We start from the raw sequence: 43,346 nt of genomic DNA, 5'->3' as shown, positions 1-43,346 counted from the left end.
TCTCCCCGGCCCGCCCTCGATCGGCCACCCCTTCGTGCGCCACGTCGGCGGTTCCGGGGAGAAATCCGCGCAGGACCCGGAACACTCCCGCGCGGTGGGGACCTTCTTTTTCGCCGCGCAGTACGGAACCAGCGCCCGCCCCTCGCGGCGGAGCTCGAAGTGACGGCAGTCGGGTCGCATCGTGTCGCGGAACGAGCGCCACCCCTTCCCGTAGGCGCGCTCGGCGATCTCCAGCCGCAGCGTCTCGGTCTCGGCGTCGCGGCGGTCCCCCTCTCCGGGCGCGAGGTCGCTCGGGTGCCACGCGACCTCGGCCGCGTCGCCGTGGGCGCCCTCGGAGAAATCGGTCGCGAGGATGCCGGCCTCGACCGGCAGTTCGCGGAGCAGCGCGGGCTCGACGCGCTCCCCCGTCGTCTCGGTCGCGAGCCACGCCTCGTCGGCGAGGCCGGTCTCCACGTCGTGTTCCAGCTGGTCGGCGAGCCGGTCGGCCGCGGAGCGGTCCAGGTCCGGCTTGTTCTCGACCGCGACGATCCGCTCGACCCAGTCCGGGTACGGCCGCAGCCGGCGAATCTCGATCCGGTTGCCGTCGCGGCGCTTCTCGATCAGGTCCCGGCCCGCGGCGCGGTGGACCGCCCGCCGGACGTAGCGCCACGGGTAGCCGGGGTGCGGGAGCGCGTCGCGGTACCACGACCACTCCGCCGGCGCGCCGCGGACGACGTGGAGGAGGTCGGAGTCGACCGTCCGCTCTCCGAAGGCGCGCCGGGCGGCGAACGCCGCGGGGTCGACCTCGATCACGACCGTGTCCCACCGGCGCTCCTTCGTGCCGAGTTGGCGGGCTACGATCGCGGGACGCGGGCCGTCGCTCGGGTGCCACGCCAACTCGGCGTACCGGCAGACCAGGAGTTCGTAACCGAACTCGGCGTCCGGAGTCACGGCCGTGATAGTACGCGGGTATTTAAAAACGAACTGTCGGCCGCTCAGACGTAGTCGCCCGTCTCCTCGTCCTTCCGCTCGTCGAGGTAGTCGTGGGCCTCTTCGAGGATGTCGCGGGGCCCGTTCTGGGTGATCGTGTTGAGCGCCTGGTCGTAGTCGCGCCACTGCAGGTCGCGGTGCTCGTTCGAGATCTCGGCGCTCGCCTCGAACGAGCGCGCGATGAACAGGTGCACCGTCTTGTGGATGGTGTTGCCGTTCGCCTCGAACACGTAGTCGTACTCCCTGCGGAAGCCGTCGATCAGCCGGAAATCCTCGATCCCGGCCTCCTCGCCGACTTCCCGTATCGCCGTCTGCTGGAGCTCCTCGTCCCCTTCGACCCCGCCCTTGGGGAACTCCCAGTCCCCCGGTCGGCTCTTCAGGAGCAAGTACTCCCGTTCGCCGCGGGTGTCGCGGAAGAGGATGGCTCCGGCGCTGGTCGCTTCGACCGTCATTAGCGTCAGGTAAGCAACCACCCCTAAAGAGGGTGTCGGACTCTCGGACGCACCGGGCGTTTCAGCACCCGAGAACCGATCTGCACCGCCCCCTCGGCCCTCGCTCGCGCACTTATATGTCACGTCCGCACGCGGTGGGCTACGGTAGATGCGTTTTTACCCCTCGGACGACCATGCACGGACGACCCCCAGTCATGACCTTCGTCACCAAACTCTCCTTCGCCTCCGGCGACCGCGAGGTGCTCGCCGAGACGGTCCAGGAGCTCAAGTCGACGCTCGAACGCAAGGGCGCGGAGTGTAAGGGCCCGCACGCCACGCCCGCCGAGACCGTCCGCGTTCCCCTATATAAGAAGCTCCGCGCCGGCGACGAGTTCTCGCCGTGGAGCTACTCGGTGTACAGGCGCTCGATGGAGATCCACGGCGCCGACGACGTCGCTCGCGAGGTCGTCGGCCGCGACTTCCCGGACTCGATCCACGTCGAGGTCGAGGTCGACCAGAAGAAGCCGCTCGGGCACCGCCGCGACTGAGCGCGAGCGGGACGCGCGCGACTCGCGCGGCTCAGTCGTCGTCGCCGGTCGCGACGATCCGCTCGCCGGAGACGAGCCAGCCGTCGTCGTTAGCGCGCTCCGCGATCGACGGCCGGAACACCCACGCCGTGAGCCCCAAGATCGGGATCATCGACGCCCCGACGACCGCGTAACCGAGGTGGAGGCTGGGCAGAAACGCGGCGGAGAAGGCGAGCGGGTAGACGACCCCGCCGACGGTCCCGATCCCGCCCACGATCCCAGCCACCGAGCCGGAGTTGTCCGGGAACATGGCCGGCACCTGCGCGAAGATCGCGCCCTCCGAGAACGCGCAGCCGGTTCCGACGAGGAAGCCGGCGACGACGGCGACGTAGACGTTCCCCGTCAGCCCCGCGAGCGTCATCCCGAACATCGATACCACGACGAACGAGAGCGCGGCGAACGTCCACTGGTTGCGGTACTCGCCCTCGAAGAACGGGAGGATGTTCCGCTCGTTGCGGGCGACGACATCGCTGACGTACCCTCCGATGGGCCGTAAGAGGCCGGCCGCGACCGAGAACGTCGCGGCGAACGTCGCCGCGATCACCACGTCGCCCTGGCCGAACGCCTCGCGGTAGTACGTCCCGAGCCAGCCGTTCATCGCGAGCTCCAGGCCGAACGACATCACGTAGGCGACGGAGAGGACGACCGCGCCGTAGCGCGTGGCGATGAACCGCCACTGGTCCCAGCTCACGCCCGCCTTCGTCGCCTCCCGCTTCGCCTCGCTCCTCGCGGCGTCCCCGAAGACGTAGTAGACGGTGCCGAGCAGCACCGCGAGGGCGCCGGTGTAGAAGAACGCCGCCCGCCAGTTCGACGAGGTGGCGAGGAAGCCGGCGCCGAAGATCGGGTCGACGTACCCCTCGCCGAAGATCCGCGGCAGGGTGAAGTACGCGCCCAGCCCGGCGCCGGCGTTCCCGATCCCGGCGAAGATCCCCTCGGCGGTTCCGAGGTTCTCCTCCTCGAACCACTCGGCGACGTGCTGGATGCCGATGACGAAGGTGATCCCCGAGAGCGACGCGACGATCCGGGAGGCCGTGAACACCTCGTACGTCTGGGCGAACGCGCTGACGATCGCGAACGCCCCGACGGTGACGAGCGTCACCCCGCCGGTGACGTTCGCCCCGAACCGGTCCGTCAGCGGCCCGACGAGGATGCGACCGAGGGGGACGGCGACGACGGCCGCGCTCGCGACGACCCCGAGCTGCTGGACCGAGAGGCCGAACTCCGCCGCGATCCCGCCGGTGAAAGGCGCGAACGAGAACCAGATGACGAAGCCGAGGTTGAACATCGCCGTCGCCAGGATCAGGTTCCGGTACTTCCCGTACAGCAGGTCGGTCGGTTTCACCGCGCCTCACCCCCCACGGAACGGTCCCGAGCGCCCCGACGGCGACGGTCGACGGACCGATCGGTCGCGTTTCCGCACCGGACTGACCGGGTCGACGGGACTCCGGCGTCGTCGGAACCGGAATCAGGAAGCCGATCCGAATCAAATTGGCCGAACATCGTGTTTCTCACGTTACATCGACACACCCTAGATATTAATAAACGAATCGCTTAACAAAATGCCAATTTGATTGGTGAATGTTGGGGCATTCTCAGTAACGCCTCACACACAGATAAATTCTACTCGAAAAAAGAGAAATTATATGATCGGAACATCGTCGGGATACTTTCCGAATAACGGCACCTCACGTCGCGGTTCGCGGATCCGTTTTACTTCCTTAATCGCGATCGGATCCGTCCCGGATCGGAGCGCCGGCCGAGGCGAGCGGTCGCCCCGCGGCGCGGAGAGGGAAGGCCCGGGAGGTCGGACCCGCCGCTCTCCGGCGGCGTTCGATCGCGACGTCCCGGTGTGACGTCTCCGCGTGACGGCCAGTGTGACGTCCCGGGCGCGACGGGGGCGAGTGACCGCTCAGGGCAGCGAGTCGGCTCCGTTCGCCCGGCCCGCGAGGTCGGCGACGCCGCGGTCGGGCGCGCTCAGCCCGACGGCGCACTGCTTGAGGTTGGGCTCAGACGACTCCGGGTCGGCGGCCGACAGCGTGAGCTGGTTGGCCGCCGGGTTGTGGACCGGCAGCCAGACGAGTCCGGGCGGCACGTCGGCGTCGGGGGTGACCTCCACCGCGACCGCCGAGCGCCGCGACTCGATCACCGTCTTTCCCCGGTCGAACGCCGCCAGGTTGTCGGCGATCGTCTCGGGGTGCAGCCGAGCGGCCGTCTCGCTCCCGTCGTCGGCGTCCGCCCGCGTTCTGACGCCGGTGTTGTAGGCGTCCGGTCGCCGACCGGTCGTGAGCGTGAGGGGATACTCGGCGTCGATCGGCTCCGGGACGCCCTCGTGGGACGCGTTCGAGAACCGCGCCCGGCCGGAGTCGGTGTGGAACGACCACGAGTCGGCGTCGTCGCCCCCGGTCTCGGTCTCCGCCGCGTCGTCCGCTGCTGCGTCGTCAGTCGCTGCGTCGGTCGACGCGCCGCCGTCGTAGTACCTATAGCCGCCCTCGCTGTCGGCGTCCGGAGCGGGCCATCGGACGGCCAGCTCCTCGGCCAACCGGTCGTAGGAGAGCCCGGAGAAGTCGGCCGTCGTGCCGCGCGTCAGGGCGCTCACCTCGTCGAACAGCGCCTCGGGATCGAGTCGGGTCGACTCGAACAGCTCCGGGACGACGCGGTCGGCCACCGCGCCGATGATGTCCACGTCCCGACGGACGCCCTCGGGCGGCTCGCGGGCGGCCGTGACCCGCGAGACGCGTCGCTCCATGTTCATCACCGTCCCCTCGGACTCGCCCCACGTCGCCGCCGGCAACACCACGTCGGCCAGCTTCGCGGTGTCCGAGCGGAACGCGTCCTGCACGATCAGGAAGCTGTCTTCGAGCGCGGCCCGCACGTGACCCGAGTCGGGCACCCCCGCGACGGGGTTCGTCGCCACCGTCCAACAGACGTCGACGTTGTCCCGCGCGAGCTCGTCGATGATCCGGACGAACCCCGGTCCGGACGAGTCCGGGAGCCGGGTCATGGGGACCCCCCACTCCCTCGCGATCGCCTTGCGGTGGGCGACGTCGTCGAACGACCGGTACCCCGGCCACGACGACTTCGAGGCGCAGACGCGGTTCCCCATCGAGTTCGCCTGCCCGGTCAGGGAGAAGGGGCCGCTGCCCGGCCCGAGGTTTCCCGTCGCGAGACAGAGGTCGATCAGCGAGCGGGCGGTCCCGGTCCCCTGAACGCTCTGGTTGACGCCCATCCCCCAGTAGACGACGGTCCGCGCGTCGAACGCCGCCGCCAGCTCCGCGACGCGACCGGGGGATACGCCGGCGGTCTCGGCCGCGACGTCGACGTCGGGCAGCGAGCCGACCATCGCCTCGAACCCCTCGGTGTGTCGGTCGACGAACCCGCGGTCGACGAGCCCCTCGTCGACGGCCTCGGCGAGGGCCGCCCGCGCCAGGGCCAGGTCGGTCCCGGGCTCCGGCCGCACGTGGAGGTCGGCGTCCGCCGCCGTCTCGCTCTCGACAGGGTCGACGACGATCAGGTCGCCGTCGTCGCCGGCGCTGTCGGCGATCCATCGGTACAGCACCGGGTGAGCGATCTTCGGGTTCGCGCCCCAGATCACGTGGGTCTCGGCCTGGGGGACGTCCTCGTACGTCGGCGGCGGAGCGTCGCTCCCGAACGCCTGCACGTACGCCCGGACCGCGGAGGCCATACAGAGGGTGGTGTTGGCGTCGTAGTGCCGGGTCCCGAAGCCGCCGCGGGCGAGCTTACCCAGCGCGTACGCCGCCTCGTTCGTCTGCTGGCCGCTCCCCAGCACCGCGACGTTGTCGTTCCCCTTCCTGAGCGCCTCGATGATCCGCACGGCGACCGTGCCGAGCGCGGTGTCCCAGTCGGCCGGCCGGAGCTCCCCGCCGCGCCGGATCAGCGGCTCGGTCACGCGCTCGCCGCCCGGGTCGACTGTCTCGCGCACCCCGCGACTGCACGTCGATCCGGCGTTCGTCGGGTGAGCCTCGTCGCCGCGGACCTCGACGACGCCCCGGCCGTCGCCCGCGTCGCGCTGTCGGTACCCGCAGCCGACCGCACACCGCATACACGTGGTCGGTTTACGATCGGTCATCGAGCGGTATCGTGATCAGTCTCCAGACAGTATACTGCGTGATTGTTTCGATCGAACTCATAATTGTATCCGATCGTCCGGCGTTACCGGGTCAGTCTGAATCCCCGTTTCGTCGCTCTCGATATAATTCTTTTTTCGCATGAACGACCGTGTAGTATACCGCCGTCGAGGTGGGTCCCTCGCGGGGACCGCCCGGACGACGGCCTGCGTCAGTCGTCGGTCGGGGCCGGGTCGCCGTCGGTCGAGATCGGATCCCCGTCCGCCGCGGCGCTCCCGTCGGCGGTCCCATGCCCCTCGTGGACGAGGGGGTTCGACGGCGCCGGCGCCCGCACGTCGACCGCGCACTGCTTGAAGTTCGGTTCGTCGGACTCGGGGTCGACGGCCGGGAGGGTGAGGGCGTTCACCGCCGGGTGATGGATCGGGAGCCACACCGTCTCCTTCGGGACGCCGTCGTCCGGGTTGACCGCGACCGTCGTCGACCCGCGCCGCGACGCGAGGACGGTCTTCCCGCGGTCGAACGCCTCGATGCGCTCCAGCGTCGTCTCCGGGTGGATCCGCGCCGTCGGCGGCGCGTCGCCCCCGTCGCCGCGGCTCCGGACGCCGGTGTTGTACGCGTCGGCGCGTCGCCCGGTCGTCAGCGTCAGCGGGTACTCGTCGTCGGTGGGCTCGGCGAGGCCGCCGTGGCTCCCGGTCGAGAACCGAGCCCGACCCGACGGCGTCGGGAACTCCCACCCGTCCTCGTCGGCGTAGCGGTAGCCGCCCTCCGCGTCCGGCGACGGCGCGGGCCACCGGACCGCGAGCTCCGCGTCGAGCCGGTCGTACGAGATCCCGGAGAGGTCGGCCGGCGTCCCCGCGGTCAGCCCGCGCAGCTCGTCGAACACCGACTCCGGCGACGCCTCGGACCGCGGGAACAGCTCCGGGGCGATCCCCGCGCCGATCGCGACGATTATGTCGAGGTCCCCCTTGATCTTCGGCGAGGTCTCGGTCGCGGCGCGGACCCGCGAGACCCGACGCTCCATGTTCGTGACGGTGCCCTCGGACTCGCCCCACGTCGCCGCCGGCAGCACCACGTCGGCCAGCTCGACGGTCTCGGTCCGGAACGCGTCCTGCGCGACGAGGAACGTCTCGTCCAGGGCCTCGCGGACGCGGTCGCCGTCGGGCATCCCCGCGACGGGGTTCGTCGCCACCGTCCAGCACGCCTCGGGCGGGCCGTCCGCCACGGCGTCGACGATACCGACCGGCCCCGGTCCCGGGTCGTCCGGGAGTCGGCTCCGGGAGGCGCCCCACGCGTCGGCGACGGTCCGGCGCTCCGCCGGGTCGGTGAACTCGCGCTGGCCGGGCCAAGTCCCCTTCGACGAGCAGATGCGGGTCCCCATCGAGTTCGCCTGCCCGGTCAGCGAGAACGGCCCGCTCCCGGGCCGGAGGTTCCCCGTCGCGAGACAGAGGTCGACGAGCGCCCGCGAGGTCGCGGTTCCCTGAACGCTCTGGTTGACGCCCATTCCCCAGTAGAGGAGCGTCGGCTCCGTCAGCGCGTCGGCGACGCGCTCAACCGTCTCGACCGCGACGCCGGCGGTCTCGGCCGCCTCCTCGACCGAGGGCAGCGACTCGACCGTCGCCTCGAAGCCGGTCGTCGCCTCGGCGACGAACTCGCGGTCGACGAGCCCCTCGTCGACCACCCGCGCCAACACCGCCCGGGCGAACGCGAGGTCGGTGCCGGGCTCGACCTGTACGTGGAGGTCCGCGTCGTCGACGGTCTCGCTCTCCACGGGGTCAACGACGATGAGTTCGCCGTCGTCGTCGCCCGCGCTGTCGGCGATCCACCGGTACATCACCGGGTGCGCCACCGCCGGATTCGCGCCCCAGATCACGTGGGTTTCGGCCTCGGGGATATCCTCGTAGGTCGGCGGCGGCGCGTCGCTCCCGAACGACTGATAGTAGGCGGTGACGGCCGAGGCCATACAGAGGGTGGTGTTGGCGTCGTAGTAGCGCGTGCCGAGGCCGCCGCGGGCGAGCTTACCCAGCGCGTACGCCGCCTCGTTCGTCTGCTGGCCGCTCCCAAGCACCGCGACGCCGTCCGAGCTCTCGGCGAGCGCGTCCTCGAAGCGCGAGACGACGGTCCCGATCGCCGTCTCCCAGCTGGTCGGAACGAGCGACCCGTCCTCCCTGACGAGGGGGCGCGTCAGCCACTCCCCGTCGGGGTCCGCGGTCTCGTCGATCCCGCGCTGGCAGGCGAGCCCGCGGTTCACCGGGTGGGTCGCGTCGCCGCGGACGGTGTCGAGCCCGTAGTGGTTGGTGTAGCCCTGCTGTAAGTGGCCGCAGCCGACCGCACACCGCATGCACGTCGTTGGCGTCCACTCGCTCATGGGCGTCTCCGTCCCTCGGAGGCGACGCGTCGCCGGGGCGCGGCGACCGCCCCGCCGGCCGCGTCTGTCCGTGATCGGTCCGAAATAGGTGGCCCGCACACGTTGTCTCGCATCAGTCTGGTTCTAGGTGTTACATAACTCATTCGCGGTATAGTTGTTACGGTACGATTTATATTATCTTTTAGCGCGTGTTTGTCCAGTTACTAGCCGAATAATAAGATAAATACGCACACGCCTGCACCTACGGATCCGCCGCACGCACATACCCACGTGTCCGCTCGTCCGCGACCCGTGCGTGGCGGCCGAGTCGCTTGCGCGAGCGGTCTGCCACGCCTCTACTCACACCACCTCGTCCCATTCGCACACCGCCCGATCTGCCGGCGGGGGTATTCGACGGATTCGGCTCGCCGAGGAAAGTCGACGGTTCGACCCACCGGATCAAACGTCAATCCGGCCGCAGTCCGTCGATCTGTAGCCGTCTTCCCCGCCGAACGACGGACTCCGGTTCCGGTTGTGACATTCTGCGAGGTTTCGGTACCGCAAATATAATTTCTACTTGATGTAGATGTAATATATATCGCTCAGTGGGCCGACTTCCCGATCGCTCTGCTTCTTCCCTTATTTTGTGATTTTATTAAAAGAGAAGTACTTTATGCCATCCTGTAAAGATAAAATCGAAATGACTCACCGTTCGGCCAACACGGGTTCGGAAAGATTGTGTTCTGGCGGCGAGCGTGATCGGTAATGGGGAATAAAAAGGAAACGTGGAAATCGGAGCTGTACGGCGACGAAGTCCGGGAGAAGCTGCTGGAGTTCGCCGAGAAGGGATTCGACTCGATCCCGGAAGACGAGCGGGACGCGTGGTTCACGCGCTTCAAGTTCTGGGGCGTCTTCCATCAGCGCTCGGGCCAGGAGAGCTACTTCATGATGCGGCTGACCAACGCCAACGGGATCTTAGAGCCCGACCAGCTCCGCGCCATCGGCGAGGTCGCCCGCGACTACGCGGACGGTCCGGTCTCGAACCCGGAGTTCGGCGACAGCTGGATCGACCTGACCACCCGGCAGTCGGTCCAGCTTCACTGGATCAGGCTAGAGGACGTCCCGGAGATCTGGGAGAAACTGGAGTCCGTCGGCGTCACCACCCGGTCGTCGGGCGGGGACACGATGCGGAACATCTCCGGCAGCCCCGTCGCCGGGAAGGACGCGAACGAGGTCATCGACACGCTCCCGCTCTTAGAGCGGTTCCAAGAGGAGATACGCGGCGATAACGACCTCCGGAACATGCCCCGGAAGTTCAACATCAGCATCTCCGGGACCCCCGAGGGCGGCGCGCAGGACGCGATCAACGACATCGGCCTCGAACCGGCCGAAAAAGAGATCGACGGCGAGGAGACGCTCGGCTTCAACGTCCGGGTCGGCGGCGGCCTCGGCGGCCGGGAGCCCCGCGTCGCTCGCCCCCTCGACGTCTTCGTCACGCCGGGCGAGGCGTACGAGGTCGTCCGCGGCTTCGTCGAGCTGTACCACGAGCACGGCGACCGCCAAGTCCGCGCGAAGAACCGGTCGCGGTTCTTCGTCGACGAGCACGGCACCGACTGGATCCGCGACCTCCTCGCCGAGGAGTACGTCGACGGCGACCTCCGGCCAGCCGGCGAGGACATCCGCGACGGGTACACGTACAACGCCGGCGATGTCCCCGAGGAGGGCAAGAAGGACTACACCGGCGTCCACGAGCAGGGCGACGGGCGGCGGTACGTCGGCCTCAGCGTGGCCGTCGGGCGACTGCCGGCCGAGGAGGCCATCGAGCTCGCGGACCTCGCTGACGAGTACGGCTCCGGAGAGGTCCGGCTCACGCGCCGGCAGAACCCGATCATCGTCGACGTCGAGCCCGAGCGCGTCGACGAGCTGCTCGCGGAGCCGCTGCTCGCGAAACACCGGCCCGAGCCGAACCCGTTCGTCCGCGGCGCGATGGCGTGTACCGGAACCGAGTTCTGCTCGCTGGCGCTCGTCGAGACGAAGGCGCGGACCGCGCGCCTGCTCCGCTGGCTGCGCGACAACGTCGATCTGCCGGACGACGTCGAGCAGCTCAAGCTCCACTTCTCCGGCTGCACGGCCGACTGCGGCCACGCCAACACCGCCGACATCGGCCTGCTCGGGATGCGGGCGCGCAAGGACGGCGAGATGGTCGAGGCGGTCGACATCGGCGTCGGCGGCGGGATGGGCGAGGAGCCCTCCTTCGTCGAGTACGTCCGACAGCGCGTGCCCGCGGACGAGGCGCCGGGCGCGATCCGGAACCTCGTCGAGGGGTTCGCGGCGCGCCGCGAGCCGGGACAGACGTTCCGGGAGTGGGTCGACGCGACCGATCTCGACGCGGTCGCCGACCTGTGCGAGCCCGAGGAGACGGACTACGTCGACGCCTCGCTCACCGACGCGAAGCAGTCGTGGTACCCGTTCGCCGACGAGGGGACCGCGCCGGCGGCGCCGGAAGTAGCCTCGTCCGATGACTGAGCCCCCGCGCTCGACCGCGACCGACGAGGAGTCGGAACGGGAGGCCGGGGAGGACTCCCCGGAGGACGCCCCCGATCGCACCGGACAGCACGCCTCCGCCGACGTCGCGCCAGAGCTGTTCGGGTGGTAGCGTGTACGACGACATCCTGTTCCCGACCGACGGGAGCGAGGCCTCGAAGGCGACGTTCCCGCACGCGGTGAGCCAGGCACGCGCGTTCGACGCGCGCATCCACGTGCTCTACGTCGTCGACACGACGTACGCCGGCGTGGGCGCGGGCGGGAACAAGAACGTCAACTCGCTCCGAGCCGAGGGCGAGGCGGTGGTCGCGGAGTTCGAAGAGCGACTGCTCGACGAGGCCGTCGAGGTCGTGCCGGAGATCGCCGAGGGCGACCCGTTCACCCAGATCAAGCGGTACGGCGACGACGGGATCGACATGATCGTCATGGGGACCCGCGGCCGCAGCGGGGTCGAGAAGCACCTGCTCGGCAGCGTCACCGAGAAGGTCGTCCGGACCGCCGACGTTCCGGTGTTCACCGTTCGAACGCCCGAGTGACCGGCTCGGTCGAGGCTGCGTCGCCTCCCGTCGGTCCCGTCGCCGGAAGGCCCATGTCCGTGCCAGTCGACCGATGGGGCATGAACGAGCGGATCACGTCCGTCACCGCGTACACCACGCTGGACTTCGTCGAGGGCGCCGCCGTCGGCCCGGACTGGACCGAGGCCGGCGCGGGCGTCCTGAACGTCTCCGTGCCCGACGACGATCCCGAGCGCGTCGAGCTCCAGTTCGAACTCGACGACGTCGACCGCGACCGGCTCCCGCTCCACGCCGAGCGCGTGGACCTCACGCCCGAGCAGGCCCGCGCCGTCGCGAGCGACTTGGTCCGGGAGGCCGACCGGATCGAGGGCGGGGGCGAGGACGAGGACTGAGCGGTCCGCCGGGACTCGCGGACCACAGCGCGCGGAGCGACCCCGGCCCACCGACTCCGCCACGCGACGTTTTAAGCCCTCCCGAGGCCACCGACGCCCATGAGCGCGCTCGAATCCGACGCGTACCGCGAGTTCCGCCGCGACCTCCACCGCCACCCCGAGCCCGCGTGGCGCGAGTTCTACACCACCGCCCGGATCGTCGAGGAGCTCCGGAAGCGCGACCTGAGCGAGCTGTACGTCGGCCGCGACGCCCTCGCGACCGACGACCGGATGAACGTCCCCGACGACGACGAGCTCGCCGAGTGGGAACGGCGCGCCCGCGACGCCGGCGCCGACCCCGACGTCGTCGACGAACTCTCGGGGGGGTACACCGGCTGCGTCGCCGTCGCCGAGCGCGGCGACGGCCCCGTGATCGGGCTCCGCGTCGACATCGACGCGCTGCCGATCCGCGAGTCCGACGAGGGCGACCACGTCCCCGCCGCCGAGGGGTTCCGATCGGAGCGCGAGGGGTTTATGCACGCGTGCGGCCACGACGCCCACGCGACGATGGGGCTGGGGACGCTCGACGCGGTGCTCGACTCCGACTTCTCGGGTACCCTCAAGCTGTTCTTCCAGCCCGGCGAGGAGCAGGTGGCGGGCGGGAAGCCGATGGCCGAATCCGGTCATCTCGACGACGTCGACTACCTCTACGCGGTCCACGTCGGCCTCGATCACCCCTCCGGCGAGGTCGTCTGCGGCGTCGACGGCTTCCTCGCGGTCCGGCACTTCCTCGCCGAGTTCACCGGTGAGCCGTCGCACGCGGGCGCGAGACCCGAGCAGGGGCGCAACGCGGTGCAGGCCATGGCCGCGGCGGTCCAGAACCTCTACGCGATCCCCCGGCACGTCGACGGCCCGACGCGGGTGAACGCCGGGCTCGTCGGCGGCGGCACGGCGACGAACATCGTCCCCGAGGAGTCGTACATCGAGGGCGAGCTCCGGGGCGCGACGACGGAGCTGGCCGCGTACATGTCCGACCACGCCGACCGAATCTTGGAGTCGGCCGCCGCGATGCACGACTGCGAGGTCGACGTGGCGACGAAGGGCGAGGCGCCGAGCGCGACCAGCGACGACGCGCTCGCCGGGATCGTCGGCGAGGTCGCTAGCGAGACCGCGGGCGTCGCCGAGATCGTCGACAGCGACGACCTCGGCGGCTCCGAGGACGCGACGTACCTGATGAATCGCGTCCAGGAGAACGGCGGGCTCGCCTGCTACGTCGGCGTCGGCACCGACCACCCGGGCGGCCATCACACGAGCACCTTCGACGTGGTCGAGGGTGACATCCGGATCGGGATCGACGTGCTGAGCGGGGCGATCCTGCGGGCCGCCGAGACTCGTCCGCGAGCGGACGCGCGAGACCGGTGAACCGGGCGCGAGCGCTTTCCCCGGCGGTAGGTTTAGGCGCCGCGAGCCCCTTCATTTAGGCATGGAGGCCGTCCTCTGGTACGTGCTCACCGGCACCCGCGGCGGCCCGAACAGGGTCCGGATCCTCAGGGCGATCGACGACCGCCCGCGCAACGCGAACCAGCTGGCCGAGCACCTCGGTCTGGACTACACGACGATCCGCCACCACCTGGACGTGTTGCGCGACCACGACGTCGTCGAGCGCACCGGGGACGGCTACGGCACGGTGTACTACCCGACCGAGGGGACGCGGCGGCACTGGGACCTCGTCGAGGAGATCGCCGACGGGCTCCCGGTATGACCGCGACGGCTCCCGGCACGCTCCCGACCGACCGCGACGGGGCCCGCGAGGTGTGACCGATGCGGTGGGTAGACGTCGCGCGCGTCAGCGTCGCGGTGAACGTCGCGATGCTGTCGGCGCTCACGTGGGTGTGGGCCCGGAACTACCTCTCCTTTCGGTCGAAGCACTCGGTCGGTCTCGCGGCGTTCGGCGTCGTGCTCTTAGCGCAGAACGCGCTCTCGCTGTACTTCTACCTGTATCACCCCGTGCTCGCCGGGTGGTTCGCGACCGACATGCCGCCGCTGGCGTGGCAGGCGAACGTCGCGGTCCACGTCCTCCAGACGGTCGCGCTCGGGTTCCTGCTGTGGGTGACGTGGGACTGAACGGCGGTCTCACGGCGGTCTCGTCGGCCGATATTCTGCCATCAACTGTGTTACATCGTCGAATAATGGAGACGGAGGCGGTGGCGCGCGCCTCCGAGCGGCCGCTATCGGCGGCCGCGAGGAGCGCGTGCGAGGTCGCCGGCGCGTAGCGCCGGCTGCCAGAGGGACCTTCGGTCCCTCGCTGGACGCGGTGAGCGACGGGTGACCGAAGGGAGCCCGGAGCGAGCCGCGAGGCTGGGGAGGCGTGAGGCTGCGGTCGCGGTGCTGTGCGGGGCGGGACTCAAAGGGGCAGTCGCGAGGCGGACGCAGGCGGTGCAAGGACCGCAGGGAGCGAGCGTAGCGAGTGACCGAGGACCACAGCGAGCGTGCGTCCGCCTCGCGACTGGGGCTTTGGAGGGTTTCACCGGTAATCCGGTGTCAATCGCGTCTGGCCGAGCGGCTGGGGCTTTAGAGGTGGCCGCTGTCAGTCTGCCAGCAGTCAATTATGCCGAGCGGTTGGGAATTCGGAGACGCTCCCCACAGAGTCGTCGAAAACGCGTAAACCGCCGACGGCGACGGTCAGTACTTCGCGTCGGCGCCCGTCGTCTCGTAGATCCGGTCCATGATCGCGTCGCGCTCGCCGGTCCAGTTCGCCATCGCGGCCGGGCTTGTCGGGTACGACTCGTAGTGCGCGAGCAGTTCGTCGGCGAGCGACTTCGTCTGGTAGAAGCTGCGGATCGTGCCCCAGTAGCCGAAGCTCTTGACCGCGGCCTTCAGCTTCAGGCCGAACGACATCGACGTGGAGCCCTCGTATAACGCCTCCGCGAGCTTCTCGCCGGGGAGCGCGGCGAGCAGGCCCATCAGGTCGTCCACGTCGACCGCGGTCGAGAGCACGTTGTACACGTCGAGCCCGGCGTAGCGCCCGCCGAAGTGGTCCATCACGCGGGTGTTGTACCGCCAGAGGTTCTCCTCGCTCACGTCGCCGTCGGAGACGGCCTTCACGGCCTGCTCGCCGGCGTACTTGCCCGCGTACGCGGCCCCGGCGATGCCGCCGCCGGTGGTCGGGTTCACGTGGCCCGCGGCGTCGCCGACTGCCATGTACCCCGGCGCGACCGCCGAGTCGTAGGGGCGACGGGTGGGGAGCGCGGCGCCGAGCTTGTCCGTGACGGTGGCGCCCTCGAACTCCTCGCGGTTCCGGAGGTCGCGTTTCAGCGCCTCGACGAGCTGCATCGGCTCCTCGTTCATCTGGAAGCCCAGCCCGGCGTTGATCTCGGTGCTCGTCCGCGGGAAGTACCAGAGGTAGCCGGCGGCGCGGTCGGTCGCCTTGAAGACGAGGGCGTCGTCCCACTCGACCGGCTCCGGCACCTCGACGATCTCGCGGTACGCCGAGCAGAACTGCGAGTAGCGCACGTTGGTGTCGAACGTCGTCCCCTCGAAGTCCGCCTTGTCCTGCAGCAGCGACAGCGACCCGGCGCCGTCGATGACCAGGTCCGCCTCGTAGGTGACTTGGTCGCCCTTTCGGTTCGCGCGGAGCCCGGTGACCCGACCGGCCTCGGTCTGGATCACGTCGTTGATGACGGTGTCGTAGTGGAAGTCGACCCCGGCGTCCTCGGCGCCCGCGATGATCTGCCGGCCGTACTCCCAGCGGTCGATGACCGCGAGCTCGCCCGGCACGGGGATCTCGAGGACCGTGTCCTCCTGCGGGATCTCGAACCGGCCGTGGTCGACGCCGGTGTTCGTGAACGCCGGTTCGAGCCGGTCCTTCGGGATGGCCTCGGGGAAGGCGTCGGCGCCCTTTAGCGCGTCCCCGCAGGCGATGTGGCCCGCCTCCGTCTCGTCCTTCCGCTCGACGATGACGACGTCGAGCCCCTCGTTCGCGATCGTCGCGGCGGCGTAACAGCCGGCGGTCCCGGCGCCGGCCACGACGACGTCGTACTCGTCGATGCTCATGTCACGTGGGTCGTTCCCCCGGTGGCAAAACTCTTTGTTCCCGTTTCGGTCCCCTCGGGAGCGACACGAGCGGGGCGGATCGCCGGGATGGGGCGGGGTCGACTATTGCGCTCGGGTCGGGACCCGTCGGAGGCGTTCGGCCACCGATCTTAACGCGTTCGCGGCCGTGAGTCATCGGTATGACCGGACTCGACCAGGTCGAAAGGGACCGCCTCCGAGAGTGGCTCACGGAGGTCCGCGAGGGGGAGACGACGGCCGCGCTGATGCTCACCATCGCGTACGACAGGGGGATCGGCCCGGGCGAACTCGCCTCGTGGTACGGCCGGTCGCGCGAGTCCGTGGAAGAGACGATCGCCGCCATCGACTCGCCCGATCACGTCGCCGAGATCGCTCGGCTCGAGGGCGTCGACGTCGACGCGGTCGACGTCCCGTTCGCCGAGCTCGCGGAGCGGCCGGTCGGCGAGGCGGCGAGCGTCGTCCGCGACCACGCGGAAAACGAGTGAGCCGCGGAGCGCTACTCCGGGCTCACTCCTCGGTCTCGTAGTGCTCTCCGGCCGCCTCCGGGAGCCGCGTCCGCCCGACCAGCGCGAGGACGACGATCACGATCACGAACGGGGTGATCCGGATGAGCTGGCGGGGGATCCCGATCCCCTGGAGCTGGAGCACGGTCTGGACCGCGTCCAGCCCCGCGAACAGCATCGTCGAGAGGAACGCCCCGACCGGGTTGTAGTTGCCGAACAGGTAGGCCACGATGGCGATGAACCCCTTCCCGTTCACCATCGTCGGGCCGTTGCCGGTGAACTGGCCGAGGTCGAGCGAGAGCGCCGCGCCACCCATCCCCGCGAGCACGCCCGAGATCAGCACCGCCGCGTACCGGACCCGGGTGACGCTCACGCCGGCGGTGTCGAGCGCCTTCGGGTTCTCGCCGCTGGCGCGGATCCACCGGCCGAACGCCGTCCGCTCGAAGACGTACCACGAGCCGGCGACGGCGGCGAACAGCAGGTACACCGACGGCGACGCGGAGAAGAGCGCGCCGAAGAACGGGAGGTCGGCGAGGACGGGCACGGTGATCGACGGCGACGTCGCGACGGTCGGCGTGTTCGGGCTGCCGTAGATCACCTGCGAGGCGAACGGCGCGAGCCCGAGCGCGATGAGCCAGACCGCGAGCCCGGCGATGATCTGGTCCGCGCGGAACCCGATCGTCACGACGGCGAACAGCGCCGCGAGCAGCGTGCTCGCGACCACGCCGCCGGCGAAGCCGACCCACACCCCGCCGGTGAGGTCGGCGACGTAGATGGCGCTGAACGCCGAGATGATCAGCAGCCCCTCCAGCCCGATGTTGATGACGCCCGACTTCTCCGCGAAGATCCCGCCGAGGGCGGCGAACGCGATCGGCACGGAGAGCCGCAGCGCCGCCGCGAGCGTGTTCTCGCTCGTGAGCGCGTCCGCGAGCGTCCCGGCGAGCGAGTCCGGGAACAACAGCCCGGCGAGCAGGAGCGCGACGACGGCGGCGACCGTCGCGCCGGCGACGAGCGCGCGGGTCGTGTACCGGTCGAAGAAGCTCCCGCTTTCGTCGTTCCCGGCGGCGATATCGGCATCGGCGTCGGCGCCGTCCGCGGGCGCGTCACTCATCGGTCTCACCTCCTCGATCGCCGGCGGTCCCGCCGTCGGTCGCGACCGCCTCCGGCTTCGAGCCCGTTCCCGGCAGCCCGCGGGCCAGCAGGCGGAAGAACTCCGGCATCGCCACGAAGAGGATGATGAGCCCGCGGAGGACCCCCACGAGCTGCGGCGGGACGTCGGTCGCGAACTGGACGACCGTCGTCCCGCTCTTCAGCACGCCGAACAGCAGCGCGGCGACGCCGACGCCGAGCGGGTTGTTGCCGGCGAGGATCGAGACGGTGATCCCGTCGAAGCCGTAGGCGGGGATCCCCGTCTGGAACGTCCCGAGCACCATCATCACGTACATCGCGCCGGCGATCCCGCCGAGCGCGCCCGACAGCGACAGGCTCGCGACGACGGTGCGCTTGGCGTCGACGCCGCCGTACTCGGCCGCCTCGGGCTGGACGCCGCTCGTCCGAACGTCGTACCCGAAGGCGGTGTGTTCGAGGACGTAGTACAGCGCGGCGACGGCGAGGAGGCCGAAGCCGAGTGCGACGATCGAGAAGTCCTGTCGGGCCCCGAACAGCAGCGCCGGGAACTGCGCGAACTCGGGGAGCGGGACGGTCTGGTTCGCGGCGCTGTTCGGGTCCTTGAAGGCCCCGCTGACGAGGTACAGCGCGACGCCGGTCGCGATGAAGTTGAGCATGATCGTCGTGATCACCTCGTTGGCGTCGGCGTATGCCTTCAGCAGGCCCGGGACCGCGCCGTAGAGTCCGCCGAACACCGCGCCGACGAGGAGCCCGAACGGGATCAGGACGACGGTCCCGACCGCGCCCGACACGAGCGACGACGCCCAGAGGACGCCGAGCGCGGTCGCGAGCGCGCCGACGACCATCTGCCCCTGCGTCCCGATGTTGAAGATCCCGGCGCGGAACGCCAGCGCGACCGAGAGCCCGGTGAAGATCAGCAGCGTCGTCTCGCGGAGGGTGACCGCGAACTGGCCGTTCGGCGACCAGCTCCCGCTGAGGGGGTCGCCGAGCGCGCCGAGGAACAGCCGGTCGAAGACGACGACGGGGTCGTAACAGAACCCGGTGCCGAAGTAGTACACCGCCTCCCCAGCGGTACACGTCGTCATCCGACCGGCCACGAGCACCAGCACCGCGCCGATGAGGACGGAGAGGACGAGCGCCGCCGTGCTGATCAGGACCCGCTCGGTCGCGGACGCGTCGACGAGCCGAGAGAGCGCGTCCCGCGCGCGGTCGGCGGCGCTCACGCCCGCTCACCGTCCGCGGCGTCCGCGAGGTCCGCCGCCGCGTTCCGTTCCGCCTCGTCCGCGTCTCCATCTCCCGTCGTCGCCGGGCCGCCGCCCTCGTCGCCTCCGTCGTCGCCGCCCGGTCGCTCCCCGGCCATCAACAGGCCGAGCTCCTCCTCGGTCGTCTCGTCCGGGTCGACCACGTCGACGAACTCGCCCTCGTAGGCGACCGCCAGGCGGTCCGAGAGCCCCCGTACCTCCTCCAGCTTCGAGGAGACCAGGAGGACCGCCACGCCCTGCTCGCGGAGCTCCAGCAGCCGCTCGTGGATGAACTCGATCGAGCCGACGTCGACGCCCCGCGTCGGGTGCGACGCGACGACCAGCTCCGGGTCGCGCTCGAACTCCCGGCCGACGATGAACTTCTGCTGGTTGCCGCCAGAGAGCGACTCCGCGCCGGCGTCGGCGTCCGGCGGTCGCACGTCGTACTCGTCGATGATCGCCTCGGCGTGCCCGCGCGTCTTCGCCCAGTCGATCCGGCCGTTCGCGGCGAGTTCGCGGCCGTGCTGACTCCCGAGCAGCCCGTTCTCGACCAGGTCGAACTCCATCACCAGGCCGCGCTCCTGACGGTCCTCGGGGACGTACGCCATGCCGGCCTCGATCCGGTCCCGCCGCGAGGCGGTCGTGACGTCCTCGCCCCGGAACCGGATCTCGCCCGCGTCGGGGGTCCGGAGCCCGGTCACCGCCTCGACCAGCTCCGACTGGCCGTTGCCGTCCACGCCCGCGATCCCGAACACCTCGCCGCCCCGGACGTCGAAGGAGACGCCGTCGACGGCCCGGACCCCGCGGTCGTCCTCGACGACGACCTCCGAGGCCGAGGCGACGACCTCGCCCGTCTCCGCGGTCCCGTGGTCGATATCTAAGAGAACCTCGCGGCCGACCATCAGCTCCGCGAGCTCCTCCTGGGTGGTCGTCGCCGCCTCGACGGTCCCCACCTTCCGCCCGTCCCGGAGGACGGATATCTCGTCGGCCGCGCGCATCGCCTCGCCCAGCTTGTGGGTGATGAAGATGATCGTCTTCCCCTGTGCCGTCAGCTCGTCGAGCACCTCGAACAGCTCGTCGACCTCCTGGGGAGTCAGCACCGCGGTCGGCTCGTCGAGGATTAGCGTGTCGGCGCCGCGGTACAGCGCCTTCAGGATCTCGACGCGCTGTTGCTCGCCGACCGAGACGTCTTCGATCCGCGCGTCCGGGTCGACGTCGAAGCCGTAGCGGTCGGCGAGCTCGACGACGGCCTCTCGTGCGCCCGCCCGGTCGACGGCGAGCCCGCCCCACTTCCGCGGCTCGCTGCCGAGCGTGATGTTCTCGGTGACGGTCATCGGGTCCACGAGCATGAAGTGCTGATGGATCATCCCGATCCCGGCGTCGATCGCGTCTCGCGGCGAGTCGAACGCGTGGGGTTCGCCGTCGAGCCGGACCGTCCCCGACGTCGGTTCGTAGAGGCCGTAGAGCACGTTCATCAGCGTCGTCTTGCCGGCCCCGTTCTCCCCGAGGAGGGCGTGGACGGTGCCGCGCTCGACCGTCAGGTCGACGTCGTCGTTCGCCACGACGCCGGGGAACCGCTTCGTGATCCCGTCGAGGTGGACGGCTGAGGCCATTGGTCTACTACCCCCTGGTTCGAGGTCGGGTGAATATGTTTGGATATGGTTCGGTCCGCACGGACCGGCGGGCGGCCGACAATTCGACCGAAGCGCGCGACCGCTCCGTTAGACTTCCGAGGGCACGTCGACGTCGCCGGCGATGATGTCCTCGCGCGCGGTCGAGACCTCGTCTCTGACGCCCTGCGGGAGCTCGGAGCCGAGCTGGTCGCCGTATACGAGCGCGACGCCCTCGTTGTCGAGCCCGAGCGCGACGTTCGAGCCGCCGGGGAACTCGCCGTCGACGGTCGCCTCGATCGAGCTGTACACCGCGGTGTCGACCCGCTTGACCATGCTCCCGAGGATGACGTCGGCGTAGTCCGGGCGCGTGATCGACTGGTCGCGGTCGACGCCGATCGCGAACCCCTCCTGCTCCTGTGCCGCCTGGAAGACGCCGGTGCCCGTGTTCCCCGCGGCGTGATAGACGATGTCGGCGCCGCTGTTGTACATCGCGGTCGCCGCCTCGCGGCCCGCGGCGGGGTCGGTGAAGCTGCCGGTGTAACTGACGCTGACGTCGACGTCGTCGCTGCCGGCGGCGACGCCCGCCTCGAAGCCGGCCTGGAACTTCTGGATCAGGTCGGACTCGACGCCGCCGACGAAGCCGACGTTGGTGGAGGCGCCCGCGGTCGACCCCCCGCCCGCCGAGAAGTCTTGAGTGGTGAGCAGGCTCGCCATCAGGCCCGCGAGGTACGACCCCTCGTGCTCCCGGAACGTGTAGCTCGCGACGTTATCGGCGTCGACGGTCTCGTCGACGATCATGAAGTCCTGGTCGGGGTACGACCCCGCCGTCTCCGAGAGCGAGTCCACTTGGAGGAAGCCGATACAACACACTAGGTCGTAGTCCGGGTCGCTCGACTCCGCGAACTGCTGCTGGAAAGTGCCGAACTGCGACACTTCCTCGGGCTGGGACTCCTGGAACGAGATGTTCAGCTCCTCTTCGGCCTGGAGCGCTCCCTGCTGGGCCTGGTCGTTGAACGACCCGTCGCCGAGGCCGCCCGTGGCGTACACCATCCCGACGTTCGCCGCCGGCGCGTCCCCTCCGTCGGACCCGTCGCCCGAGTCGTCGCCATCGGACCCGTCCGAACCGTCCGAACCGTCTGACCCATCCGACCCGTCGCCGCTCGGACCGCCGCTACAGCCGGCGAGCCCGACGAGGCCCGCTGCGCTTGCCGCCTTGACGAACCGCCGTCGATCGATATCGGATGCCATGTCACCTGTATTGGCGCGGGAACGCGTCATAAATTCGTCGCTCTCGACGACGCGGTATCGGACGTTCCCGGAGCGCTTCGGCGGGAACGCCGCCCACTCGCCCGGGTTTGACCCGAACGTGTTCACGTCCGTGGTCTCCGAGCGTCGACGAGCGGAGGGCGCCGAGCGTCGACCGGCCGACTACGCGTCGTCGGCCGCGGCCACCGCCTCCTCGACGACCGCCTCGACGTCCGCGATCAGGTCGTCGACGGCGTCGCTCTCGGCGTATACCCTGACGTACGGCTCCGTGCCCGAGGGGCGGACGAGCGCCCACGACGCGTCCGGGAACTCCAGGCGGACGCCGTGCTCGGTGCTCGCGGTCGCGTCGGGGAACGCCGCCGGCAGCGCGGTCTCCAGCCGCTCCATCGCGCCGGCCTTCGCGTCGTCGGGACACTCGACGCTGACCTTGCGGTACGGCCGCTCGGTGATCGGCTCGCGGAGCCCGTCGAGCCCCTCGTCGGCGACGAGGCGGGCGATCACGGCCGCCGAGGCGACCCCGTCGATCCACTCGCCGAGGCCGACGTGAACGTGCTTCCACGGCTCGGCGGCGAAGACGACTCGCGTGCCGGTGCCGACCTCCCCGGCGGCGCCCGCCTCGCCGACCGCGCCGGCCTCCCCGAGGGCGCCGGCTTCGGCGGCGTCCGCCCGGACCGCGGCGATGCCCTCGTGGAGCGCGCCGAGCCGCACGCGCTCGACGCGCCCGCCGGCCTCGCGGACGCGCTCGTCGATCCGACCGGAGGCGTTCGGCGTCGTGACGACCACGGGGTCGGCGGCGTCGCTCTCCCGGGTGTACCGCTCCGCGAGCAGCGCGAGGACGGTGTCCTCGTGGACCACCTCGCCGTCGGCGTCGACGATCACGATCCGGTCGGCGTCGCCGTCGTGACCGATCCCGAAGGCGAACCCCTCGGCGTCGCCGTCGCCGTCGCCCTCTGCGTCCGGCCGCTGGCGACCGGGGTGGTCCACGCCCTCGTTCGCGTCGGCGACGAACGCCCGGAGGTCCCGCAGCGTCTCCGGGGTCGGCTTGCTCCCGCGCCCGGGGAAGTGACCGTCGACGTTCCCGTTGAGCGTGACGACCGCGGCGCCGAGCTCGCGGAGCACGGTCGGCGTCGCGGGCGCGGCCATCCCGTTCCCGCAGTCGACCGCGACCCGGAGCCCGTCGAGCGGGGCGCCGAACCCCTCCGCGTACGCCTGCACGTCGGCGAGGTAGCCGCCGAGCGGGTCGACGCGCTCGGTCTCGGTCCACGCGTCCCACGCCGCCGGCGGCGCCTCGCCCGCCACGCGCTCCTCGACGGCGCGCTCGGCCTCGCGGTCGAACTCGCTGCCGTCGCGGAACAGCTTGATGCCGTTGTCGGTCGGGGGATTGTGCGAGGCGGTGAGCATGACGCCGTAGCGTCCCCGCGAGGCGTGCGCGAGCGCCGGCGTCGGCAGTCGCCCGGCACGCAGCACGCGCACCCCGCCCGACGCGAGCCCGGACTCCATCGCCGCCGCGAGCGCGCCGCCGGTCACGCGCCCGTCGCGCGCGGCCACGACCTCGGCGGGGCGCCCGCCCGCGTCGCCTTCGTCGTCTCGACCGCCCGCGTCGCCCTCGGCGTCCGGCCGTCCCTCGGCGTCCGCTCGTACCTCGGCCGCGACGGCGCGTCCCACGGCGAGCGCGAGCTCGGGCGTGACCCGGTCCGTCGCGCTCCCGCGGATCCCCGCGGTTCCGAACAGGTCCATACCTGCGGTGTCGGCGGCCGCTCGTTAGAAGCCGTCGGTTGGCGGGCGGCGGTCCGCGGGCGCCGGGCGTCGTTTTTAAATCCGCGGCGGTCGCACCGCTCGGCCATGACCGAACGCACGCGAACGCGAGCACACGTGTACGTCTCGGGGCGCGTACAGGGCGTCTACTACCGGGCGACGACCCGCGACACCGCCCGGGAGACGGGCGTCGACGGCTGGGTGCGCAACCTCGACGACGGTCGCGTCGAGGCCGTCTTCGAGGGGCCGGAGGACGCGGTCCGCGAGATGGTCGCGTGGTGCGAGACGGGGAGTAAGGCCGCTGACGTCGACGAAGTCGACGCGACCTACGGGGAACCCGAGGGACTGGACGGGTTCGAGGTCCGGTGGTGAGGAAATTGGAGGTCACCTCGGAGACGTGCGCAAGGGGCCGAAGAAGTTCGAGTGGGCAGGAGGCAACGATCAAAAACCGATGTCGATTCAGCCACCTATCGCCGCGAATGCGAACACGAGCGCGAGGTATACAGCGACGACGACGACCGCCAGCACCGGGACCAGCGTGAAGTGGTCGTGACTCCCGTTGTTGCCATCGACCTCACCGCGCTCGATGGCATCAACGTCAACCTCGCCGGATTCGATGGCGTCGGCGGAAGGCATCACCTCGGGGAGCCCCTTGCGCCTGGCGTCGAACTTGTTGAGAGCGAGCGCTGCGATAGCCGTCAGAACGAGCGCCAGTGGCAATGCGACGTAGGCCGTCTGGAGGCCCAGACCGTATAGTACGAGGACGAACACCGTGACCCCGGCGGCAGTTCCTGCGAACGGTATCTGGGTATTAACGTGGTCGATGTGGTCAGAGCCCGAAAAGATCGACGACATGACTGTCGTGTCGCTAATTGGCGAACTGTGATCGCCATAGATGGCGCCGCCGAACAGCACCCCGACAAGCACGGGGAGGATCGAGGGACCGACCAGTTCATACCCTAACGGGATTGCCAGCGGGGTCAGGATGGCCATGGTGCCCCAAGAAGTGCCGGTCGTGAACGCGACAAACATTGCTGCGAGGAAGATAATCACCGGGAGGAAGCTCCCGGGGACGCCGCTGCCGACCATCGCGTCGACAATAACCTGGGCGGTGCCAACCTTCTCGGCAGCTAAACCGATCGACCACGCCAACACGATAATCGCGATGGCGATGTTCATCGTTTTGAACCCCTGGATGATGGTGTCGCTGGCCGTTTCTAGGTCCATTGTCCGGTAGCCGAGCGCGCCGACGAATCCCGTCACCATGAACGCGAAGGAACCATACAGAAGACCGAGGGCCACGTCGGTCTCTTGGAACGCCTTCGAGATGCCGACGCCGGGATTCTGGCCACCTCCGAGCCACCACATCGAGACCAGGCTAACGACGAGCAACACCAGGATAGGGACGAAGAAATTCACGAGCGACGGGTTCTTTTCGCTGGGTTCGCCGACGTCCTGCGAGACGTCCGACAGCGGTGTCGCGTCCTCCCGAATGGTCCGACCGGTGGAACGCGCCCGCCACTCGGCGTCGAGCATCGGACCGAAGAACCGCTGGGTAATCGCGATAAACCCGACCATGAAGAACGCCATGAAACAGTAAATGTTCCAGGGGATACTCTGGAGGAACAGCCCGAAGGGGGTCATCCCGAGTTCCGAGGCGGTGACCGTGGCCGCCTCGAAGCCGACGATGATCATCGATACCTGGTAGCCGATCCAAGATGACACCGGCCCGAACGTCGCCACGGGCGAGGTCGTCGAGTCGAGTGCGTAAGCATGCATCTCCCGGGAGGAGCGGTTCTCCTGAGCGAGATCCCGTGTCGCATTGCCCGTGACGATCGTGCTGGTGTATGAACTGAAGAAGATGAATACCCCGATGAGCCAGGTGAGGATCTGCGACTCGCGAGCGCTGTCGACCCGGTCACCGATCCACCGCTCCAGTGCCAGGATGCCGCCGGAGCGATGAATGAACGCCGCGCCCGCCCCCATGAACATGATGAGGATGATGAACTTCGTGTCGAATGGCGACCGAAATACCTCGACGAGCCAGTCCATGGTGAGTGCTGTCGCAGCAATAGGATTCCAGTTCACCACGATCATCGCGCCGATCCAGACGCCGGCGAACAAGGACACTAGCACCTGCCGTGTCGTCATCGCCAACACGATTGCCAGAAGCGGTGGTGCCAACGCCAACAAGCCGTAACTTGAAGCGGCCATGAGCGGGTTTGTATATCCTTATATAATAAATGTTTATATATACAAACTGTGGATTTGATGAAAGAACGCCGTTGAGTGACGGCGAGCCCGCCGCGGCCAACTGGTATATGATATCAGAAGGACCACCACCACTCTACTGGAGCTCCGAGTTCTCAGTTTTCGCGAGCGGCGGTAAACCGTTCTGGGAGATCTGAAGTGAGCAAGCGTCTCCTATCAGTTCCAAAGGATTTCAACAAAGCCGAGATGGGAGAATCGGATCAGTCGTCGTCAGCGACCGCCGTCTCCGCGCCCCCGCCAGGTCCCTCCCGCACGCCCAGCTCCTCCAGCGCGCGCAACACCACGATCGCCTCGACCACGTCTCGCTCCTCGGTGTAGGGGTCGTCGACCGCGTCGAGCGTCTCCCCCGCCTCGGCGGCGAGCCGGGACTCCAGCTCCGTCTGGTCCGTCTCGCCTTTCACCGCCGACAGCAGCGCCTCGTGGTCCTCGCGGAGGTCGAGCGAGACGTGCGCCGCGTTGCACCGGGAGAGCGGGTGGGCGTCCATCTCGATGGCGAGGTCGCTCACGAGGTCCCAGTCGTCGGCGCAGAAGCGCAGCGTCACCGTCCCGACGACGTCGCGCCACGAGATGGGATCGCCGTTCTCCATCAGCCCGAGCGCCCGCGGCGGCACCGCGATTCGGGTGTGGGTCTCATCGCGACCGCAGAGGCAACAGGGGGTGTTCTTCAGTCCGGCGTACACATCGCCTCATACGGGTCGGAGGGTACTGTGCGTTTCGCCGCCGAGAGGCGGCGGTCGGCGACGCGATAGATAAGAGACGGACACCGGAACCGACTCTAATAAACAGAACGCGGTGCGGCGGCGCGTGCCGGTGAGCGGCCGGTAGGCCGCGAACAGCGAGGGACCTTCGGTCCCTCTGGCAGCCGGACGCAGTCCGGCGACCGCACGCGCGAGGGAGTCGGTGGTCCGGAGCGAAGCGGGGGACCACCGACGAGGCTGGGGAGGGGTGAGGCTGCGGTTGCGGTGCGGTCGGGTGGGACTCAAAAGGGCAGCCGTGAGGCGGGCGCAGGCGACGCAAGCACCGCAGGGAGCGAGTGAAACGAGCGACTGAGGAGCACAGCGAGCGTGCGCCCGCCTCACGGCTGGGGCTTTGGAGGTATTCGCCGCCGATCCACGGTCAGTTGTTTACAATCGAGCGGCTGCGATTTTGGAGGTGTTCACCGCGATTTCGACCGTTTATGAACAGACCGCGACGGAACCGACGTTCCCGTAACTGAGCTCTTACTATCCGCTACATTCGGCGAGCCACTCGTGGGCCCACTCGTCGATCTCCTCGAAGACGGGCGCGAGCGACTCCCCCTTGGGCGTGAGGCTGTAGTACGTCGCCACCGGCGACTCCTCCTCCAGCCGACGGTCGACGAACCCCGTCTCTTGGAGGTCGTCGAGCACGCGCGAGAGCGTGCGGGCGTTCGCGTCCGTCTCGCGCTTCAGCTCGTTGAAGCGCGACTCGCCGTTCAACAGCTCGTGGAGGACGACGAGCCGCCAGCGCGAGCCGATCTGTTCGAGCGAGTCGACGACGGGACACGCCGACGCCGGGGCCGATGATGACTCCGTCTCGGACTCCGCGTCGGTCGTTTCCGCCGGGTCGGAGCCGGCGAGTTCCTGCGATGACATCGGTGTTACCTACTTACACTATTGTCCGGGAAGCGATAAATAGGTTACGTCCGTATACGTAGTTACACGATGTTAGCTGAATTCACGACGCTACCGCTGCAGCTCGACGCCCCCCTCGCGGGCGAACTGTTCCTGCTCGGCCGGATCCTGTTCGGCGCCACGCTCGCGTTCATGGGACTGAACCACTTCATGGACCTCGACACGATGGCGGGCTACGCCGAGTTCAAGGGGCTTCCGGCGCCGCGCTTCTCCGTGGTCGCGTCCGGGTTCGTCCTCGTGCTGGGCGGGCTCGGCGTCGTCGTCGGCGCGTTCCCGGTTCTCGCGGCCGGCGCGCTCGCCGCCTTCCTGCTGGTCTCCGCCGTGACGATGCACGACTTCTGGTCGGTCGACGACCCCGAGGAGAAGCAGAGCGAGATGACGAGCTTCCTGAAGAACGTCTACGGCGCCGGGGCCGCGGTCGCGCTGCTCGCCGTCGGCGGCACCGCGTGGCCCTACGCGCTGGGCCTCGGTCTGCTCTGAGCGTCACGGCCCGTTCCGATCCGTACGCGACCGTTCCGAACCGGACGCAACGCCTTCCGACCGCTTTCTCGACCCGCCAGTACCACTAATTGACTCCGCGACCACCGTACGACCGTGACCGACGCCCCGCCCACCACCGGACTGCACCACGTGACGAACATCTGCACCGACATGGACGAGACGGTCGCGTTCTACGAGGACGCGCTCGGCTGGTACACGGTCAAACGGACCCAGAACTACGACGACCCGGGGACGCCCCACTACTACTTCTCGTCCACGCCGGAGGGGGAGCCGGGCACAAACGTCACCTACTTCGAGTACCCGAACTCGCAGGGCGCGCCCGGTCCGGGCGCGAGCCACCACTTCGCGTTCGGCGTCGAAGACGAGGAGACGCTGCGCGAGTGGCAGGAACACCTCCGCGAGCGGGGCGTGCGGGTCTCCGAGGTGAAGGACCGCACCTACTTCAAGAGCATCTACTTCAGCGACCCGGACGGGCTCGTCTTCGAGCTGGCCACCGAGGGTCCGGGGTTCACCCGCGACGAGGACGAGCCGGGGAGCGAAGAGATTGATCCCTTCGCGGAGGGGTACGAGAGCTGAGCGAGGCCGATCACGGCTCGACCAGCGCCGCGAACCGGTCGAGCGCCCGCCGACAGACGGGGACGTACCAGGCCGCGACGGCCGGAACCTCGATGACGACGCGACTGCGCTCGGGCTCGCCGGCGTAGCCGTCGACGCGGTGACCGGTCGCCGGGAGCCCGGCGACCCGCCAGTCCCAGCGTCGGCCGTTGCAGGCGGTCACGCGGAACGGGACCCACGCGCCGCCGACTCGGACCCGCCCGGTCGTCCCCTGGGTCACGTAGCGGTCGTCGCTCTCGACGGCCGAGACGGCGGGCCCCCAGTCCGGCCACCCGTGCGTGTCCCGAAGCGCTTCGGCGGCGACGTCCGGACCGACGTTGACGTCGCGGCCCACGGCGAGTGTCGCCCCCTCGCGCTCGACTGTCGTAGCGGAGTCGCCGTCGCACCCGCACCGATCGAAACGCCCGTCCGATTCGCCGCCCGAGCGAGACCGGTAATTCACGGTTCGTCCAACTATCTCGTCGCAGTTAAGCCGACGTATATTAATTCCTTAAATGGTATCAGGTCTCATTATCTCTTTCCACGAAGGGTTAATACGGGGATCCGCGTAACCCCGAGTCAAGATGGCCGACGACCGCGACAGCATGAAAGACGTCTCGCACACGGCACCGCACGACACCTCGGCGAAGGGGGTCTGGAAACGAGGCCGAGGCCCCGTCGAGGAAGAGGAAGAAGAGGAGTAGCGCGCGGCTCCGATTTCCGAGTAGCAGTCGTCCCGTCGACTGTCGCCGTTTCTCATACCGAGCGTGTCCGTTTCGATCGGCGGCGACCGGCCGACACCCTCTTTGATGTCGTTTTTAAATACGTCGTATGGTCGGAGTCACACTCGGGTTGGCCGGGATCGGGGCGGTAACCGTGTTACTGGCGTTCAGCGCGTTCTTCTCAAGCTCTGAGACCGCGATCTTCTCGCTGCCGGCGGAGTGGTTCGAGCGGCAGGCCGCCACGGACGACCCCCGAGCGCACGTCCTGAAAGAGCTGTACGACGATCCCCACCGGCTGCTGGTGACGCTGCTCGTCGGAAACAACGTCGTCAACATCGCGATCTCCAGCATCGTCACCGTGCTGGTCGCGAGCTATCTCCCCTCCGGCCCCGCGGTCGTGGTGACGACCCTGTGCACGAGCTTCCTCGTCCTCGTGTTCGGCGAGATCGTCCCCAAGGCGTTCGGGCTCGGAAACGCCGAGAGCTGGTCGCTGCGGATCGCGTCCCCGGTCCGGCTGGTCGAGCGCGTCCTCTCGCCGCTCATCACGCTGTTCGACGGGATCACCCGCCGGATGAACGCGTACATCAGCGGCGACGGGAACATCGAGAAACCGTACACGGACTGACGGGGACGACTCGTCGGGACCGCTCGGTCACCGAGGCGTCGCGGGCGACGCGCGGCCGTCGCCGTCAGAGAGGCTTTATCGCCGTGTTACGACGTCCGGCCATGAGCGACCCGCAGCCCGAGTCGAATTCGGACCCCGAGTCCGAGTCGAGTTCGGACCCGCAGTCGGAGCCGCCGACCGAAACGAGCCGAGAGCCGGAACCGTTCCGGTACGACGCCGTCGTCGACCCGGGCGAGAAGCGCCACGTCCGGTACGAGGTCGGCGAGACGTACCTCGGCGACCCGATCGAGATGCCGGTGACGATCGTCAACGGCGAGGCCGGCGGGCCGACCCTCTTCCTGAGCGCGGGGATCCACGGCGAAGCGCGGGCCGACGACTGAGGGGGAACCGCTACCCTCCCGCCGTCCCGATTTCACGCCCCGCGTTCTCGCGGCTGATAGCCGCGGAGGTGGGTTTAACCCGGCCCGCGGCCGACCGCGATCCATGATCGAGGTGGCGGGGCTGCGGAAGACGTACGGCGACTTCGCGGCCGTCGTCGACAGCGACTTCGCCGTCGAGGAGGGCGAGGTCTTCGGTATCGTCGGCCCGAACGGCGCCGGCAAGACGACGACGTTGAAGGTGCTCGCGGGGCTCGTCGAGCCCACGGAGGGCGAGGTCGAGGTCGCCGGCTTCCTCTCCGACGACCCGGAGATGCGGCGGCGGCTCGGCTTCCTCCCCGAGGAGTCGCCCCTCTACGAGGAGATGACGCCGCTGTCGTACCTGAATTTCTTCGCCGACCTGTACGACGTCCCGAGCGACGTCGCCGATGAGCGCATCGCGGCCGCGCTCGACCGGCTCGAACTCGACCACCGCGAGCGCCGGCTCGGCGACATGTCGAAGGGAATGAAACGCAAGGTCGCGATCGCGAGGTCGCTCGTCAACGACCCGGACGTGCTCGTGTACGACGAGCCTGCCTCCGGGCTCGACCCGGTGACGACGAACTCCGTGCTGGAGTTCACCCGGGAGCTGCGCGCGGCCGGGAAGACCGTCGTCTTCTCGGCGCACAACCTCTATCACGTCGAGTCCGTCTGCGACCGCGTCGTGGTGATGAACGAGGGCCGCATCGTCGCCCGCGGGAGCGTCGACGGGATCCGCGAGCGCCACGGCGAGACGACGTACCACGTGTTCACCGACGTGGCCCCCGCCCGAACCGACGCGCTGGCCGATGCCCTCGCCGACGCCGGGGCCGACCCCGGGGACGCGATCGAGGAGGTCGGTGACCGGTTCCGCACCGTGGTCCCGGACATGGACGCGGTCGAGGCGGTCCGGGCGGCCGCCGCCGACGCCGGCGGGGGGGTCGTCGACATCCGCACCCGCGAGCCGAGCCTGGAGGACGTGTTCCTCGACATCGTCGGACGGCCGATGCCCGGGCGCTACACCGCGGGTAGCGGGGCGGTCGACGCGGCGGACGGAGGAGAAGACGGCGACGAGCGAGACGGGAGCGAGAGACGGCCCGCGGAGCCGCCGGAGGGCGCCGAGTGATCGACCGGCTCCGGAGGGTCCTCCGGGTCGCTCGCTGGGAGGTCGCCCGCGCCGGCGGCGGCGTCGACCGCCGCACCCTCGCCGCGGCGCTCGCGCTCCTGCTCGTCGCCGGCGCCGTCCTCGGCGGGGGGCTCGCGGTCGGCGCGGTCGGCGTCGACGTCGACCGCGACGTGTACCGCGTCGCCGTCGACGGCGACTCCCCGTACGCCGACGCTGTCGAGGAGGCCCCGGCGCTGACGCCCGTGCCCGTCGAGGGCGCCGAACTCGGCGATTCGGCCGATCTCGTCGTCTTCGACCGGCGGAGCGAGTCCGGCGGCGTCGAGACCGTCGCCGTCCGCGCCAGCGACACGCGGAAGGGCGAGGCCGCGGCCGCCGAGTTCCGCGAGGCCGTCGAGGCGCACAACGAGCGGCTGATGGCCGCCGAGGAGAACGCGACCGCCGCCTTCCCGGTCACCGTCACCCTCCGGTACGTCGGCCGGACGAGCGCGCTCGACGAGGGGTCGACGCTCGGGGAGGACGGCGGCGGGTCCGGCGACGGGATCGGCGGCGACGGCGCGGGCGGCGGGGCCGGCGACGACGGCTCGGAGGGCGACGCCGGCGGCGCGGACGGGGACTCGACGGACGGCGGAAGCGCGGGCGGCGGCTTCGCCGTCCCCTCGGTCGGCGGCGGAGCGTTCGGCGCCGACACGGTCGGCTCGCCGGGGTCGATCTCGCCGCCGTTCCCCTTCGTCTCGCTGCTGTTGGCCTTCGTCTTCCTCGTGCCGATGAACTTCCTCATCCAGGCGTACGGCTCCTCGGTGCTCGACGAGCGCACGAACCGGCGCGGGGAGCCGCTGCTCGTCACGCCGCTCTCGCCGGTCGACATCGTCGCGGGGAAGACGCTCCCGTACGTCGCGGCCGCGGTCCTCGTCACGACGCTCATCGCGGTCGCCGTGGGCGGCGGCCCCCTCTCGGTGGCCGCGGTGCTCCCCGTCGCCCTGACGTTCCTCGCGGCCACGTTCGTCGGCGCGATGTTCGCGCGGTCGTTCAAGGAGCTCACCTTCGTCACGGTCGGCGTCAGCGTGCTACTCACGACGTACGCGTTCGTCCCCGCCGTCTTCACGAACGTGACGCCCGTCGCGCTGGTGTCGCCGCTGACGCTCGTCGTCTTCGACTTACAGGGCGAGGCCGTCTCGGCCGGCGAGGCGCTGTTCTCGACCGCCCCGATGGCGCTCGGCGCCGCGCTCCTGTTCGGGCTCGGGCTGGGGGTGTACCGCGAGGAGGACATGTTCACGCAGAAGCCGGTGGCCCGGAAGCTCCTCGACGCGCTCGCGGTGCGGCTCTCGGCCGTCGAGGACGCCGGTCTCGGAGACCTCGTCGATCGTAGGCGGCTCCGCGCGCTCGGCTCGGTCGCGTTCCTCACCGCCTGCGCGATCCCCTTCGTCTTCGTCGCGGAGCTGCTGGCGGTCGCGACGCTGTTCGCGCTGCCCGTGACGGTGTCGATCCCCGTGCTGCTCGTGACCATCGCCTTCGTCGAGGAGGTCGCGAAGAGCGTCCACCTCTACGCCGGGTTCGAGCGCGGCGTCTTCGCCCGGACCGACCGGGTCGCCGTCGCGGTCGGGCTCGCCTCTGCGGTCGGCTTCTTCCTCGCCGAGAAGGCCACGGCGGTCGTCCAGGCGGTCGGGCTTACCGAGCTGTACGTCGGCCGGGCCGCGTTCGGGAGCGTCGCCGGCGTGGAGGGGCTCTCCCCGGTCGTCCTCGCGGCGCTGCTGTTCGCCCCCCTCGTGCTCCACGGCTTCGCCACGACCGTCGCCGCGGTCGGGGCGAGCCGGGACCGCACGTACTACGCGCTCACGCTGGCGCTGGCGACGCTTGTCCACGCCGCGTACAACTTCGGGGTGGTGAGCCTCCATGGGTGACGCCGACCGAGCGGAACGCGGCGGGGCGGAACGGAGCGACACGACCGCCGGGCGGAGCGGGCGCCTGACGATCGCGGGCCGAGAGCTGGCGGGGTTACGCGCCGAGAAGACAATCCTGCTGGCGATCGCGATCCAGCTGTTCATCGCCGCGTTCTCGTCGTTCCTCGTCGTCGGGCTCGTCTCGATGTACGACCCCGGCGCCCTCGGCGGCGCGGAGGTCGAGGTGGCCAGCGCGGGCGACGCCGTGAGCGACCTCGAACGCGCCGCGAGCGAGGTCGACGGGGCCTCGGTGACGCGCTACGAGGACGCGGGCGCCGCGCGCGTCGCCTTCGAGCGCAACGCGGCCGACGCGGTGGTGGTCGCGGACCGGACCGACGACGGGCGGATCGTCGCGAGCGTCACGGCGCCGGACGCGACCGTCGAGACCACCGTGATCGTCGTCCAACTCCGGGAACTGCTGCGGACCTACGAGCTGAACGAGCGCGCCGACCGGGCCGCGTACCTGACCGAGTCGCCGCTCCCGCTTCCGGAGCGGACCGGCTCCAGCCCGTACTTCACGTTCACGTACACCGTGTTGATCCCCGTCCTCGTCTTCCTTCCAGTCTTCATCTCGGGCTCGCTCGCCGTCGACTCGATCACCGAGGAGATCGACGAGGGAACGCTGGAACTGCTCCGGGTCGCCCCCGTCACGCTGGGGGAGATCGTCGACGGGAAGGCGCTCGCGGCGGTCGCGATCGCCCCGGGACAGGCGCTGCTGTGGCTGCTCCTGCTCCGCGCGAACGGGACGCCCGTGGCCAACGTCCCGTCGATCCTCGCGCTGATGACGGCGCTGACGACGCTCGTCGTCGCGATGGCGGTCGCCGTCTCGGCGCTCGCGCCGGACCGGCGGGCCGCGCAGTTCCTCTACTCGATCGGCGTCCTCGTCCTGTTCGGCGGCGCAACGGCGATGGCCGGGGGGCCGGCGAACGCGGTCGCGCGCCTCGCGATCGACAGCGCGGACGCGACGACGACCGCCCTCGTCGTCGCGTACGTCGGCATCGCGGCGGTCGCGTACGGCGGCGTGCGGCGGCTCGTCGCGGAGAACGGGTTCGAGGGGTGACGCTTCGAGAGAACGGACTCACCGCTCGCCGGTAACGCGGTCGACGAGGCCCTCCACCCACCCGGCGGTCGGAAGGCGCCAGCCGCGGGCGACCGCGACCAGTCGGGTCCCGACGGTCACCGCCGCGCAGCCGGCGGCGGCGACCCCGTCGATCCCGCCGAGCGCGCCGAGCGCCCAGTACGCGGTCCCGCCGAGGACCGCGCAGCTCGCGTAGAAGTCGTCGAACAGGATGAAGGGCGCGCGGTCGAGGAGAATGTCCGCGAACGCGCCGCCGCCGACCGCGTTGATCGTCGCGACGGCGACGACCCCGAACGCGGAGACGCCGGCGTCGGCCGCGACGATCGCGCCGGTCGTCGCGAAGGCCGCGAGACCGGTCGCGTCCGCGACGAGCGTGACCGGGTGCGTGTCCGGCGATTCGAGGGCCACGCTCAGGCCGACGGCCAAGCCGACGCCAATGAGCCCGAGCGCGATCTCCGCGGGCGACTGCAGGGCCAGCGGAACGCGGTTCACGAGGAGGTCGCGGGTCACGCCGCCGGCGAACGCCATCGCCAGCCCCACGACCGCGACGCCGAACAGGTCGAACTCCTCGCGGATCGCCTTCGTCGAGCCCACGAGGGCGAACGCGACCAGTCCGACCGTGTTCATGACGGCGAACGGGTCGCCGAACAGGGTCGACGCGAGCCCGCCCGTCACTCGCCGAACGCCCCTAGGCTCGACTGCAGTTCGCGGTCCGGCACCTCGTCGGCCAGCTCGCGGCCGACCAGCTCGCGGGCGTCGACCGCGTACGTCGAGCCGCCGCGGTCGAGCACGAGCACGCGGCCCTTCCAGCCGCGCACCGTACCGGCCGCCATCGTCTCGGCGACCGGGCGCTCGTCGAGGGCGAGCCCGTAGTCGAAGTCGAAGCGCTCGATCGGATCGAACCGGTCGAGGAGGGCCTCCCACGCCGACTCGTCGACCGCGCGGCCGAACCCGGCGAGCTTCGTCGGCACCCGCACCCGGTCGACGAGGTCGTCGCCCTCCGCCAGCTTGGCCTCCACCTGTCGGGCGACTCGCCCGTCCGGAAACGTTCGGACGTGGGCGGCCCGGTCCGCCCCCTGCTCGCGGAGCCGCGTCTCCAGCCGCCACAGCCGCGTCACGCCGACCTTCAGCACGTCGGGAGCGAACGCGGCGAGGTACAGCGCGTGCTCCTCGTGGCAGTCCATCTCGTCTTTCAGGCACGTCCCCGTGCACCGCGCGCACACCCAGACGCCCCCGTGGGCGTCGCAGTAGGGGGCCTCCGGGGCGTCGCAGGCGACGTGCTCGCCGTCGTGGACGGTTCCCGCGCAACGGCGGTCGCCGAGGCCGTGGGCGAGCTCGGTTCCCGCGTCCGCCTCCACGAACTCGACCGCGCCGCCGCTGGCGACGTAGAGCCCCTCGCCCGATTCGTAGCCGACGACCTGCACGCGTTCCAGTAGGGGGAGCCGCGACTTATGCGCGTCGTCGGAGCGGTCCGAGACGGGTGCGATCGCGACTGCCGCGTCGACGTCGCACCGGTCGATCGCGCCGCGCTCGGGAGCGAACTCAGTCCGGGCCGCCGCCGTGGACCGCCGCCTCGACCGCCCCAGCGAGTCGCTCGCGCGTCCGGTGGCTCGACTCGGCGTCGGTCTGCACCTCGATCAGGTGGGAGCCGTCGGCGTCGCGCGCCCTCTCGCACGCCGATTCGAGCTCCGCGGCGACGTCGGACGGGTCCTCGTCAGCCTCGGACCGCGCGTCGATCCGCGCGTACGCCAGCCCGTGGAGGTCGGCCAGCGGCTCGAACTCGACGCCGTGAGGCGTCTTGAACGACTCCGTGAACTCCGGCTCGAACGACTCGATCGGGAGCGCGTGGAAGATCCCGCCGCCGTCGTTGTTGATCAGCACGACCGTCGCGTCGACGTCGCACCGGTCGATCGCGAGCAGGCCGTTCGCGTCGTGGTACAGCGCGAGGTCGCCGACGACGAGCGTGAGGTCGTCCGTCGTCGCCGAGCCCGCGCCGAGCGCGCTGGAGACGATCCCGTCGATGCCCGAGACGCCGCGGTTGCCCAGGGCGGTGAGACTCGTCGTCGTCGGACCGACGAACCGGTCGAGGTCGCGGACGGGCATCGAGTTGGAGACGAACAGCGTCGCCGGGTCCGGGAGCGCGTCGGCGACGGCGCGGAGCGCGTCGCCCTCGTGGAAGCCGACCGGATCGTCGGGAGTCGGGAGGTCGTCTCCGGCCTCGCTCCCGGTCGCCTTCCGCTCCCGACCGTGGATCCCGCGCGCGACGCGGTCGGCCTCCTCCCACTGCGCGCGCCAGTCCGGGTCGCCGCCGCCCCCGCCGACGAGCCGGGAGAGACGGGCGCAGAGCCGGCTCGGCTCGGCGACGACGAGGTCGGTCGCGGCGAACTCGGCCTCGCGCCAGCGCCCCGCGGGGTCGACCTGATACTGGTCGGCCCCGGTCGCGGCGAGGTACTTCCGGAGGTTCTTCGAGGTTGGCGACGCGCCGAGCCGGAGGACGACCTCGGGGTCGGTCCACCCGGTCGCGGGGTCGGCGCCCTCGCCGCCGTCGCTCCCGCCCTCACCGCCGCCACCCTCACCGGCGACGTCCGCCGAGAGGTACGCGTCGTACGCGCCGATCACGGGCGCGACGCGGGTGTGGCCGCCGTACCGGACGTTCGAGAGCGGGTCGGCGACGACCGGGAAGCCGGTCGCGTGCGACAGCGCCGTCACCGACTCGGCGTCGATCCCGGGCGGGTCCGCGGGTCCGGCGACGATCAGCCCGCGGTCGGTCGCCCCCAGCTCGTTCGCGAGCTTTCGGAGCTCGTCGTCGCCCGGCTCGGGCGACCCCGGCGTCACGTCGACGTAGGGGCCGTCGCGGCCGGCCTCGGCGATCGGGTCGAGGTCGGCGGGCACGTCGCCCGGCACCCGGGTCGGCTCCAGCGGCTTCTCGAACGGGACGTTGAGGTGGACCGGGCCGGGGTCGGCTCCCTCGGCGGTCGCGACCGCTCGGCTCACGGTGGTTCGCAGCGACCGGAGCGCGCGGTCGTTCGGCGCCGGTTCGGGGAGGTCCTTATAAAACCGGACGGCGTCGCCGTACAGCTTCTCCTGGTCGGCGGTCTGATTGGCTCCCGAGTCGCGGAGCTCCGGCGGGCGATCGGCGGTGAGCGCGAGGAGGGGGACGCGGCCCTCGCTCGCCTCCATCACGGCCGGGTGGTAGTTGGCGGCGGCGGTGCCGGAGGTGCAGATCAGCGGCGTGACGCTCCCGGTCCGCCGGGCGCGGCCGAGCGCGAAGTAGGCGGCGGATCGCTCGTCCAACTGGGAGAAGACGCGGAGGTCGTCGTGCCGGGCGGCGGCCATCGTCAGGGGCGTGGAGCGGCTGCCCGGCGAGACGACGACGCTGTCGACGCCCGCGGCGACGAGCTCGTCCACGAGCGCTCGCCCCCACAGCGCGTTCCGGTTCGGCGCGGTCATTGCCACCGCTTGGGGGTCGATATTTAAATACTCCCGCGGGTCGGCGGCGACACCGGCCGCCGCTCCGTTTCAAACTCGGTCGAGCCGCGAGATCCCGTGCCAGACGGCGTCGACGAGGCGGTCCTCGCCCTCGCCTTCGGCGTTGGTCCAGCCCCGGGCGATCGCGTCCTCCAGCACCGGGAGGGGGTGGTTCTCGAAGTTGTTCATCCCGCGGAACGTCTCCAGCGCCTCGCGCTGGGGCTCGCCGAAGGCGTCGACGCCGGTCGCGTCGCCCTCGTCGAGGAAGCCGAGGTCGGCGAGCGCCGTCGCCACCTCGGCGGCCGCGTCGTCGGTCAGCTCCCGGGTCTCGTCGGGCGCCTCGCGCTCCAAGAGGGTCACGTCGTACAGCCTGAACACGCGCTCCAGCTCGTTGATCGGGCTGTCGTGGTCGTCGACGCGCACGTCGATCCACCGGTCGTTGCGGCCGCCGTAGCCGCCCTCGGGCTTGGCGACGTACAGGGCGGCCGACTGCTCGCCCCGCCTGTCGCCGCCCGCTTCGTTGCCGGCGTGGAGCGCGGCGATCATGCGCTCCGGGAGTCCGTCGTCGGTCTCCTCGAACGCCTCCGCCATCGCGGTCAGGGTCGCTTCGTTCTCCAGGATGTTCCCCTGGACGGTGTAGTGGTCGCCCTGCAGGTCGCCCGCGTAGTCGTGGCAATCTCCGCCCGTGAACGCGGCGGGCTCGCCGTCGAGGCCGACGATCCCGACCTGTCTAGAGGGCGCCTCGTCGTCGGCGCTCGTGAGCGCGTCGATCACGTCGGCGGCGTCGCGCCCCTCGCGGAGGCGGTCGAGCCCGTCGGGACCGTAGGCGACGTTCGCGAAGCTCTGCGTGGCGACCGCGCCGGCGTCGGCGCTGACGAACGGAACGAGCGCGCCGACGCCGACGAACTTCGACTGGACCGCGACGCCGACCGCGTCGGACGCCGGGTCGCGGGCGGCGATCGAGAACGTCGAGGGTCGGACTGGCATGCGGATCGCGGATGGGCGGCCGCCCTCATAAATCCGGCCGGGGCCGCGCGACGCCGAGAGCGCGAGCGACCCGGTCCGCGCCCCCGTTCGCGGCCGCGTTCTGCAACGCTTATGCCCGCCGACCGACTCCGATCGGGTATGAGCGACGACGACGCCGTCGACGTCGAGGTCGAGTCCCCCGACGAGGCCGCGGGCGACGCGGCGAGCGCGAACGGCACGGCGGAGGCGACAGCCGAGGAGGCGAACGGCGACGCCCGGAGAGGCGAGGGCCGCGAGGCGCTGGCCGCCGCGGTCGCCGAGCACGACGAGGCGCTCGCGCGCGAGGTCGCGGCGCTAGAGGCCGAGCTCGCGGAGACGCGCGAGGAGCTGTTGGAGAGCGAAGAGGAGGTCGAGGAGCTGACGAGCAAGCTCGCCCGCGTGAAGGCGGACTTCAGCAACTACAAGCAGCGCGCCAAGCGCAAGCAGGAGGAGATCCGCGAGCGCGCCTCCGAGGGGCTCGTCGAGCGCATCGCCCCCGTTCGCAACGACCTCTTGCGCGCGCTCGACCAGGAAGAGGGGAGCGACCTCCGCCCCGGCGTCGAGTCGACGCTGGAGAAGTTCGACGAGGTGCTCGCCGAGGAGGGGGTCGAGCCGATCGACCCCGACCCGGGCGACGAGGTCGACCCGTCCCGCCACCAGGTGATGCTCCGCGTCGAGAGCGACCGGCCCGAGGGGACCGTCCACGAGGTGTACGAGCCCGGCTACGAGATGGGTGACCGCGTCGTCAGCGAGGCGAAAGTCACCGTCAGCGCCGACGAGTCGTAGTCGGCGCCCGGGTCACTCCTCAGTTTTACTGGACCCGTACCGGCTCGCGAGTTCGTCGAGCCCCGCGTCCGACTCGGCGGCGTGAGGCACCGACAGCGGCGAGACCGACACCTCGCCGTCGACGACGGCGCGGCGGTCGGTGCCGACCGGGTCCGGCACGTCCGCGGGCGTCATCCGCCCCCAGATCGGGTCGGAGATGGCGACGCCGCCGTCCTCGCCTCGCGTCGCCTCCATCCCGTACCACTCCGAGGGCGCGGTGACGCGCATCGGCGCGGGGTCGACCGCGGCGTCGCTCGGCCCGGAGCCGTCCGCGGCCGCCGCCCCTCCCCCGTCGCCTTCGGCGGGTTCCGCCATCGGCGCGTTGACGTTGAGGTAGTCGGCGCGCTCGAAGGCGCCGGCCGCCGGGGCCTCGTCGACGAGGAACCGCGTGGCGCGGACGGCGTGCGCGAACGACTCGGGCGGCAGCTCCCGCTTCCACCAGTCGTCGCCGCCGGGCACGTACATCGACGCCGCGATCCCGGGGACGCCGAAGAAGGCCCCCTCGACGACCGCCGAGACGGTCCCGGACCGCCCGAGGGTGTACGCGCCGAGGTTGGCGCCCTCGTTGCAGCCGGCGACCACGAGGTCCGCGTCGGGAACGAGCTCGTCGAGGCCCGCGACGACGCAGTCGACCGGTGTCCCGTCGACGGCGTAGCCGAGTTCGTGGTCCGCGACCTCGACGTCGGCGGAGATGGCGCGGCCGATCGAGGAGCGATCGCCCGTTGGCGCGACGGTCACCACGTCGTAGTCGGCCGCGAGCGCGTCGTACAGGCCGCGGAGCCCGGCCGCGTCGACGCCGTCGTCGTTCGTCAACAGGATCCGCTCGACGCTCATACCGCTACGTCGGGCGGTTCGGACAAAAGCCCACCGTCGCGCGGCCGCGTTCGGCGGCGCCTTGGGCGACGGCCGAGCCGCCCGCGTCGAACGGAAAAGCCCACGTGTCCCGGGCCCCCACGCCTCGACATGGGATTCGGGGACACGGCGAAGAAGATCCAGACGCTCGCCGACAAGGCCGAGCGCACGTACCAGAAGATCAACGAGCTCCGCAGCGAGGTCGAAGAGACGCAGACGACCGTGCTCGACACTTCGGAGCGCGTCCAGCAGTTGGAAAACGAGATGGCCGAGCAGCGCGCCGTCCTCGACGCGGTCGCGCGCGAGGTCGGCGTCGACTTAGAGAGCGTCAGCACCGAGGCGCACATCACCGAGGCCGAGGGCGCTGACGTGAACGCGACCGACGACGCCGCCTCCGCCGAGAGCGACGGCGGGGAACCGGCCGACGACGCGGACGACGCGGCGTAACCGACGGGTCAGTCGCCCCCGTCCGCCTCCTCGCTGACCTCGTCGCCGGCCCGCGAGACGACCCCGGCCGGCACGCCCGCGACCGTCGTCTCCGGCGGCACGTCGTCGGCGACGAGCGAGTTGGCGGCGACGCGCGCGCCCTCGCCGACCGTGACGCCCGGCAGGACGACCGCGCCGGCACCGATCATCGCGCCCTCCTCGACGACGACGTCGCCGGGCACGCTCGCGCCCGGCCGGACGAGCACGAGGTCGCCCTCGGAGAGTTCACTGACAGGGACCTCTTCGGTCTCGCCGTCATCGGTGAGTCGTTCCGCCGTGTCCGGCATCAGTTTCGCCAACTCGTCGACGGCGCTCGAAGCCCGCCGCACCGACCGCATCTCGATCCAGTGCCCCAGCAGCATGATGTCGATCAGCGTGACGAGCTCCCAGAAGAACGCCGACTGCGTGGGGAAGACCACGCTCGCGAGACTGTAGATGAACGCGACCGAGATGGCCATCGAGATGAGCGTCATCATCCCCGGTGCCCGGTCTTTCAGTTCCGGGACCGCCATCTGGAGGAACGGAATCCCACCGTAGGCGAAGACAATGACCGCGAAGATGGGGTTGATCCACTCGCTCCCCGGGAACGTGGGGACGGAGAACCCGAGCCACTCTTGGAGCATTTCGCTGTACAGGAGGACGGGAATCGACAGGAGTGTCGAAACGAAGAAGCGCCGCCGGAACATTTGCTCGTGGCCTTCGTGCATCCCGCCATGTCCCTCACCGTGTCCCTCGTGGGAACTGTGGCCGTGTCCTTCGCCTTCGTGGCCGGCGTGTTCGTGCTGGTGACTGCTGGTGTCCTGCTGGTCTTCTCCTCCCGGGGAATTCTCAGTTGTATCTTTGTGGTCGTCCATAGGTCATATGCTCTTTAGAGGTGGATTCGCTGGCTTCCTGAATCTTCGCCCCCTGAAACCGTACAGCAGGACCATCGTAGGCAAACTCCAAAGACAACTATAGACCGTCGTCTCGAAGCGGTCCGTGCTATCCGCTAATTCCTATACTCAGGCGTGAGCGGTGTACCCTGCGCCTTCGACAGCCTCCACAAGGGCCGTGACCTCTGCCTCACCCTCGACACTTGCCTGTTCGCTTTCCCTGTCGACGGTCACGGAAGTCACGCCAGAGACTTCTTCAAGGGCCTCTTCGATCGTCTCCTCACAGTGACCGCACGACATTCCTTCCACGGTGATGGTCGTCGTCATACAGGGATATATACGGTCCCCTCTCTTTAGCGGATTTCCCCTTCGATCATACTGGTCTCTTGGGAGTCAAACTTTAGAATCCAAGTAACACCTGCGGGCGCAACGAACCAAACCACAGATTCGCCAGCCGTCGATGGCGGGAAGATTCAGGTCTCGTTGTGGCGCTCCCTGTACGTCTTCGCTGCTAAAAAGACATATAGTGTGCCGATAGCCCGAACGGCCGAATTGAATCGCTCATTCCATTCTATCGACTCCGGACGCTCGTACAGGAACGCGGTGGCAAATCTCCGATACAGATCGGGAAACAGGAGGACGATCGCGCCGAACAGGCCGGTAAGATTCATCAGCCACGCGTATGCTCGCCCGTTACGGAGGGAAATCGCAGCTATCAGAACGCCCTCCGACCGGATAGCTGGACGGACCCACTCTCTCACAGTTCCCTCACTTGGGTTCGCAATCGCGAGTTTCTCGAAGATCCCGACGATCTTGTCCGGGAACAGTGCTGAGATAGCGCCGAGGACACCCACGAGTGTTCGAATCATACGGTATGGTACGATCGATACGGATATAATTCTCGCTGTGGTCCGACACTATCGAGAACGAGGGAAGTCCGAACAGTACCAGCTTCGAACCGAGAACGAGATGCAGAAAGGAGTAACTGCGTGTGTACCTTAGCGGACGGTCACTCTGATTGTTCGAGTTTGTTTCGGCGGGATTCGAACTCTTCGTCCGTGAGATCGCCACGGGCGTACGCCAGACGTAATTCTTCCATCGCGGGGTTGTCAGAGGTTTGTGTTTTGCTTACCCGTCTGAAGAGGAGATAGCCCCCGCCAAGAAGCGCAACGAGGAAGACGAGTGGAACAAGCATTCCGATAACGGGCCACCAGCCGCCGGTACTACCGTACTGGCCCATCATTCCCCCGTATCCCATCATCCCGCCGAAGCCCATCCCCATCATGAGCAACGGAAGGAGGATGAACGCTCCGAGGATCAGTAGCAGTATCGTCGTTGTGTCCAGTTGATTCGATGAAGCCATCGACGATCAGGCCTCCGACGCGGGGTCGAACTCGTCTCTAACAGCTGCCAGTACACGATCAAATCGCTCGGTGACCTCGGTTGCGATGGAATCAAGCCGGTCGTTATCAGCAATCCCGACCCACTGCTCCGGGTCGACCCCACCCACCACC

General features: G+C 69.7%; 41 protein-coding genes and 2 pseudogenes. 19 read left to right on the top strand and 24 right to left on the bottom strand.

Features of this window, described 5'->3' with window-relative positions; genetic code table 11:
- Together SD626R_RS07975 and SD626R_RS07970 are read right to left on the bottom strand one after the other, a co-directional pair.
- A partial coding sequence (locus SD626R_RS07975; protein ID WP_092565459.1) for a DUF5787 family protein occupies window positions 1–930 on the bottom strand: 930 nt, incomplete at its 3' end.
- Window positions 931–974: 44 nt separating this feature from the next.
- On the bottom strand, window positions 975–1,421 hold the full coding sequence (locus tag SD626R_RS07970; RefSeq protein ID WP_092565457.1) for a bis(5'-nucleosyl)-tetraphosphatase: 447 nt from the start codon (window positions 1,419–1,421) through the stop codon (window positions 975–977).
- 194 nt (window positions 1,422–1,615) lie between these two features.
- Here SD626R_RS07970 and SD626R_RS07965 point away from each other — a divergent pair, with 194 nt between their 5' ends.
- Complete coding sequence (locus tag SD626R_RS07965) at window positions 1,616–1,948, top strand: uS10/mL48 family ribosomal protein (RefSeq protein WP_092565455.1); 333 nt, start codon at window positions 1,616–1,618, stop codon at window positions 1,946–1,948.
- Window positions 1,949–1,979: 31 nt separating this feature from the next.
- Here SD626R_RS07965 and SD626R_RS07960 read toward each other — a convergent pair whose 3' ends face one another.
- The 3 genes from SD626R_RS07960 to nasA (SD626R_RS07950) form a co-directional block, all read right to left on the bottom strand.
- A complete protein-coding gene (locus SD626R_RS07960) occupies window positions 1,980–3,329 on the bottom strand; it encodes an MFS transporter (protein WP_092565453.1) in 1,350 nt (449 codons plus the stop codon).
- Between the two features lie 567 nt (window positions 3,330–3,896).
- Window positions 3,897–6,074: an assimilatory nitrate reductase NasA gene (gene nasA, locus SD626R_RS07955; RefSeq protein WP_092565451.1), complete on the bottom strand. Its 2,178-nt coding sequence runs from the start codon at window positions 6,072–6,074 to the stop codon at window positions 3,897–3,899.
- A gap of 209 nt (window positions 6,075–6,283) precedes the next feature.
- Complete coding sequence (nasA, locus tag SD626R_RS07950; protein ID WP_092565449.1) at window positions 6,284–8,437, bottom strand: assimilatory nitrate reductase NasA; 2,154 nt, start codon at window positions 8,435–8,437, stop codon at window positions 6,284–6,286.
- Window positions 8,438–9,181: 744 nt separating this feature from the next.
- Here nasA (SD626R_RS07950) and SD626R_RS07945 point away from each other — a divergent pair.
- From SD626R_RS07945 to SD626R_RS07920, 7 genes are all read left to right on the top strand, one after another.
- Window positions 9,182–10,942: a nitrite/sulfite reductase gene (locus tag SD626R_RS07945; protein WP_092565447.1), complete on the top strand. Its 1,761-nt coding sequence runs from the start codon at window positions 9,182–9,184 to the stop codon at window positions 10,940–10,942.
- On the top strand, window positions 10,935–11,072 hold the full coding sequence (locus tag SD626R_RS16790; RefSeq protein WP_158298360.1) for a hypothetical protein: 138 nt from the start codon (window positions 10,935–10,937) through the stop codon (window positions 11,070–11,072). The genes SD626R_RS07945 and SD626R_RS16790 overlap by 8 nt, the downstream gene beginning before the upstream one ends.
- 1 nt (window position 11,073) lies before the next feature.
- Entirely contained in the window at window positions 11,074–11,496 is a 423-nt protein-coding gene (locus SD626R_RS07940; protein ID WP_092565445.1) for a universal stress protein, read from the top strand.
- A gap of 80 nt (window positions 11,497–11,576) precedes the next feature.
- On the top strand, window positions 11,577–11,867 hold the full coding sequence (locus tag SD626R_RS07935) for a DUF6360 family protein (RefSeq protein ID WP_092565443.1): 291 nt from the start codon (window positions 11,577–11,579) through the stop codon (window positions 11,865–11,867).
- Between the two features lie 99 nt (window positions 11,868–11,966).
- A complete protein-coding gene (locus SD626R_RS07930; RefSeq protein WP_092565441.1) occupies window positions 11,967–13,268 on the top strand; it encodes an amidohydrolase in 1,302 nt (433 codons plus the stop codon).
- A gap of 61 nt (window positions 13,269–13,329) precedes the next feature.
- Window positions 13,330–13,608 (top strand): winged helix-turn-helix domain-containing protein, encoded by a 279-nt coding sequence (locus SD626R_RS07925; protein WP_092565439.1) that lies wholly within the window; start codon window positions 13,330–13,332, stop codon window positions 13,606–13,608.
- 59 nt (window positions 13,609–13,667) lie between these two features.
- Window positions 13,668–13,970 (top strand): DUF8036 family membrane protein, encoded by a 303-nt coding sequence (locus tag SD626R_RS07920; protein ID WP_092565437.1) that lies wholly within the window; start codon window positions 13,668–13,670, stop codon window positions 13,968–13,970.
- Window positions 13,971–14,528: 558 nt separating this feature from the next.
- Here SD626R_RS07920 and SD626R_RS07915 read toward each other — a convergent pair.
- Entirely contained in the window at window positions 14,529–15,899 is a 1,371-nt protein-coding gene (locus SD626R_RS07915) for a geranylgeranyl reductase family protein (RefSeq protein WP_092565435.1), read from the bottom strand.
- Window positions 15,900–16,078: 179 nt separating this feature from the next.
- Here SD626R_RS07915 and SD626R_RS07910 point away from each other — a divergent pair, with 179 nt between their 5' ends.
- On the top strand, window positions 16,079–16,402 hold the full coding sequence (locus SD626R_RS07910) for a hypothetical protein (protein ID WP_092565433.1): 324 nt from the start codon (window positions 16,079–16,081) through the stop codon (window positions 16,400–16,402).
- Window positions 16,403–16,424: 22 nt separating this feature from the next.
- Here SD626R_RS07910 and SD626R_RS07905 read toward each other — a convergent pair whose 3' ends face one another.
- From SD626R_RS07905 to SD626R_RS07885, 5 genes are all read right to left on the bottom strand, one after another.
- A complete protein-coding gene (locus tag SD626R_RS07905) occupies window positions 16,425–17,531 on the bottom strand; it encodes an ABC transporter permease (RefSeq protein ID WP_241996762.1) in 1,107 nt (368 codons plus the stop codon).
- Window positions 17,524–18,771, bottom strand: a complete 1,248-nt coding sequence (locus SD626R_RS07900) for an ABC transporter permease (protein WP_092565431.1) — start codon at window positions 18,769–18,771, stop codon at window positions 17,524–17,526. Before SD626R_RS07900 ends, SD626R_RS07905 begins: the two co-directional genes overlap by 8 nt.
- A complete protein-coding gene (locus SD626R_RS07895) occupies window positions 18,768–20,402 on the bottom strand; it encodes an ABC transporter ATP-binding protein (RefSeq protein ID WP_092565429.1) in 1,635 nt (544 codons plus the stop codon). Before SD626R_RS07895 ends, SD626R_RS07900 begins: the two co-directional genes overlap by 4 nt.
- 108 nt (window positions 20,403–20,510) lie before the next feature.
- Window positions 20,511–21,650 carry a BMP family lipoprotein gene (locus SD626R_RS07890; RefSeq protein ID WP_092565427.1) on the bottom strand — a complete coding sequence of 380 codons (1,140 nt, stop codon included), beginning with the start codon at window positions 21,648–21,650 and terminating at the stop codon, window positions 20,511–20,513.
- A 180-nt stretch (window positions 21,651–21,830) separates the two neighbouring features.
- The gene (locus tag SD626R_RS07885; RefSeq protein ID WP_092565425.1) at window positions 21,831–23,405 is read right to left on the bottom strand and encodes a phosphohexomutase domain-containing protein; all 1,575 of its coding nucleotides are present in this window, start codon (window positions 23,403–23,405) and stop codon (window positions 21,831–21,833) included.
- 105 nt (window positions 23,406–23,510) lie between these two features.
- Here SD626R_RS07885 and SD626R_RS07880 point away from each other — a divergent pair, with 105 nt between their 5' ends.
- Window positions 23,511–23,795 (top strand): acylphosphatase, encoded by a 285-nt coding sequence (locus tag SD626R_RS07880; RefSeq protein WP_092565423.1) that lies wholly within the window; start codon window positions 23,511–23,513, stop codon window positions 23,793–23,795.
- An 87-nt stretch (window positions 23,796–23,882) separates the two neighbouring features.
- Here SD626R_RS07880 and SD626R_RS07875 read toward each other — a convergent pair whose 3' ends face one another.
- The 3 genes from SD626R_RS07875 to SD626R_RS07865 all read right to left on the bottom strand — a co-directional run bounded on the left by SD626R_RS07875 (window position 23,883) and on the right by SD626R_RS07865 (window position 27,307).
- On the bottom strand, window positions 23,883–25,574 hold the full coding sequence (locus SD626R_RS07875; protein ID WP_092565463.1) for a Na+/H+ antiporter NhaC family protein: 1,692 nt from the start codon (window positions 25,572–25,574) through the stop codon (window positions 23,883–23,885).
- A 320-nt stretch (window positions 25,575–25,894) separates the two neighbouring features.
- Window positions 25,895–26,374: a DUF7960 family protein gene (locus SD626R_RS07870; RefSeq protein WP_092565421.1), complete on the bottom strand. Its 480-nt coding sequence runs from the start codon at window positions 26,372–26,374 to the stop codon at window positions 25,895–25,897.
- A gap of 543 nt (window positions 26,375–26,917) precedes the next feature.
- Entirely contained in the window at window positions 26,918–27,307 is a 390-nt protein-coding gene (locus tag SD626R_RS07865; protein ID WP_092565419.1) for a winged helix-turn-helix transcriptional regulator, read from the bottom strand.
- A gap of 69 nt (window positions 27,308–27,376) precedes the next feature.
- On the opposite strand from SD626R_RS07865, the gene SD626R_RS07860 reads away from it, so the two are divergent.
- Together SD626R_RS07860 and SD626R_RS07855 are read left to right on the top strand one after the other, a co-directional pair.
- Window positions 27,377–27,826 carry a DoxX family membrane protein gene (locus SD626R_RS07860; protein ID WP_092565417.1) on the top strand — a complete coding sequence of 150 codons (450 nt, stop codon included), beginning with the start codon at window positions 27,377–27,379 and terminating at the stop codon, window positions 27,824–27,826.
- Between the two features lie 114 nt (window positions 27,827–27,940).
- A complete protein-coding gene (locus SD626R_RS07855) occupies window positions 27,941–28,423 on the top strand; it encodes a VOC family protein (RefSeq protein WP_092565415.1) in 483 nt (160 codons plus the stop codon).
- Between the two features lie 10 nt (window positions 28,424–28,433).
- Here the strand turns inward: SD626R_RS07855 and SD626R_RS07850 are convergent, their stop codons facing one another.
- Entirely contained in the window at window positions 28,434–28,904 is a 471-nt protein-coding gene (locus tag SD626R_RS07850; protein ID WP_092565413.1) for an SRPBCC family protein, read from the bottom strand.
- Between the two features lie 368 nt (window positions 28,905–29,272).
- On the opposite strand from SD626R_RS07850, the gene SD626R_RS07845 reads away from it, so the two are divergent.
- The 5 genes and pseudogenes from SD626R_RS07845 (at window position 29,273) to SD626R_RS07825 (ending at window position 34,306) form a co-directional block, all read left to right on the top strand.
- Entirely contained in the window at window positions 29,273–29,788 is a 516-nt protein-coding gene (locus SD626R_RS07845) for a CNNM domain-containing protein (protein WP_092565410.1), read from the top strand.
- A gap of 101 nt (window positions 29,789–29,889) precedes the next feature.
- A pseudogene (locus SD626R_RS07840) lies at window positions 29,890–30,150 on the top strand (hypothetical protein); the annotation flags it as partial.
- A 121-nt stretch (window positions 30,151–30,271) separates the two neighbouring features.
- A complete protein-coding gene (locus SD626R_RS07835; RefSeq protein WP_092565408.1) occupies window positions 30,272–31,309 on the top strand; it encodes an ABC transporter ATP-binding protein in 1,038 nt (345 codons plus the stop codon).
- A complete protein-coding gene (locus SD626R_RS07830) occupies window positions 31,306–33,207 on the top strand; it encodes an ABC transporter permease family protein (protein ID WP_092565406.1) in 1,902 nt (633 codons plus the stop codon). Before SD626R_RS07835 ends, SD626R_RS07830 begins: the two co-directional genes overlap by 4 nt.
- Complete coding sequence (locus tag SD626R_RS07825; protein ID WP_241996765.1) at window positions 33,200–34,306, top strand: ABC transporter permease; 1,107 nt, start codon at window positions 33,200–33,202, stop codon at window positions 34,304–34,306. Before SD626R_RS07830 ends, SD626R_RS07825 begins: the two co-directional genes overlap by 8 nt.
- 18 nt (window positions 34,307–34,324) lie before the next feature.
- Here the strand turns inward: SD626R_RS07825 and SD626R_RS07820 are convergent, their stop codons facing one another.
- The 4 genes from SD626R_RS07820 to SD626R_RS07805 form a co-directional block, all read right to left on the bottom strand.
- On the bottom strand, window positions 34,325–34,999 hold the full coding sequence (locus tag SD626R_RS07820; RefSeq protein ID WP_092565404.1) for a trimeric intracellular cation channel family protein: 675 nt from the start codon (window positions 34,997–34,999) through the stop codon (window positions 34,325–34,327).
- A complete protein-coding gene (locus SD626R_RS07815; RefSeq protein WP_092565402.1) occupies window positions 34,996–35,748 on the bottom strand; it encodes a DUF2797 domain-containing protein in 753 nt (250 codons plus the stop codon). The genes SD626R_RS07820 and SD626R_RS07815 overlap by 4 nt, the downstream gene beginning before the upstream one ends.
- A 118-nt stretch (window positions 35,749–35,866) precedes the next feature.
- Window positions 35,867–37,774: a 2-succinyl-5-enolpyruvyl-6-hydroxy-3-cyclohexene-1-carboxylic-acid synthase gene (menD, locus tag SD626R_RS07810; protein WP_092565400.1), complete on the bottom strand. Its 1,908-nt coding sequence runs from the start codon at window positions 37,772–37,774 to the stop codon at window positions 35,867–35,869.
- Between the two features lie 69 nt (window positions 37,775–37,843).
- Complete coding sequence (locus tag SD626R_RS07805) at window positions 37,844–38,779, bottom strand: DUF1028 domain-containing protein (RefSeq protein WP_092565398.1); 936 nt, start codon at window positions 38,777–38,779, stop codon at window positions 37,844–37,846.
- 138 nt (window positions 38,780–38,917) lie between these two features.
- Between SD626R_RS07805 and SD626R_RS07800 the strand changes: the two genes are divergently transcribed.
- The gene (locus SD626R_RS07800) at window positions 38,918–39,583 is read left to right on the top strand and encodes a nucleotide exchange factor GrpE (RefSeq protein WP_092565396.1); all 666 of its coding nucleotides are present in this window, start codon (window positions 38,918–38,920) and stop codon (window positions 39,581–39,583) included.
- Window positions 39,584–39,595: 12 nt separating this feature from the next.
- On the opposite strand, the gene surE is transcribed toward SD626R_RS07800, so the two are convergent.
- Complete coding sequence (gene surE / locus SD626R_RS07795) at window positions 39,596–40,456, bottom strand: 5'/3'-nucleotidase SurE (protein ID WP_092565394.1); 861 nt, start codon at window positions 40,454–40,456, stop codon at window positions 39,596–39,598.
- A 129-nt stretch (window positions 40,457–40,585) separates the two neighbouring features.
- Between surE and SD626R_RS07790 the strand changes: the two genes are divergently transcribed.
- A complete protein-coding gene (locus SD626R_RS07790; protein ID WP_092565392.1) occupies window positions 40,586–40,921 on the top strand; it encodes a DUF5798 family protein in 336 nt (111 codons plus the stop codon).
- Window positions 40,922–40,992: 71 nt separating this feature from the next.
- Here the strand turns inward: SD626R_RS07790 and SD626R_RS17190 are convergent.
- The 4 genes and pseudogenes from SD626R_RS17190 to SD626R_RS07770 form a co-directional block, all read right to left on the bottom strand.
- Window positions 40,993–41,814, bottom strand: a pseudogene (locus SD626R_RS17190) (heavy metal translocating P-type ATPase); the annotation flags it as partial.
- Window positions 41,815–41,961: 147 nt separating this feature from the next.
- Window positions 41,962–42,159 (bottom strand): heavy-metal-associated domain-containing protein, encoded by a 198-nt coding sequence (locus SD626R_RS07780; protein ID WP_092565388.1) that lies wholly within the window; start codon window positions 42,157–42,159, stop codon window positions 41,962–41,964.
- Window positions 42,160–42,305: 146 nt separating this feature from the next.
- Window positions 42,306–42,701, bottom strand: a complete 396-nt coding sequence (locus SD626R_RS07775; protein ID WP_092565386.1) for a hypothetical protein — start codon at window positions 42,699–42,701, stop codon at window positions 42,306–42,308.
- Window positions 42,702–42,841: 140 nt separating this feature from the next.
- Window positions 42,842–43,195, bottom strand: coding sequence for an SHOCT domain-containing protein (locus SD626R_RS07770; RefSeq protein ID WP_092565384.1), 354 nt, complete (start codon window positions 43,193–43,195; stop codon window positions 42,842–42,844).
- Window positions 43,196–43,346 lie beyond the last annotated feature (151 nt).

The organism is Halorubrum sp. SD626R, assembly GCF_001261915.1.
Classification (GTDB): Archaea; Halobacteriota; Halobacteria; order Halobacteriales; family Haloferacaceae; genus Halorubrum.
This window is presented reverse-complemented; position numbering and strand designations above follow the sequence as displayed.

Bases quoted from the DNA above. Each gene is read 5' to 3' on its own strand.
- SD626R_RS07930 (WP_092565441.1), top strand. From the start codon at position 11,967: ATGAGCGCGCTCGAATCCGACGCGTACCGCGAGTTCCGCCGCGACCTC.
- SD626R_RS16790 (WP_158298360.1), top strand. From the start codon at position 10,935: ATGACTGAGCCCCCGCGCTCGACCGCGACCGACGAGGAGTCGGAACGG.
- SD626R_RS07780 (WP_092565388.1), bottom strand. From the start codon at position 42,159: ATGACGACGACCATCACCGTGGAAGGAATGTCGTGCGGTCACTGTGAG.
- SD626R_RS07860 (WP_092565417.1), top strand. From the start codon at position 27,377: ATGTTAGCTGAATTCACGACGCTACCGCTGCAGCTCGACGCCCCCCTC.
- nasA (WP_092565451.1), bottom strand. From the start codon at position 6,074: ATGACCGATCGTAAACCGACCACGTGTATGCGGTGTGCGGTCGGCTGC.
- SD626R_RS07965 (WP_092565455.1), top strand. From the start codon at position 1,616: ATGACCTTCGTCACCAAACTCTCCTTCGCCTCCGGCGACCGCGAGGTG.
- SD626R_RS07875 (WP_092565463.1), bottom strand. From the start codon at position 25,574: ATGACGACACGGCAGGTGCTAGTGTCCTTGTTCGCCGGCGTCTGGATC.
- SD626R_RS07935 (WP_092565443.1), top strand. From the start codon at position 11,577: ATGAACGAGCGGATCACGTCCGTCACCGCGTACACCACGCTGGACTTC.
- SD626R_RS07880 (WP_092565423.1), top strand. From the start codon at position 23,511: ATGACCGAACGCACGCGAACGCGAGCACACGTGTACGTCTCGGGGCGC.
- SD626R_RS07895 (WP_092565429.1), bottom strand. From the start codon at position 20,402: ATGGCCTCAGCCGTCCACCTCGACGGGATCACGAAGCGGTTCCCCGGC.
- SD626R_RS07905 (WP_241996762.1), bottom strand. From the start codon at position 17,531: ATGAGTGACGCGCCCGCGGACGGCGCCGACGCCGATGCCGATATCGCC.
- SD626R_RS07835 (WP_092565408.1), top strand. From the start codon at position 30,272: ATGATCGAGGTGGCGGGGCTGCGGAAGACGTACGGCGACTTCGCGGCC.
- SD626R_RS07885 (WP_092565425.1), bottom strand. From the start codon at position 23,405: ATGGACCTGTTCGGAACCGCGGGGATCCGCGGGAGCGCGACGGACCGG.
- SD626R_RS07925 (WP_092565439.1), top strand. From the start codon at position 13,330: ATGGAGGCCGTCCTCTGGTACGTGCTCACCGGCACCCGCGGCGGCCCG.
- SD626R_RS07865 (WP_092565419.1), bottom strand. From the start codon at position 27,307: ATGTCATCGCAGGAACTCGCCGGCTCCGACCCGGCGGAAACGACCGAC.
- SD626R_RS07910 (WP_092565433.1), top strand. From the start codon at position 16,079: ATGACCGGACTCGACCAGGTCGAAAGGGACCGCCTCCGAGAGTGGCTC.
- SD626R_RS07845 (WP_092565410.1), top strand. From the start codon at position 29,273: ATGGTCGGAGTCACACTCGGGTTGGCCGGGATCGGGGCGGTAACCGTG.
- SD626R_RS07970 (WP_092565457.1), bottom strand. From the start codon at position 1,421: ATGACGGTCGAAGCGACCAGCGCCGGAGCCATCCTCTTCCGCGACACC.
- SD626R_RS07915 (WP_092565435.1), bottom strand. From the start codon at position 15,899: ATGAGCATCGACGAGTACGACGTCGTCGTGGCCGGCGCCGGGACCGCC.
- SD626R_RS07805 (WP_092565398.1), bottom strand. From the start codon at position 38,779: ATGCCAGTCCGACCCTCGACGTTCTCGATCGCCGCCCGCGACCCGGCG.
- SD626R_RS07825 (WP_241996765.1), top strand. From the start codon at position 33,200: ATGGGTGACGCCGACCGAGCGGAACGCGGCGGGGCGGAACGGAGCGAC.
- SD626R_RS07770 (WP_092565384.1), bottom strand. From the start codon at position 43,195: ATGGCTTCATCGAATCAACTGGACACAACGACGATACTGCTACTGATC.
- surE (WP_092565394.1), bottom strand. From the start codon at position 40,456: ATGAGCGTCGAGCGGATCCTGTTGACGAACGACGACGGCGTCGACGCG.
- SD626R_RS07920 (WP_092565437.1), top strand. From the start codon at position 13,668: ATGCGGTGGGTAGACGTCGCGCGCGTCAGCGTCGCGGTGAACGTCGCG.
- SD626R_RS07945 (WP_092565447.1), top strand. From the start codon at position 9,182: ATGGGGAATAAAAAGGAAACGTGGAAATCGGAGCTGTACGGCGACGAA.
- menD (WP_092565400.1), bottom strand. From the start codon at position 37,774: ATGACCGCGCCGAACCGGAACGCGCTGTGGGGGCGAGCGCTCGTGGAC.
- SD626R_RS07800 (WP_092565396.1), top strand. From the start codon at position 38,918: ATGAGCGACGACGACGCCGTCGACGTCGAGGTCGAGTCCCCCGACGAG.
- SD626R_RS07890 (WP_092565427.1), bottom strand. From the start codon at position 21,650: ATGGCATCCGATATCGATCGACGGCGGTTCGTCAAGGCGGCAAGCGCA.
- SD626R_RS07775 (WP_092565386.1), bottom strand. From the start codon at position 42,701: ATGATTCGAACACTCGTGGGTGTCCTCGGCGCTATCTCAGCACTGTTC.
- nasA (WP_092565449.1), bottom strand. From the start codon at position 8,437: ATGAGCGAGTGGACGCCAACGACGTGCATGCGGTGTGCGGTCGGCTGC.
- SD626R_RS07790 (WP_092565392.1), top strand. From the start codon at position 40,586: ATGGGATTCGGGGACACGGCGAAGAAGATCCAGACGCTCGCCGACAAG.